The sequence below is a fragment of the Bradyrhizobium sp. USDA 4506 genome, from assembly GCF_054058795.1.
This window is the reverse complement of record NZ_JBSSBM010000002.1, coordinates 230,687-288,357: the sequence shown is the minus strand read 5'-3', so window position 1 is coordinate 288,357 and position 57,671 is coordinate 230,687. Positions and strand designations below refer to the sequence as shown.

The window sequence follows — 57,671 nt, the reverse complement described above, 5'->3', positions numbered from 1 at the left end:
CAGCCTGTTCGGCTACCTTGCCAAGGGAGCGCACGATGTCGGACTTCGTGTAGAACCCTCCTATCTAACCGCAGCGTGCGTGCCGATCGCAGTCGGGGTTATCTGGCTGGTCAGTTACAATACACGGAAGCGACACCTCAAGCATCGCGACGAGCCGTCCGTAACGGGCGAGTAAGCGCCCATTGCAGTGATTGGACGACAGGGCTTCACGACGTTGATCCTCAGGCGTCGCCGCCAGACGTGCTCGTGCCAATGGCGCGCTAGTCCGGCTTACGAGTTGCTGATATGGAAACAGAGGATGTCGCACAAACGATCAGCCGGCGGCTCGCGACACGACCAAGAGCGCGACGGATCTCCTTGATCGGCACCGTCACGTCAAGGAATTAGGGCGGTCGGGGAGCGGACGACCGGCATGCCGATCGCCTGGGACACTCTTAGTTCGGGATACCTGTGGTGCGGAGATTTGACCTTTTCTCCGCAATTTAGGCGGAGAATAATATTGCTTATCCGACGAATGTAGCCGGCTATTCCCTGAGTGCTCAGCAAAAAGACGATGCGAGATCGTCGCCGCGGATGCCTCGATCGGCAAATCTTATTGACTTGAAATCGATAGCGATACGCGCGGCGTGGCGGGCAACCACCGTCGTGGAAATGATTTTCAAAGATCGACGCTGCCCAGGTTTTCGTTGCCGATCCACATTGGTGGCAAAACGACCTAATGATGGCATCTCCCCTAACCACGACATGCCTATCGAATACGGGTGGGCACTCCGTTTGACCAGCGACGAGCGTTCGGGATCGTAAGGACTCTTCAGATCAAGCCTCGCGGGCTAGTGCCGCAAGATCGGTTTCGAGATTCGGTTGATGCTTAAAGATGGCTTCAATCAAGGCTTGCGCTGGTTGTTCGGCGGCCTCAACCAGCGCCGCCTTTTCGGCCCGCGCAGAGGGAGCAAACACTCGCTTGACGACGGTCGGCGAGCCCTTAAGACCGCATTTGGAGACGTCCTCGACGCCGGCATCGTGCGCGTTCCATTTCACGATTGGTGCACGCGCGGCACGCAGGGCATCCGCCATCGTGCCCCGCCGTATCTGGTTGGTCGCCTCTAGCATGGTGATGAGACAGGGCAGCCTCGTGTGCAAAACCTGGACACCACCTTCGGAGCGTCGCTCCGCTTCAATCGTGCGTGCGGCCAGGTCGAGGGATCTGACCTTGGCGACGTAAGTCAGCTGCAGCACGCCCAGCCGCTTTGCGATGCCGGGACCAACCTGCGCGGTATCCCCGTCGATGGTCTGCTTGCCGGTAAAGATAAGGTCTGGCGGGCCATATTCCTTACCGATTTTTCGGATGGCGGTTGCCAGTGCGTACGTCGTGGCCAAGGTGTCGGAGCCCGCAAAGCAACGATCGGTGAGCAGTACGGCGCGATCGGCGCCATAGGTCAGCGCTTTCCGCAAGGAGTCTTCCGCCGATTGCGGCCCCATTGTCAGTACGGTTATTTCGCCGCCGAACCGATGGCGCAGCTCCAGCGCAGCCTCGAGCGCGAAGAGGTCATATGGGTTGATGATGGTCGGCACGCCCTGACGCATGATCGTATTGGTCACCGGGTGCACGCGGATCTGCGCAGAATCGGGAACCTGTTTGATGCAGACGACATTGTGCACGGAGTTGCTCCAAAAGTTGCGACAGCTGCGAAGAGAACAGCAAGTGTTGTACCATCGCACCCAATTCCCTGAATTAGCTCGTTACTACAATGCCTTATATGGAGCCTATGCGCTCCTGTTGTTCGACGTTCCCGACGAACGAATATCGACACGCGTCGGAGCTGCGACAGCGCTATTCCGCTGGGCATGCCAGCCGAGTGGCGACAGGATCGCTTGCGACAGATTACCGCCGTCAAGATCAACGCGCGGACCAGCGACATCGCGGCATCAAACGAAGCTGTTGTACCGTCGGGCGAGCGAAAGATAGATGATGATCAACGCGAACGCGAAACAAGAAGGTGGTGATGAAGCCGCCCGATTCCTTCTCGAGCTGCCGGAGGAGTCTGCGTAGTTGACCGACTAACCGGCCGGAAGCGGCTGGGCGAGGTTCCTCAACGTCGCGCGCATCGCCGATTTCAACGCCCGACATCGCCACGTGGAAACCGTTGCGGCGTTGACCTGCTGGAAATCTTTGATCGCCTGCGGCACGGTGTTGTTCTTCGGATGGGCGACCGTCGCCAGCGGCCGCATCATGTTGCTGCTGGTGCGGATCTCGTGGGTCAGGAGCTGCGCGTTTGTGAGGCGGTCTGACGGACCGGCGGGATTGCTTCTAGGAGTGGCTGTCCAGGCTGAAATACTCGGCGTAATTGCCGCCGAGCATGATCGCCAGCGAACCGCCGACATCGCTCATGTTCAGCCCGAGATCGCCGGTCTTGCCGCGGTCGAACGTGACCGTTCTCTTCGACTTGTCGAGAAAGGTGAACTGTCCGGGTCTTGAGCGCGTCCGCCATGAATCTCCGGGCGACATCGTCGAGGTCGTTCAACGAACCCGTCGTGCCGATGACGAACTGGATCGGCAACCCGTTGCTGCCCGGCCATGGCGTCGGTGGAAAGCCACCGAGCGCGCGCCGCAACACCGTGACGCCCTGCAGTTCAGGCTGAACGGTGCCAGCGGTCACACTGCGCGTTCCCCTGGCTTGGCCACGATGTCACGAAACCCATCGTCCTCTCGTAAGTGCGTACGTTCAGAACCGCTTGATCTCGACTCCATACTTCCTCAGCGCGTAACCAATCTGGCGCGGCGTTAGTCCGAGCAAGCGCGCTGCTTTTGCCTGCACCCAGCCAGATTTTTCCATGGCTGCGATGACCCGCTCGCGATCGGCCATCTTCGCGCCACTTACGAGGACTGTGCCGGGAGGCACCAGCGGGGCCAGCTCGCTGCCAGCAGGCGGGACCGGCGCGGTCGCTTCAGACAGCGAAGTGATCGGCTTGGCGGGCGCTGGCACGGTCGGTGCCGGTTGGACGGTCGCCTCGTCCGTCGTACTTTTCCACAGCATCGCGGAAAGGCACTGACCATGGCAACATGCAAAGTCATTTCTCACGATCGAGGGCCCGGCCGACAGGGTCGCTGTGCGCTCGATGCAGTTTTCGAGCTCGCGCACATTGCCCGGAAAGCCGCAGTTCATCAGCACATCGATCGCACTCGGCTCCAAGGTCAGCGTACGGCCGTTCACGCTGTTGAAATTCCTGAGGAACTCGCCGGCAAGCAGCGGGATATCGCTGCGTCTTTCGCGCAGCGGTGGCAGCAGCAGGGGAACAACGCTGATGCGATAGTAAAGATCTGCGCGAAACTCGCTTCTTGCCACAGCCTCTTCTAGGTTCTTGTTGGTCGCGGCTATGACTCGAACATCGACCTTTATAGTCTGATTGCTGCCAACCCGTTCGAACTCCTGCTCCTGCAGGACTCGCAGCAACTTCGCCTGGAACGGGGCCGAGATCTCGCCGATCTCGTCAAGAAACAGCGTGCCTTTGTCAGCAAGCTCGAAACGTCCCTTGCGCGAGCTGAAGGCGCCGGTAAAGGCACCTTTCTCATGACCGAACAATTCGGACTCCAGCACTGTCTCGGGCAGTGCCGCACAATTCAGCTTAATGAAGGGCCGCTTGGCGCGGGAGGATGATTCGTGAATGGCCTTGGCTACAAGTTCCTTTCCGGTACCGGATTCGCCGCGCAGCAGAACCGTGCTGTTCGATTTGGCTACGACTGCGATCTTCTCGAGCAGCCCGCGCAGCGCCGGGCTGTCGCCAATGATCCCATGGACGGGCAGCTTCTTACGTTCCCGTGCAGGCTGCCTAAGCTCGAACAACTGCTTTTGCAGACGGTCCTTCTCCGCCATCAGTCGCTCGCGGTCGCAGGCGAACAAGCGATGCAGCCTCACTGTCTGTCCTACCAGGTTGGCGATCATGGCGAGCAGCCGCGCGTCGTAATCGAGCCGGAGACTCGACCTCTCGTCACGGACACGGTCGATGGTCAGCGTACCCACGACGTTCGGATCAATGCGGATCGGAACTCCGATGAAGGACACTGGCATATTATCTGAGGCACCGAGCACTTCCAGATCAGCTGCGCTGAATGCCGGCTCCGCTGCCACGTTCTCGGCGACAAGAGGCCTGTCGGTCGCGACGATCTGGTCGACCGCCTTCCGCGGCAGGCGCATCCGGTAGCGCTCGTCGCTCCCTTCGCTCCAACCCGCGCCCACGGCAATGTCCGGCATCCCGTCATCGTCGAACAGTGAGACGATACCGTGTCGCATCTGCACAAACGATTGCAGAAGACTCACGACGTTCGCCAGCGTGACCTCGAGGCGGCAAGGAGCAGTGAGTATTTTCGATATTTCGAAGATACCGGTCAGCGCGCTTTCGCGCAGCGGCTCACCCGAGAGCTCGCGTTCAGTCTCTGGGTGAGCGGCAGGTCTTTCGCGTGCGGAAGCGATATGCAGCATAAGGCGGTCTCCGTTATTCTGATCATCCTCCCTGGCACCTTGTTCGGGTTTGTGAGCTTCGTTTTGCATGTCATGCTCGATTTAGCGCCACGAGTTGACGAGATGACATAGAAGCGTAACACCTTTTCATGGCACGAAGGTAACCTTACAGTCCCTTGATTTCACTTTTTCGGAATGGGTGCGCGCCGTCAGCCTAGAACACAAGCTCGAGCGCTGAAACTCAAGTCAGCCGTGTTGCCAGGCTTTGCTCGATTCACAGATGTTGCCCACCATTGATCGGCACCTCGGCCCCCGTCACATAGCTTGCGGCATCCGAACATAAGAAGTAGATGACCTCAGCCACTTCATCGGGGGTTCCCACTCTGCGCAGCGGGATAGTTGGCACAAGACGCGCTTCTGTATCGGGCGACAACATGTCCGTTCTGATCTCGCCGGGCGCGATCGCGTTCACGCGAATGCCATGCGGCGCATAATCGTGGGCCATTTCGCGTGTAAGACTCGCAAGCGCAGCTTTTGACGTCGCATAGGCGCTGCCGGCAAACGGGTGCACACGCGAACCCGCGATCGACGTCACGTTGACAATCGATCCTGACGCGGCCCTTAGCTCGTCAAATAAGCCCTTCGCCAGCAGAATCGGGGCCACCAGATTCAGATGGAACACCCTCATCCAGGTTTCCGTTGAAGTCGTCAACGACGTCAGCCGGTCACCATCGGGTGTTTTCGGCGAGATGCCGGCATTGTTCACCAGCGCGTGCAAAGGTGCACCAGCCAGGCGTTTCTTGACCTCGGTGATCAGGCGCGGCAGCATTCGATGATTGCTGAGGTCGACCTGGACATGATCCTCGCGGCCGGACTCCCACGGGCACCGCTCGCCGTCGAACGGTTGGCGCGCGCAGGAAATGATGCGCCAGCCCGCTTCCGAAAACAGCTTGGCAGTGGCATGACCAATTCCGCGCGATGCCCCAGTCAGCAGCATCGCCTTCTGTTCTCTCCGATGGACGCGAACTTTATCAGAGTGAAAGCGACAACCCAAGTGTGTCTGGGGCGGCGGACCTCCGACCAGATCGTCATTCGGCTGATCGAGACCCACGCCCGCCTCCTCTCCTGTAGCGCCGCTGGTGAACGCGTAGCAGGAATCGGGCCACCGCGATGCACGCAAAGGCGCTCCGGTTTTGCGTCCTAATGTCGCGCACGCCAAACGCTTGGCGGATTCTAGACATGTTGCGTGTGCTTTGCGACAGCGACGATGCATCACCTACACAATCCCGGCAGCCCACTTGGCCCACTGCTTGGCGCAACCGAAGGGGCGAGCGGATGAACAGCGTCCATCGCCGAGACACGATTGGTCAGGATGACGAAGCCGCCCAGCTAGCCGCGTCGATGCGATCGAAACCTCATGTACCAGCTCCGCACGTTAGGTTTTTGTCGTAACTGATATCGACCTCATCGCAGCACATCGCCACGCCGATTGGTTGCAGGATCACGAACTGGGACACTTGATGTCCAGTCCAAGATCATCGATCCCGAATGAGTCAGTCCGCGCGAGCGAGTGCCCGGCCGCCGCAACAGACTCGCCGGCTCAACGTAGAAGCTTTCGAAAACTTAATCTGCGATCAGCCACCGCGAAACTTTCACTTCCGGTGCACGCGAGGCAAAGCCGATCTTCACCCGTTTAGCGCGGTGGCAATACTTTAAGGCCGCTCTTGTCGCGCTCGAGCTTCAGCGGATCGCATTCCGCCGCCGTATCTTGCTTTTCTTCAGTGCAAGGGCGCGTTGAAGCGTTGGTTTGAGCGACCAATTGCCGCCCGGAAACATAGTGGCAGTACTGCTCGATGCAAAAAGCGGCCACCAGGTCGATGAGACGGGTTACGACTGTCATGAAGCCACGAGCTCTTGTGAGGGTTCCTCAATCAAGATCAATCGGCTCGGATCATTCAAATCGAACTCTATAACGCGTGGCGCAAAGAGGCGCGCATAACGCGTAAAAGCGCTCGTCGGGGGGAAACGGATCACAGTGTCACATCGCGCAAGGAGATACATTTCGATGAGGGCGGAAACGCCGCCCCCGGCTCCGAGCGCCGCACTGTGCAACGGTCCGGCCTGAGGCGCCTGGAAGCGCTTTGGGATCGTGAAAACATCGGGAAACAAAGCCGACACCTTCTCAAGGACGAGCGCGCTATCCGTGCACAGGAAAGGCCTGACAGGTTTCGCATGCGGTAACGCCTTGGCCTTGTCGATGGCATTACAGACCTGTTGCAAGGCGCGCTCCGGATCAGCCCAGTAGGGTGCATGCCCCATGATATCCTCGCCGTTGCCGTGCCGAACATGAATGCCGATCACGCTGTACGGTTCAAAGTGCTCCCGGAAGATGGCATCGATCCGTGCCTGCACTTCGGGTCGCGGCTTGATGCTCCGAAAGATCTCACGTTCAGCCTCCTCGTCGCAGCGCCACATCAGGCAGGCGTCACACACGACCGTGTTTGCATCGCTATCTTGCTCGCTTTGGAACAGTTGATCGAGTTCGTCGCGTTCCCGGAAAACCTGCTCGTCCGGTCGATAGGCGCAGTCTATGGTTGGCTTATTCCACCATGCCGGAAAGAACGGTCCCGGAAATGTGCGCTGATTGATCTGGTCGTCGCAGATCACCCGTACGCCAGCAATGTCTTGAACTGGTTCGAAGAAGACTGGAAAGGCGTTGATGAATGGTTGATCGAGATAACAGGACCCCCGCCAATCTATGACCAGGTTCCGTCCGGTCCGCTGCGCAAAACGCCAAGCTGCAGCCAGCGACCACAAGCAGTCGCCCAACCCCGTACGTCGTCGGGAAACAACGAACCGCTCATTTTTTGAACCACCACGCATCTGCATTGCCTCCTTCCGGGCTCCTGGTTGAACAAGAGACGTCATTGGAGACACCTCACATATGATCTCCGCCGATGTTATGGTCGGCGCTTGTGCTGCTCGCGGGTTGCGTCGGTAGAACTTCATGCAGCGCTATCCTCGTAGCGGGTTCTCTCAACGCGTTGCCTCTTTTCTTCCATTCAAAGCTGTTGCGCCGATATACCCGATTTCAGCCGGATGCCTATTGTGCCTGCTCAGCCTCGGCCTGGCCTCCTGTCCGTGGAGGCATAGCCATGGCCATACCAAAATCGCCGGTTATGCTTTGTCTTGCGCTTTACTGCGGACGCAAGCAGCGCGCCGCGGATGCAGCCGAACGCTGCGCTGCTCCCACACGAGCCGCAGTTCCTTCATGAGATCTTCACGCTTGGGCTGGTCCAGCATAGTTGTGTCAAGAAGCCAGCCCAGCGACGCCTCCCCCTCAATCCGCATCAGCAGGTCGAAGAGCTCATGCGAGATACGCATGCTGTCGCGATCCGAATGTCCCATACGGATCTCGCAGACCGTTTCCTGACGATCTTCCGCTGTGTGGGAGCGAATACGATGAAGGGATGCGTACGGAGGCAATGAAACGCTCAGTGTACGCCAATCCTGCAGCGCTGCCGCCCGCTTCTTCACGAGGAATGGCCCAACCACAAGTCCGTCCAGATCAGTCGTCAAAAACGTGACGATGGCGTCTGAAACGGAATCCACGATTGGCTCGGCATTGTTGTTAAAGGACGTGTTTAGAAGAACCGGAACGCCGGTTCGCTTCTTGAATGCATTAATGACATCCCAATAGGCAGGGTTTGTGTTGCGCGAGACCGTTTGCAGCCGAGCAGTCCCATCGACGTGCGTGACCGCACCGAGCACGCTATGGTGGGCTTCACGCACACGAACCACGAAGTTCATAAAGGGAAACTCCCGCTTGCCGCCTGGGAGCTCAAAGAACTCACCTGCATCCTCCTCCAGCACTGATGGCGCAAACGGACGATAGCCCTCACGCTTTTTGACCATCGCGTTGATCCGGTTCTTGTTTTCCGCTGGCCGCGGGTCGGCGAGAATGCTACGATTGCCAAGCGCACGTGGCCCGAACTCAGAACGGCCCTGAACCCAACCGATCACAGCGCCATTTGCCATCCAGTCGGCCGCACTGGCTGCGATATCATCACTGCGTTGGATATCGAGGTGGCCGGACCATGCATTGAGCTCCTGTTCTACCGCTTGCTCGGTCCCGAGATCGGGCCCCCAATAGACGTCCGCCAATCGCTCGCGCGGCGCAGGCCGGCCCAGCTCGTTTGACATCATCAATGCAGCGCCGAGTGCGCAACCGGCGTCGTGCGCCGCGGGTTGGACGAAGATGTCGTCGAAAAGCCCGGAATAGAGCAGCTTACCGTTCACCGTGCAATTGTGGGCTACTCCTCCCGCCAGGCACAAACGCTTCATGCCCGTCGCTTCGCGATGGTACCGCAGGATGTGAAAGACGATCCGCTCGAGCGCTTCCTGCAGCGAAGCGCTGACATCTCGATGCTGCTGCGTGAATGGCGTTCCTTTTCGCCGGACCTGCATGCTGCGGATCAAGGCGGGACCGATTCGATCCAGGTGGACACGATAGCCACCATTGTCCAACAATTCGTAAAACTGCGCGAAGAGCTCGCGATAGAGAGCAGGGTCACCATAGGGGGCAAGCCCCATCACTTTGTACTCATCGAACAGCCCGTAGCCGAGATAACGGATCGTCTCGAGATAGAACAGCCCCAGAGAGTTATGTTCTGGGAAGCTTGCGAGCTGAGTGATTTCAGTGCCGGTCCCCACCGCCAGCATACCTGAGAGAAAATCTCCGCCGCCGTCGACCGCAAAGATCAGACTTTGGTCAAATCCAGACATCGCAAACGCGCTCGCCGCATGTGCTTCATGGTGATTTACGAAGGACACGCGCGACGCATCGACCTCGGCGCCGAACTCCCGTGCCAGCAGCTGCCGTAGCAACAGTTTGGCGTCCAACGGAACGGACTGAGAAACGAACAGCCGCTCGAGCATGGTATTGCAGTAGGTTTCAGTCGCGTAGAACGCGATGCGGTCGATCTCGCCAAGCTCGACTCCTGCAGTTGAAAGGCAGTACCGGATCGAATTGCTTGGGAACTTGTTCGAGTGCTTGACGCGATTGAGGCGCTCCTCTTCGACGGCAGCAATCACACGGCCATCCCGCACCAGAACCGCAGCGCCATCGTGCAGAAATGTATTGGGCAGCTCGGGCGAGCTTTCATAGATTCTGTCCAGACCGCCACTCACTCCCAGACACAACATCTCATTCTCCATTTGATCACGGCAGGAAGACCACCAGCGGTTCCAACTAACTCGTCTGTACTGTCACGCGACCTCGACCGCGCGCCAGGCAGCACAACCAAGGCTTCTGCGAAATTCGTCCCGACGCCCAGCGGCTCAACCCGTTGAGGTACTGGGCGTCCCGCACCCATCGACCAAAGCGGCAGCAGTACACCCGGCTTGATCAAGTCCTTCCAAAATCATTGCAGTCCTGATCGCAGCTCGCGCCTCGACCGGTTCGGAGCGCTTGGCACAATTCGTCAACGCAGCAGGCGACGCCGAAGCAATGCCGTCGACGCGAAGAACGGCAATATCGCGTACATGCAAAGCGCACTAACGTGGAAGGCAGCGCTGACGCTGACCGCGCGCTCAAGCATCGCTGGGCGAATGAGGTCAACCGAATGCGCGAGCGGCAACAAGCCGGCGAAGTGCTGAAATGAGCTCGGCAGTTGGCTCATCGGAAAGACCGCGCCACACAGAAACACCATGGGTGTCAGGATGAGCGTCTGGTAAAACACGAAGTAGTCGTAACTTGGCGCAAGCGATATGACGACCATCGCCAGACTTGCGAAGACAAGGCCGGTTAGGGCGACCGTCGGCATTGCATACAAAATCGACAGCCAGGATGCATAACCCAGCGCTGCAGCGACAATTCCAATCGCAGCTCCGGCTAGAACGGACTTACTGGCCGCCCACACCAATTCGCCTAGAACGATATCGCCAAGCGTGAGCTGTGTGGACAGGATTGCTTCCCAGGTGCGCTTGGCATCCATCCGAGCAAAGGCGGCATACAAGGTTTCGAAGGTAGCGGACGTCATGGCGCTGGTCGCGACCATGCCCGCTGCCAGAAACGCGATATACGAAGTCCCCTCAACGCGGCCCACGATTAGCCCGAGGCCAAAGCCAAGGCCAAACAGGTTGGTTATGGGATCTGCCAGGTTGCCGAGAACCGATGCAAGTGCGGCTTTCCTCCACGCCAGGAAGTTTCGACGCCATACCGCGATCCAGTTGTACGCGTTAGCGGGCATCAGCGCCGCATAACTTTCACCCATCCTCATTTCTCCATCTCGCGTCCGGTCAGCCGCAAAAACACGTCCTCGAGATTCGGCGGCCGCTGCAGAATCCGAAGACCCGCTCGCCCGCGCAGTTGCACACGTACCTGCTCCGGATTCAGCGCATAACAAAAGAGCGTCTCTCCACTCACTTCGATGTGCCGCGCATAAGGCCTGATCAACTCACTGAGCTCATGTGGATCACTGCCGTAGATCTCGATCACGTTGCATCCGATATGCTCGTCGATTAAGGCGTCCGGCTTGCCTTCGGCGATCTTGCGTCCACTCTCGAGCACGCACAGCCGATCGCATAAGCGTTCGGCCTCTTCCATGAAGTGAGTGGTCAAGAGGATCGTCTTGCCACGCGCAAGCAGAACGCGCAGGCGCTCCCAGATTAGGTGGCGCGCGTGCGGATCCAGACCGGTTGTGGGCTCGTCCATTACGAGCAGATGCGGATCATTGATCAGGGCACGCGCCAGCGTCAGTCGCCGTTTCATGCCCCCCGACAGCTCGGCGACGCGTACGTCCTTCTTGCTTTCGAGACGCGCAAACTCCAGCAACGCGGGTACGACAGCATCGATCTTCCGAGCGCTCATGCCGAAGTAGCGGCCAAACACCAGCAGGTTCTCTCGTACGGTGAACTGGAGTTCAAGGTTATCGAACTGCGGCACTACTCCAATGCGCACACGCGCGACACGAGCGCGTGCAGGCACGGGCTCATTGAGGACTGAAATCTTGCCTGCGTCCGGCGAGATCATCCCGAGGAGCATACGCGCGATCGTGCTCTTGCCGGCGCCATTCGGCCCGAGCAGGCCGAAGCATTCTCCGCGCGCAACCGAGAACGACAACTCGTCGACGATGATCTTATCGCCAAACGACTTTCTTACGCCGGCAAGGTCGATTGCTGCGCTGGACATGTTCATACTAGGCCGACAGAAGTCGTTCAGTCGACGTAGGCTTCGTTACGGCCGCTTTGGTCCACAGCAGTCCGTCGCACCACACGTGCTCCACGCGTCCCCATTGGCAGGCGGCGGCAGCATTCGGGAAGAATCCTCGCCCATGAAGGTTGGCGCTCGTATTGCAAAGCAGCGGAATGCCCGTGAGCTGCTCAAACTCGACCAGCAGCTCCGCGATTTTGTGCGGAGAGTTGCGGGCAACTGTCTGCAACCGCGCAGAGCCATCCAGGTGGACGACAGCGGGGACCTTATCGCGCCACTCCGCACGAGTCTGGTGATCGAACAGCATATAAGGATCCGGCGTCCCGGGCTCGAAGATGTCTGGCGCCCGATCCTCCAGGCAAATCGGCGCCACCGGCCGGAAATGCTCACGGCGCTTGATGTCGTTGAGATGATCCTTCATTGCCGGCGAGGTCGCTGCTGCAAGAATGCTTCTACCGCCCAACGCCCGCGGCCCAAGCTCGGCGCGTCCCGAAAGGAAGATTACGGGCTTGTTGTCGGCGAGGATGGCCGCGAGCTCGCGGAGAGTGCATGGCGCAGCCTCCCATTCTGACGGCTTCTCGCTGGCCTGCAGCGCCGGACCACTGTAGACTGACCATCCCAATGGCCCGAACCCATTTTGCGCCGCCCTTCCGCTGCAAGCAGCGCCAATTGCCGAGCCGCTGTCATTTGGGAATGGCGGCACCCAGACCTCATCGAACAATCCCGCCGCGCGAAGCGCACTGTTCCACTTGATATTGAGCCCGCACCCCCCGGCCACACATAGGTTTCTCGCGCCCGGAAGCGACGAGTGCCGTAACAGTACCATCGCGATTTCCCGAACAAGAAGACGTTCCAGGAACACATGAAACGACGCTAGGACGTCCTCCGCTCGCTTGGCCGTCAGGCGCAGTGCGCTCGCCTCGAAAAACTCGTGCACAGCTGCAAGTGACGCTTCCGCATTGTTGATGTCCGCGCGGTAGCGACGCGCCTGCTCCGTATCCCCCGCGAAGCGCTTTTCGTAAAGCTCCTGAAACACTGACACGATAGCTTCGTCGACAGAGCCAAGTGCGATATAAGCCATCAGCTTTCCGGCGATGCCCAAGTCCCAATTGGTGCGGTTCGGCTGCCTATAAGGCCCGAAATGAAGGCCCGCAGCCGCATAGGCATGACCGATCATCGGAAACAGGCAGGCAATGAGCCGCGCGCCCCGAGGTTCGACATAGTAAAGACGTGGGAAAATGCAGCCATCCCAAACCAGACAGAACGCGGGTTTTCCGGCACTGGCAAAGGGGCTGGTGCTATATGCTGAGGCGACGTGACCCGTGACGTGCGGGTAACTCTTATAGGGAAACACCTTGCCGCCGAGGATCAGGCCATAGCCATCGACGGCATCAAGAAGGCCTTCAGCATGGCGCTCCACATATGGCGCCCCTTTCAGCGCAATCGGCACCGCCCCACTGAGAACCTGGAACTGCGACTCAATCTCCCCATCCCAGCCGTCAATGACGAATTGATCAATGTCGCGTGGATCCAGGCCATGCTCAGCCAATGCGAGCACAACTGCATCAAGGTTATCGACGGATTGATAGCGTGGATTATTGCCGCGCTTTTCCTGCTCGGTGCAGAAGACGAGCTGCCCGTCCTCGACCACAGCAATTGCCCCGTCGTGTGTTAACTTGATACCGCAGATGCGCATACGACCCCCTGGCCTAATGATCTAACTTTGTTTGTTCTGACGAGTTGGTCGGCTGCCGGAACAGGACGAGCAAGCAGTCTTCGTTGACCGACTCAGTGTGGCAATGCAGACGCTCGACTTCGGATAAACTCTCATTGAAGAGGGCAATCACCGTTTCAGCACCAGCAGCATGACCCCAGCGTCGACACGCGGCCTCACGCGCAGATCCGAAAACCAGAGCGCCTTTGGGTGCAAGCATACTCACCAAGTTGCGTATGGCTGCGTGCATCTGGGCGACGTCCTTGAGGTAGTAGAGAACCTCAGCTACGACGATCAGATCGAACTGCTCGGCGGTCGAGAACTGTTGAATGTCGCAGGTTATCCACGTGATATGTGTCCATCTCTTCGTCCGTTGGCGCGCTCGCTCAATCGCCTGCGGCATGACATCGACCACGGTGACCCGTTGGCAGTGAGGCGCCAGCATTTCGGTGAATGCGCCGGCGGCACATCCGACTTCGAGGGCATGCGCAATATCTCCGTTGCAGCGCGAGAGCCGGAGCATTTGCGCGTATCGCCCCTGCTCGAACGAGTTGCTGTCGAGACGCCATGGGTCGTCGACGGCCAACTCGCGCTCCAATAGCTGGTAGGTCTTGTCCGGTGTCACGGGTCATGCAGCCTATTTGTAAGCGGTCGATCGATCGCGACCGCAAACACGCTCGGTCGCGGGCAAGCTCGATGGACGGTGCGAAAGCCCGGGCTTACGAATTGCGCCAGAACTCACCCCACTTCTTGCAGAGCTTATCCCGGTGGTCGCGTGTGGGATGACAGCCTTCGTTTCTCCTTCGGTTGTCACATTGACGACTTTGCGCGACAGCCAATCGCTATTGCTCAATGTGCAAAGCGCATAGGCTTTTAGCGGCAGCAAGAGAAAGACGTTGATGGGCGTGTGGAGCGAGAAGCCGAGAAACCGCACATCGCGAGCACGGAACGCTGCCACACTGCACCGCACCATCGTCATTGCCGCAATCGTCAGCAACGTCCACCAGGCGATCGACCCGCCGATGACGAACTGTGCGAGCGCAGCCAATGATGACAAGGCGAGAAGCAAGGGGCCGAGATTCTGTCCGACAACGTCTAGCGTGAGATAGCCATCGAGCTCGGGCAGCAGGCGCAACGCAAGAAATGTGTCCCGAAAAGTACTGCGTGCCCAGCGAAGTTGCTGTCGCAGATATGGCCCCAGACTGTCAGGTACCACTGTTGCCGCGATCGCGTCGGGGACATACTCGGTTCGAAACCCCGCCTTGAGCATGAGGATCGTTAGATGACGATCCTCGCCGAAATCACTTGGCTTTCCACGGAAGAATTGCGTTTCGTATTGATCAAGCAGCAAGGCGAGCGCAGAGCGACGATACATGGCACATGGACCACAGCAGCACATCACCGCACCAAAGCGAGCCTGCGCCGCGCGCTCCTCGTTGCAGGCTAACCAGTATTCCATGTCGATCAGCTTGGTCAGCCAGGTCTCGTTGCGATTGCTCGCTATCAACTGCCCCATGGCCGCGCCGACGTCGGCGTGCTGCATCTTCAATACAAGCTTCGTGACCACGTCAGCGGCAAGTATCGTATCCGAGTCGACGTTGAGGACCAGATCGCCGGAAGAGCTGCGTATCGCAGCAATCTGCGCCTTGCGCTTTCCGACGTTCTTGGCCAGCAAAATGATGCGAAACCTCGGATCGTTCGCATAGATTTTGTGCACGGGCCCCACGAGATCGCGATTTGCGGATCCGTCGTCGACCACATGGACCTGCAGCTTTCCAGCGTAGTCTTGGTTTGCAATCGACGCGAGGCATTCAGCGAGTGTGTTTGGGTCCTCGTTGAAAGAGGGTACAATGACATCTACGCTGGGTAGAGCCACTTCGGCTTGTCCGGGGTCGTCCCGCAGCGGTGCGGGGCTGGCCGGCCGAGCGTAAAGCGCTTGCGCGCTCTTGTAGATGGTCGAGAGCAGCGCATAAGACGAAACGGCGACGGCGCTGGTTGTAGCGAGCAGGTCCATGGGGGTGCCAGTTTTGTTCAGTGAAGTTGAGGAAGCGGATGGATTTCGAACCCGCGCCGTTGGAGTGCCGGAATCAGATATGACAGCGCCCTCACCGTCTGATCGCGCGAAGTGGCATCCGTGCACGATCCCTCCTCGCCCGGAGGATATCCGTCGTGCAGGAGCACAATTGCGCCCGGTCGAATAGCCGCCAGCACTGAGCTCACGATGCGATCAACCCCAGGGCGCGCCCAATCTCTCGGATCGACCGACCAGTGCACGGCTGCGAGACCAGCCTTGGCTGACGTAGCAAGCACGTCTTGGGTCCATATGCCGTAGGGTGCCCGCATGTGCCTGGGCAACGCCTGCGGGCAAGCCGAACGTATCGCCCTGCTCGCCGTTAGCACCTCATCGTGTACCTCTGCTGGTTCGCATCTGGACAAGTCGGGATGGGTCATCGTGTGGTTTGCAACCTCGTGCCCTTCGGCGACCATTCGTCGAATGAGTTCAGGTTGATTGGCCACGTAGGTGCCGATAACGAAGAACGTCGCAGGCACCCGATGTTGCGTCAGCACATCGAGGACGTCCGGCGTGCAGAAGGGGTTTGGCCCATCATCGAAGGTCAAGTAGACCGAGCGAGTTCCGCTGACGTCACCATAGTTGCGCCGCACCGCGGACAGGGGGATGAATTCGTTCACAGCTCGGGCCCGTTCCGATCGATAATCGTTCCGGCAGGCCACTCGCCTATTGGGCGTTCAAGGGGGAACACCACCACGAGGACGTCTTCGATGCGGATCGGCGACAAATTGGGGTAGACATCCGGCTGGGTGGAGCGGACGCGAACGCCAGACATCAGGGTTGCCAACCCCTGCCTTCCGACTAGCCTGGTGAGATGCTTCTCAAGCGCGGGCCGGACCGTGCCAAAGCCGAACGGCACCCCAAGCTGCTGCAGCGCAGGATACATCACGCGCATCGAGTGGCTGATTCCAAGTCCCTCGAGATCCGGACGCACGGCATATAGTCCGAGTTCGGCCACGAGAAGATCGACGCCATCAATCTTGATGAAGCGGCGTAGTAGGCCGATGTGCGCAGCGACGCCGCGTGCGTCGTAACCGATTGCGCGGAGTTCAGGCCGTGCACCGGCCCAACTTCGATTACCTTCGAATGGCTGCGCATTGAACGCACCGGTCGGCCCGTAGCTGTTACGGAAGAAGTCGGCAAGCTCGGCATGATCGGCGAGCTGCAGCTCGTTTTCCCAGCGAAGGCTCCACTGGACTTGAGTGCGCGCGGAAGGCTCTTCCGCAGACCGCGACACGGCAATATTCATGGCGTACTTCCCTGCGCCAGTCGGCGTGAGAGCGGAGATGGTCACGTAAGCAACTCGCTATTTGCCGAACCGGTGATCAATCTGAAATGCGCTGGCATGCGGCATCCGCGCTCGGCTCTCCTCGCAGACCGCGCGAGAGCAGACCGAATCGGAATGGCGGCCTCGTTGGCGGCAAGACGATCTCGCACCTCGCGCGCATCTTTCCGGCCAATGCCATGGTCGAAACATGCCCGGACGTCCCAACGAAGCGATTGGATTGCCCGGAGCCTGTCTGCGGCATGAAGGCGCTTCGCCTCGTCCAAGATCAAGATCGGCGCTGTCGCATCGCGGGGCAGGCCATCGATGCGTGAGAGCTCATCGAGGACACACCCGACTGGCACCAGATCAACTTCGGTTCTATGCATCTTCGACGCGCCTTGAATTGCGATAACTGCGATGAACGGGCGCGCCATTTGGCCAGTCGCCGGAGATATTTGGCATCCGCAATCTGCGCACGCCGCTTGGTCGCGACACTAAGGTGAGGCTGAGCACGCTCTCAAGTGTACGCGGGTAAACCGCCGATATGGAAAGGGTTGGCACACACATACGAAGGTTTATCGGGGCCTTCCTAGCGTCACATCGCGCGCTCGGCGCACCGGGAAGAGGCGCAATTCGCATGCGGCAGCGATATCCGTTTCCCAAACTGATTCGGCGGGTGCTTGCACGTCCAGGAGTCTTTCTCGGAGCCCGCGTACGACCAGCAGCCATCGTGGTATGCCTAATTCATTTTCCAAACTGATGTTTGCTATCCAACATTCCGCAATTTGGTAAAATCGATTGTTTCGATAGAACACATCCACACGATGGATAGACTCACAACATGCGGTTCAAGGGACTAGATCTAAACCTTCTCGTTGCGCTCGACGCTCTGATGACGGAACGCAATCTCACAGCGGCTGCGCGCAAAATAAACCTGAGCCAGCCCGCTATGAGCGCTGCGATCGCGCGGCTGCGCAGCTACTTTCGCGATGAATTGTTTACGATGAGAGGTCGCGAGCTCGTCCTGACACCCGGCGCGGAGGCGCTTGCGGGTCCGGTACGCGAGGCCCTGCTGCACATCCAACTTTCGATCATTTCTCGGGACGCGTTCGACCCGGCTCAGTCGAGCCGACGCTTCAGGGTCATTCTCTCCGATTTCATGACAATCGTATTTTTTCGGAGAATTGTCGATCGTATCGCACAGGAGGCACCTGCGGTGCGGTTCGAACTGCTGCCATTTTCCGATGAGCCTAGTGAGCTCCTCCGCCGCGGCGAAGTCGATTTTCTCATTCTACCGGAATTGTTCATGTCGAGTGCGCATCCTAAAGCGACGCTATTCGACGAGACTCTCGTATGCGTGGGATGCCGCACGAACAAGCAGCTATTGAGACCACTTACATTCGAGAAATACAATTCTATGGGGCATGTTACGGCCAAGTTCGGACGGGCGCTGAGGCCCAATCTCGAGGAATGGTTTTTGCTCGAGCACGGCTTGAAAAGACGCATCGAGGTCGTTGTGCAAGGCTTTAGTCTGATACCGCCCATATTGCTGGACACGAGCCGGATAGGGACAATGCCCTTACGTCTCGCCAGACACTTAGAAAAGCGGATGCCCCTGCGGATTGTGGAGCCACCGCTTCCCCTGCCCACTTTCACCGAGGCCGTGCAGTGGCCCGCGTTCCACAACACCGATCCGGCGAGCATTTGGATGCGGCGGATATTGTTGGAGGAAGCATCCAACATAGCATCTGAACATCGGGAGCCCCCAACGCGCAGGCGCGGCTAGATTCACGCCCCCGCAGATGCAAAATATCCTAATCAATCATTCGACGGCTTGGCCGGCTTCCTCATTTTAACTCCCGTGCGGCCACGCTGCAATGCGCGCGCGATCCGGCGATGGACTGCGAGGGCTTATCAGCTCGTGGCCGCAATGATCTCGCAAAGTGCGGTTTAGTGCCTTGTCCTGCAAGCAAGGTCCGGCAGCATCGAAGGACGCGCGTTTTCGAGTACGATGGTTTAGCGAACCCAATTAAATCGCTTGAACCCGACACTGCGTCAGGTTGTAGTTTGCCTCCCAACGCTGCGCTGGCGGACGTCGATGGGGCGAATTGGGCGAACTCGTGGCTATGACGGGATAGGCACCTACGCTGGTCTGCCGGCGGCAATTTGACCAGGTTGAGTTGCGAGTGTTGTCGGAATTGACGAGTTCGCTAGGGTTGGCGCTCCCCACGGGTCCAGCCGTAGGTCGTCGCCCTGCTCGCCATTCTGCGGTGATCCGCGAGCTACATTTCGCGATCACACGGCAGGAACAGAGTTGATTCGGGCGAGCCGATGATACCGCTTCAGAAGCAGCCGCTGCCGAACATTGTATGCACCGTGAAGATGATCGCGTCGGATAATTAGATATGCGTTTCAAAGGCCTGGATCTGAATCTTCTCGTCGCCCTTGATGCTCTAATGGCTGAGCGCAGCCTTTCCGCAGCAGCGCGCAAGATTAACCTCAGTCAACCAGCCATGAGCGCGGCCGTTGCCCGGCTGCGCTCCTATTTCCGCGATGAGCTGTTTGCAATGAGAGGCCGGGAACTTGTCCCAACCTCACGCGCAGAGGGACTGGCGGCTCCCGTTCGCGAGGCTCTGATGCACATCCAACTCTCCATTATCGCGCGGGATGCGTTCGACCCGGGACAATCGAATCGACGATTCAGGATCGGCCTTTCTGATTTCATAACGGTCGTGTTCTTCCGACACGTCGTCGAGCGTGTCGCACGAGAAGCACCGGCCGTCAGCTTCGAACTGGTGGCGCTCGCCGATGAGCACGATGAGCTTCTCCGGCGCGGCGAGGTCGATTTTGTTATTCTCCCGGAACTGTTCATGTCCAGCGCGCACCCGCGGATAGCCCTATTTGAGGAAAGGCTCGTGTGCGTAGGCTGCGGCACGAACGGCCGGCTACGGCGGCGGCTTACATTTGATCAATATATGTCGATGGGCCACGTTGCGGTTAAGCTCGGAGTTGCGCGTCAGCCTCCCATCGAGGAGTCTTTTTTGCTCGATCGCGGCCTCAACCGACGCGTCGACGTTCTCGTGCAGAGCTACGGCATGATTCCGCCCATGCTGGTGGGCACGAGCCGCGTAGGGACGATGCCATTAAGGCTGGTTAAGCATTTCGAAAGGACGGTGCCCCTTCGGATTGCCGAGCTTCCGCAGCCATTCCCTACCTTCACCGAGGCGGTCCAATGGCCTTCCCTTCACAACAGCGATCCGGAAAGCATCTGGATGCGAGAGATATTGGTGCAGGAGGCGGGTCGCATGACATCTGCTCCTGACGAGCACTCCATGATCTGCGCTTTGGAGCAGCCGGAGACTGAAGCAAGCTTGGCGGGACCTGCCTCGCGGCTATCGTAAGGACGAACTTGTATCCGGCTGCATGTCTCGACAGCTGCTCCTGCTTAAACTCGTTCTTTGCTTATGAACGTCCCGCAGTCTTGCTGCCCGGTCGGCCATCATGACGCCGTTGCGAGACTCCCATATTGGTACCACGCCGCACATGACGGCGGCGGCTCACGCCGCCTGCTGCGTTGCCTTAGTTGATCACGCATCAGAGACGGAACACCACGCACTGGACGCTCAAGCCAGGCCCTTGCGTTGCAAGCGGAGCCTCGCCTAGCGGCCTCATATACATGACTAAGATCAGCTCGGGGCTCGCCGTCTACCCTCAGAGCCAGTAGTACTCCTAATGCCCGGATCCGATTCGCTTCCGCTGAGCTTCACATGACGCACAGCCAGCGCAGCGATTGATTTACGCAGATAGCGGGAATCGCTCGTGCGATTTTGCAAGACACCGCGCACCAGTGTTGCCTTGTCGCATCACCTTAAAGCGCTCTGCATCTTCATCGCGCTGCGCCGCCGGACTGACTTCTTTTGGCCCTACCGCGGTCAAACGCCTTGACGACGTGCGCTGCCTTGGCGCAATGACCAACAAGGAGCTAAACGTTGAAACAATACAGCGGCATATTCGATCCGGAAGAGCTTTCTGTCTTGGGAAGACTTTTTGATCGCGCAATCACCGCGCTACCCCCGTCGATGCGAACCCCTGAAAATCGAACAGCCGTCGCCAAACTCATCTTGGAGCGTACAGCGATCGGCGAGTCTAGACTGGCATGCCTGATGAACTTGTTGGTCATGATTTCCCCTCAGGGTTGATCGCCAGCCGTTCTGAGGATAGTGACCATCTCTTACGCTGGAATGGAAGACGATCCAGCTAGAGCTTTGAAATAGCTTGAATCATACGTGACGTCAGGTTGTAGGCTTTGAAATTGAACAACATGAGCAAAGCTACACCACGAAGGCGTCGATGGCGCATTGGCGAACTTGCAGAGGCGACCGGAGTAACGGTACGCACGCTGCATCATTATGAACACACGGGTCTCCTAGCCGCATCAGAGCGTACGGACGGCGGCCACCGGATGTACGATCGTGAAAGCGTTCAGCGGGTTCATCAAATTCGCGCGCTACGTGAGCTTGGCTTTTCCCTTCACGAGATCCGCAAAGCGATGGAGGGCACCACTTCACTCATTGACCTGCTGCGCAAGCATTTGGAGCGGATCGAACTTCAAGTCGCCCGAGCGACCCTGTTGCGAGATCGCTTGCGCGACATGACGACGGACAGTGAAATCCAGGTAAGTGTAGATGAGCTGCCTGCCACTTTGAATGCCATGTCTCGGGTCGAGACACGCAGTCAGGCGTCCCGATGCACATGCAAGTTGGCTGCAGAGCGTGAGGATCGGTGGCGGCGGATCCGCGACGAACTGCGTGATTGTATGGATCGGGGCGAACACCCTTGCGGCGAGCGAGCAAAGGCTGTCGCGGTTGCAGCGCGGTTGCTGATCGGCGAAATCGCCGGCGCTGATTCACGCGTTTCGACGATCCTGAAGGTACTCGCGCGGTTAAGTGCCCCCCGCAGTCTGGCGGGTTGGGACCCCAATCTCATGCAGTATCTCGATCTTGCGCTTGCCGGGCTGGAGGATCAGCCGTACTGACAGCTTGGCGGACGGACGCGCGCAGGAATGCCCGTCGGTCTCTGTCGTCAAGATGAGAACGGGATGAGGCCTCGGTAGCTGGCTCTGATGCGCGGCGGCTGAGTTGTGCGGCTCAACCGGACAGATCTTCCCACTTTGCCTCGTCGACCCTTGCGCCGACGCCATGTCAGACACTTCCTCAAAAAGGGGCTTGAACCGTACGTAACGTCAAATTGTAGGCTCTACCGTGGCTGCGGTGTGGCTGAGCTGACGCGAAAGACTTCGCTTGGCAGAATCAACCGCATCGATATCTGCAAGCAAGTCGGGCCGCAAATCCCGGCAGCTGGTGAGCATTGGAGCTCTATAATGTTGGGTAGGCGTAACGCTTTAGCTGCAAGTGCAGCACTGCTCTTCTGCGCCCTCGGTTCGGCTACGCGCGCCTCCGACGTCAATATTGCCGTGGCTGGTCCCGTGATCGGACGCGGCGCTGCGTTTGGCGGACAAATGCGCGATGGAGCGGCTGCCGCCGTCGAGGTCCTGAACGTGTCGGGCCTACTTCCCGATACCAGGCTGATATCGACTGTCGTCGACGATGCTTGCGATCCCAATCATGCCATCGCAGTTACGAATCAGCTCACAAAAGAGCGCGTCCGACTGCCCGTTGGTCATTTTTGTTCTTCTTCGTCGATCCCAGTCTACGACGACGTAGCGGACATCGTTCAAGTGTTACCTGGCTCGACAAATCCTCAGCTAACAGACCGCGGCCTTGAGGCGTGGTTTCGGATCTGTGGCTGCGGCGACAAACAGTGCTTCGTTGCAGCTAAGTACATTCACGGGAGCCAACATAATCATACGATCGCAGTTCTCGATAACAAAAGCGCGGCAGGTAATGACATTGCCGACGCGGTTGCGGCTCAGCTTCAGAGATCCGGTGAATACATCATTCGCCAACGCTATGTAGCCGGCGAAAAGAACTACGCGACGCGGATATCAAGATTGAAGATGGACGGGGCACGGCTCGCTTACATCGGCGGCTATCTTACCGAAGTTGGACCGATCGTACACCGGCCATCAGAATCAGGTGCCGGCCTCATCATTACGGCGAACGATCCGCTGATGACCTCTAATTTCCGGGTCATTGCCAGCACTGCCGGAAACGGTGCGTTGTTCACCTTCATGCCCGAACCAGGCGAGAATACCAATGCGGCCGGCATTGCGACCCGCCTCAACGCGGCCAACATGTCCGCCGATGGTTACATGCTTTACGCCTATGCAGCCGTCAAAGCCTGGGCAGATGCAGTGAAGCGGGCTAGCTCTTTCAATTCTGCACGAGTCACCGACGCACTTCGTTCGAGGCCGACCGATACCGTGATCGGTCCGGTCCGATTTGAGTCCAACGAGACAAAGCGGCTCCTGGTTTTCTCGTTTCCCGCTGGCGCGTCGGACATGTCGAAGACGTCCAGCAGAACTGATCGTGGCCTCACGTAGCCTCCCACAATTCGACCAGTGGCACAGATGATAAGACGTCCTCACGACCTTGGTGCAACGATCCTCGCGTGCACCCTTGTACTCGCGGTCTTCGCAGCACTTTTCGCGTTCGCCGCAGCGCTCGCAGAGCTGCCTGATGTCGATCCGCTGGGGGATGAGTTGCGTCCGATGATAGACAAATAGCACCCGTGCCAACCCTCAGTGTTGCAACTCTCGACCTTGGCAAGCCTGTCTTGATAAGCTCAATGGTTACTCCCTTTGGTTCACCGGTTCTTCCTCAAATAGGCTCCCCATGCCGTCTGCAGCAGCTCGGCGGTGTCACAAAGTGCTGGCAGTTCTTTCCGACAAACATAGCCATGAAACTCAATTTGCACCGACAACTTCCCCCATCGGGCACGCATGCTGACAAATGCACTTGCGCGCTGCAACCTACGGGTTGTCCCGCGTCGGGCGGAACACTACGAACTGCGCGCGACAAAACGATCAACTGCCGCTCCGGCCGAACCGATCTCCATGAGGCTTGTGTCAACCCTGCTATCAACTCGTTCCCGCTGGCCGCCGCCTTAATTGGAGGCTCGTCGCTGCCCTCGTACAGCAATGCCGATGCGCAGGGGACGGCTCCGCCTTGGGGCGAGCCGCCAAGCCGCCCGCAGCGATGTGCCAATCGGGACGATTCGCACGATTCAAAAATTTTTCAACAACAATGTGATCAGCCATGCCATCGGCGTCCGTATCTTTGGGCACCGTTTTGCCTTCGAGGACAACCCTCGGCCTATCGGGCTTGAAAGGCGGGAAGTTGCAGCAGACTTCGCTGAACTCGAACCTTCTGGAATACCTTCCGACCCAAGCTTCGTGTTGGCGTCCGGCAGACGATTTCTCATTGGGCATCTCCTCCAGTTGGAGCGCAAGTTCTGCCCCAAGAAGGGCGGACAGATGAAGCGGCCGAGATTCACGGAGGAACAAATTATCGCGATATTGAAAGAGCATGAGGCTGGTGCGAAAGCGGCCGATCTAGCTCGCAGACACAGGACCTCCGAAGCGGCGATCTACAATTGGAAAGCCAGATTTGGCGGCATGGACGTTTCTGCGGCCAAACGATTGAAGGCCCTGGAAGAGGAGAACGCGAAGCTAAAGTTGCTTCTGGTCGAACACATGCTCGGTGTGGCGGCGCTTCGCGAGCTCCTGTCAAAGTAGCGGTCAGACCCGCCATCTGCAGATCCTGGCGACCCAATCAGATCGTGCAAACTCAGGGCACCGCGTCCAACGAGAAAGATCAGGAGCGGGTCAAATAACGAACCGGCCGTTCTTTTGCGCGACGGCATCAGGCAACCAGGACTCCTGTTCCACAAAAGGAGATGATCAAGTGAAAAGCAGCCTCCCTTCAAGACTAACGTGCGGCATTTTCGACCATTTGGACGACGACGGCCGCGATGTCGCGCGGCAATACGAAGATCGCCTCAAGTTGGCGGAGGCGTGCGATTCTCTAGGCTTTTACGCTTATCACTTGGCGGAGCACCACTGCACACCACATGGCAGAGGGCCGTCCCCGAACCTGTTTCTATCAAGCGTCGCGCAACGCACCCAGAGACTGCGTGTTGGTCCGCTGGTCCTGTTGCTCAACCTTTATCATCCTTTGCGCGCATTCGAAGAGATCTGCATGCTTGACCAATTGAGCGGCGGCAGGCTCGAGCTCGGTATCGGGCGTGGCTCCCTGCCCACCGAATGGGGCTATTTCGGCATCAGCGCGGACGCGGCGCCAGAGCGTTATGAGGAAGCCAGCGAAATCCTAAATGCCGCGCTAAAGGGGCATACGCTTTCCTATCACGGACGTTTTTTTGAGCTGAGCGAGATACCTTTGACCATGAGGCCTCATCAGCATCCGTACCCCCCGACCTGGATCACGAGCAGCCGGGCCGAGTCGGCGGAGTGGGCTGCTGCAAATGGCGCCAATCTGGCGTGCCCAGGCCGCTCCTCTGCTGTCCGAAGCATTACGAATGCGTTCCGCTCCCATCGAGCGCGCATTACAACCGCGGACGATCGCGAGCCGTTTATTGGTTTGCTCCGCATGGTCGTGATCGCGCAGTCTGACCGAGACGCCCATGCAACAGCGGACACCGCGTATCAGCGATGGCTCGAGAGCTTTAAATTCGTTTACGAGCTGAACGCCATTCCGACACCACCTACCCTGCCGCTGACCTTCGAAGCAGCGCTCGAGAGCGAATTATGCGTCGTCGGAACACCAGCTTCCGTCCGACAGATCCTTCTTAACCAGATGGAGGAGGCAGGTGCAAACTACCTACTTTGCCAGCTTGCATTTGGGAACCTTCCGCTGGAAGCTTCTCTATATACCGCAACCACAATTAGATCCGAAATCATCGCTAGCTTTGGCTGACAATGACTATCGGATGTGGGCGCCTCCGAGGAGCTGACCTTCATTTATGATCGGCCGTTATACCGAACGCGTGCATTCAGGACCTCCTGCCTACTCAGTAGGAGGTCCACAGACCGATGAGGACCGGATCGCCTCGATCACCATCATGCCGAGCTTTCGGCCGATGTCGCGGCGGTGACGTGAACTGACTTGGAGAGCGGCGCATGACAAGCCAACTCTATTCATATGCGGTTGGCATCGTGCGTCATCCAGAACAGGTCGGCCACGGTCGCGCGCGGCTATCCGCGAGCTGGATGCATACCATCAACACTTTCGATTTTACCGGTCTTAACCAAAACCCCATAGTCAATCGCCGATTTCCGGAAAGCACCCTTCACGAAGCACGTGTAACCATGAACCCGGTTTGCTTTGAGCATAGTCGCAGGCCAACTTCAGCCCCCCGTGTCTGCATCGCCAAAGAGACTCTCCTATCTTGCAAATCACGGCACGTGCCACCCGCTTATAGTCGGACGCCGCATCTAAACGCCTCACACGCAATCTACCGCATAGTCGCGGACCGAATTGTCCTCATGCTAAAGGCGGCCGAGGAGATTGGATCTCGCGTACTCTTATTGGCTGGGGTCCATGTGTGCGCCGGCTAGAATTAGGACGGGCAAGCTGCGCCCTAAGCCAAGGCAAACCGGACTTGTCGCCCTCAACCGCTTGCCCGCGCCATCAAGCTGGCGCCGTGAAAGCCTGCAGCCGATACAGAGCTGTCAGCTATCTGACAACCCCATTGCAACACAAATTTTCGCCGGCCACGACGAGGCACTGCTGTCGACTTGCGTCACCAGACCGCCTGCGCAGTACCACGGCGCGCTTCCCTACGTCATTGTAGTCGGGGATCCTCATCGCGCTCGCGTGCGTGGTGCTACTCGGTGCCGGCCGCCCTCATCTGCTTCCTGCGCTCTTGCGTCGCGGTCATTGCATTCTACGCGCCGCTCTCAACTAACCGCACGCGTGCACAGTTTTCTGCAGCCGCAATTCTGAGGTCCCGCGAACGCAACAAACGACACACATCTTTACTCACCCTACCTTGCTTTTTATTGCTCTGGAGCAACGCCGTGGAACTTGACCCTTCCAACTCACGCATACAAGACCTGACGCAGCGCATCGACCTGCAACTGGACATCGTTGCCACCCTCGTTGGCGAGGAAGGCAACGAGCTCGAAGCAGTCCGACTGCTTAATGCACTCACAAACGAAATGATAAATGCGGAGCTCGCCATCGGTCTGCTAGGCGATGCGAGGACCAGTGGCCGCACTGACGACGGGCAAACAGCGAGAATGTCCCGGGACCGCGGCGTCTACCACCCAGAAGACCTTCAGGTCTTGGGACGCCTTTTCGATCAAGCAGTGGCGGCCTTACCCGAGGCTCTACGCACTCCTGCCAACCAGATGAAGATCGCCACGCTAATTCTGTCGCGTGCAAATGAGTAGATTCCATTTCGTATTCTTCAGCCGGTGACGATGCCCTACCGAGTGCCACCGCAAGGTTCACGATTTGCAAGATTGGACGGGCTTGTCGTCTCGCGAGCGCGTCGCTTCCACTGCCTTGTCCACATCGCAGTCGTTCCGTAAGGCGTTGATCTCCTGGTTGTCGCAACGTAGCCCGCGGATGTTCGGATGAAGGACCGGCGCGTTTTCTGAACAAGGGGCGCTTGAGTGAAGGACGTCGATCGAGATCGTTGGCAAGAATCGTTTGACCGGGCCGTTGTCCATAGGATCGGGCGAGCCGGATGATGCCGGCAGAAGGGCGGAAGCCCTACCCGGGTGTGCCCGCTCATCAAGGATCAGGTGGCACAGCGCGGCGGTGACCGGCCGTATCGTGGCGACATCCTCGCGGATGCGCTCGTTGCTCAGCCCGGCAACATTAGGCGAGGACGCGGTTCAGTCGAAGCAGAATATTCGTGGAGAAGAAGAGTCCGAGCACGATATATCGGGATTGCTCTTCTGCTGCCCAAAGATCGCGGAGAGCCATGACGAAGCCGGTTGTTCCTGCCGGGAGGTGTAAGCCACCTCATTGTTTGGTCGCGGGCGCAAGTTCGGCGCGCAGATTGCGTATCGCCTCGTTCGCCAGATGCAAAGTATTCCGTTCGCCGCTCCTTATCGAACATTCCAGGAACGCCCGCAATCGGCTGTGAAGCACTGTCCTGAGATTGTGCGCCAGTAACGGGTCCTTCTCGACAAAGCGCCACGCCTTGTCAAAGGCAACGCTCACGAGAACCTCTGGCTCTTGCACTTGCTCAGATGAAATCTGGTCCATCTCAAAACTCCAATCGAAATCTGAATACGAGGGAGTGACTTGTTCAAAGTGAAACCGAGTGCCTCTGACGTATCGCAGCAGGTAAGAGATCGGATTCACGGGTTCGCTCGCGCATCGGGCTGCTCGCGGCGCTACAACAGGTCTATACAGATGCTTATTGAAGTGCGGATGACCGAGTGCCGTGTTACCACGTCAATTCGACTAATTCTGAATCGCTTGAACGAAGCATGCCCTGTCGCGCATTTTTTGCTGGATTTCCTGCATTGCTCGATGTCGGTGGTCACTCCAGTCGAAAGCCGCGACTAATCATGGCCAAAGCCGCACCTGACGAAGCGGCCGTGCACCACATTCGAGCTCCGAGCTAAGGAGCGTTCCAACCCCACCACCGTCCGTTTCGTACAATGCCGCCCTCAGCGCGCGCTGCGTATTTCGGACACCGCCTGTTTGCTTTCTGACAAATGTCGGCGGCCTGGCTTTCGTTCTCCTGTTCAACGGAACGCAACGGCTCCGTGGTGCGAGTTTTGCTCCACGCGCGGTCACTAGATCGTTGGCCGCGTGCAGGCCGTTGCGATGATCCGGTTCGTATCGTCCCGCAAAGTACTGTGGGGCGTGGTTCGTCATGGGTGCGTACGGTGCCGACGGATTCGGTCCTGCCCCCCCCCGCAATCACGATTACCCCGACGTTTGTATGCGCCCCGAGGCGCAGTCGCGGAGGGCGCGGACTTGAAGTCCCGAAGGTCGCCGTGTGCATCGATCCCGAATGAGAGCCGATTATGCCCGCCAGACCTATGAAACTCCTCTCGATCGCGCGCGAGAAGTCGCCAGTCAACCGCGTCCGATTAGCGACATACACGTCCGGAAGCTATCGAGTGGTAAGGCCGCCGGGGTTTGTAAAGGCGCACCGTTTTACCCTCCTTGTCGCTCTATGACTGCCTATAGCACGTCGGTTGCTCAGCCGTGTATGGCTTGGTTGCTTAATGACGATCCCCGTGATGACCAAGCCACTTCGTGGCGCAACTCGTGCTGATGGCGCTCCGGTCTTCTGCCATCGCTCCGATACTACGTGGCTCAATGCAATCGGCTTTGCGCGCGGCCGCAGCTCCCATGCCGTTTAGGCGTGTTGAACGATCTACGAAGTGTGGGAGAACTTTTTGCACTTGAGCTGTCCACTGATGAGTTGGTCGTTCCTATGCAGGATGTCTTGGGTGACGAGCGATCGGGCATTGTGGTTCGCCGACGCTTGGATGACTTCGATACCCTTGTTGAATCAGACAACTGCGATGAGCTGCGGCAAATGATCTGCCTTTGGGCCGCCGCCAGGTCACTGACGCGGCGATCACCAGTTTGAACGCCATGCGAGTGGTGGCAGTCGGCGACAACTGACCTCCGGTGTCCATCGTCCGGTACCGCACGGTCGCGAAAACGCTCTCGATGGGTTATGCAAGACGCATTTTGTTGCCTGCCCCGGAGCGCTGGCGAAACATTCCGATCCGGGGTAACCAGCTTATGCTTGCTTATGCTACGCTTACATCCATCTATACCAATGTCTATTCGAGCTAGACACGGAGATGATTGGCACGGAGCGCGCGCGCAATCATTCTGCTCTTATGGATATGTATACTCAGGCTCACGCTTTATGCGAGGAGGCGCAGCAAGGCACATCTCAATTTTGTGCACCTGCTACCCTATACTCCCGTTTGATCGATGATCTGAGTCAGCTGAATTTCGCAGACGCGGATGACCGTCGAGCATTCCCTCCGACCCTACACAGCGTATTAGCAAAGCATGGGTTATTCGGACTCACTACATCAACAGAGCACGGTGGGTTAGCTCTCCCCTTGCAAGAGGCCATTGATCTCATCTCCGCCACTGCATCCTTCGATGTCTCGGCTGCCTCTACCCTCGTGATCCATAACTTCCTGGCCTTGCCCTGCATCGAAGCGGCACCGCACATCCCTGAACAAAGGCAGGTCATGTGGGGTGTCACACATGGCGACCTTTGCGCCTTCGCGTTAACAGAACCTGGAGCTGGCTCTGCGCCGCGACATATAGAAGCTTCGGCTTTCATGCACGAAGATAGAGTTCGCGTCTCCGGCCGCAAAATTTGGATCGGCCTCGCTGACTGGGCTCGTTGGATCGTTTGCTTTGCGCGAGCCTCTGGTCCGGATGCGAAAGGCCGCGTCGTTGGCGTACTGGTTGATAGGCAGGCGCCGGGCCTGAAGGTCACTCACGAGCATCGCACACTCGGTCTACGCGGCATTATTCAGAACACCCTTGAGTTCCAGGATGTCGAGCTGCCAAGTGCTTACGTGCTCTCTCGCGATCAAGACGGCTGGGGAGCAGCAGCATCCAGTATGAACCGCGGGCGCATCGGTGTGGCGGCTATGGGCCTTGGAGCCCTTGAGCGCGCTATCCAGGTCGCAGCCTCATATGCAAGCCAGCGTCGATTCGGCAAGCTGCGCATGATCGAGAACAGTTATATCGAGCAGTTGTTTGGACAGATGGTACTCCGGCGAGAAGTAGTGAAGGCAATGCTGGGTGCATCCTGCCGTCTTGTCTCAGCGCAAGGCGCGCCGAACGTCCACCTTGCGTCAGCAACGAAGGTTTTGTCGTCGGAGTGGTGCGGCCTCGTCGCTGATCAATGCGTCCAACTGTTAGGTGGCCGTGGTTACGATGAGGGAACGCCTGTAGCTAAAATCTATCGCGACGCTCGCATTCTGCGCATCTTCGAGGGGCCGACCGAGACGCTCCTGTCACATCTCGGCCGCTGCCTTCTCTCTCGAGCCACACGTGACGAAATAGCCGATCTTTTTCTCTCTCTTGGAGCCGCACCAGTCCACGCTGCTGCAATTGAGGAACTCTCTGGGCTCAATGAGACAGACGGTGCCGTACTAATCTATGCGGGTTGGCTCACTACACTGGGACTGGCACAAGCTGTCATCTCTGCTGGTTGCTTCTCGGCCTCAGATTGTCCCGCGGCTGACCTGGTCAGTTCCGAATTGGATATCCTCCGTGCTCGCGCGCCAGCGCGTCTCTCTTTCGAAGGCCGCATTCGCGCGAGTAGGACTCTGAATACCTTCCTTCATGACGCAGCTTCTTCCATCCGCTCGCCAGTCCTCACAGACGATTACCTCAAATTGGTCGAGTATGTCTGAAACCCTAACTCGCAAGTGGAGCGAGGGAGGCCGGTCCTACCAACTGCAGGCACTGCCACACGCCGATTTCGCAATTGATCCTCGACCGAGCGCCTGCCGCACTAACAGATCGGTGCGTGCTCAGGGCCGTCGGGAGGCGCATCGCGCCACGCGCGCCATCATCAGTCTTGCCTAGACGACCGATCCTCCTTGATGTGACGATCACGTTGCCCTGTGCAGCGTTTTCTGCGGGAGCCAAACCCCAGGGCGCTCGCTTGCTCGTTGCGACACAATTTGAGACGACGTCGGAGGGTTCGGAGTACTTTGCACACGCCTTGAGTCTGGGGACACCGTGGGACGCGGTTCGTATCTGGGTGGTGGCACTATCGTTCGACTGCCGGTCTATCCCCCGGTCGCGAGAGCAACAAGCTTGCGCCGTAAGTCCGTCGCAGCTTCAAAATTTATTAGCCTCCCGTGGCACGTTGATTGTGCTTCGCCGCGAAGGGGTATTGCGCCCCACCTCGATGATTGAGTCCTCGACAGCGCCTACACCGAGGTGATTTCGTTCTGGGCGCCTTATTTTGGGTGAGGCGCAGGGTTGGATGGCTAAAAGGAGCTCGAATGGCGGCCGCTATCTCACCTTGGTGGAGGTGTGCAATTGTGCAAGTCGCTCGACCTGACCAACAATGCCAGACGCCAGACATACTCGAGCTTCCAATGGCTCAGCATGTATTCGACGCTTCTTTCAATGCCCGATGCGGTATGGAGCAAAACGACTGCCTTAATCCCCTGTAGGTTGGATGCAGAAGCGCGACTAGAATCTGTGAAAGTCTATTGCAGCCGTTGCGCTGGGCTTGGCGATTGCGCGGGCGATGGAGCCGCGGACGCAGGCGGCGAGACTTGAGGTGATGCCGGGCCGTTTGCGCGGGCAATCGGCGGCACCGCCAAGCGTTCGCTGACGTTATACGCAATCCAATTCCCCACCAGCCGCATTGTAGGCCAGGCTGTTGTGAAAAGAGCAACGAGCAAGGCACCGATGACGCCAAGTGTAATGGAGCGCCAAACGAGCCAAAGGCCATCGACGGTAGACTTCTGTTCCGCGAAACGCGTTTTAACGTCGGTCTCAACAGCGGTAAGTCTTTTATGCGCTCTCAGCAATGCGCGGCATGGCGTTGCTTCGCCAGTTTGACACCGCAGCGCCTCGCGATGGACAGACGATCCGGCGCACGCCATAGCTGTTAGCCCAGGCACTTCTGGCGGATCGGGTTTGAATCATTCTGGCCGGGATATCCTGCATTTGTAGACGTATTCTTGGGGCTTGAGGCTCCTAATGGTCTTCAATCGCCGAACACGGTTGCAGACGCTCATGAAGTCTCCAGGGTGTACTTCGAGCTGATCGTGTCGATCGTAATGATAGTGTTGAACAGTCGTTTCCTGATCGTGCGGTTCGAAGGCGGATTTGTTGGTGCGATCAATGGCGACGCAGAGGTAAGAACTCGCCTCTGGAGTTCCGCAATGCCGCGGTGAAAATAACCAATTGGGTAACCCTCTAGCGTCTTCTTCGGAGGCTTACTGCAATCGCGCCCACCGAAATCTGACGCATGGTTCGATTCAACCGATTTCTTCCGAAACAATGTTGTGCTGCAGTTACAGCAATCCGCGATGATCTTGTTAAGACCCGCGGTGCCGGGGGGCATCGAAAGGAACGACACTCGAATGAAGAATTTGCTGATTCTGACTGCAAGCATCGGCGCGCTCAGTACGGCTGCTCCCGCGTTTGGCGCGGACTTCGCCGCGCAGCCCGTCAACATCAAGGCGCCGCCGCCGGCGATCGTAGCCACAATCAACGACTGGACCGGTTACTATATCGGTCTCAATGGTGGCTGGGGATCGAGCCACAATTGCTGGGATTTCAATGGCGTCACTCCCGAGGGCTGCCATAATTCGACCGGAGGCACCATCGGCGGCCAGATCGGCTATCGTTGGCAGATATTCAATACGGTCTACGGCATCGAAGGTCAGGGCAATTGGGCCGACTTCAGCGGCTCCAATGTCAGCATTGCCTTCCCGGCAGACATCATTGGCACCAAGACAGATGCGTTCGGCCTGCTGACCGGCCACATCGGCTACGCGTTCAATGCCGTGCTGCTCTACGCCAAGGGTGGCGCAGCGGTGACAAGCAACACCTATCACATCAACTCTGTGGTTAATGGGGCCGAGATAGCCAGAAACAACGACGTGCGTTGGGGTGGCGCGCTCGGCGCCGGTATCGAAGTCAGCCTCACGCCGAGTTGGTCCGCCGGTGTCGAGTATGACCACTTGTTCATGCAGGGCGGCAACGTATCCTTCCCAACAGCCGTTGGCGGCGATCGCGTCCACCAGGACGTCGATCTCATCACGGCACGACTGAATTACAAGTTCGGCCCGGCATTTGGTAGATAGTGACCTCCACGCGCTTGCTACGGTCAATCGAGAACCCCGACGGTCGATCGGGGTTCTTTCTTCAAGCGCTCCTCTTAACCAAACATCACCCCTACCTCACTTTCCAGTTCGTGCAACTAGATCATTGGCCGGATGACACGCATCGCCGGGCTCCAACGCTGCGATCCAAGTCAGTCGATCGGGCACGTCGTCGTTGGTTACGGAGCATTCACAACCTGACGCAGTGTCAGATTTCAAATTGCCTGTCTCAACGCAGCAGTTGCGTCTGCAATTCCGGTAAATAGGGCAGGCCGAGACTTGCCAGAAGCTGCGAGCAACAGTTTAGCCAATTGGGGTGCTTCCACTCGAGTGAGGAATTCAAAGAACATTGAGGCGGATTGCCATAACGATCGCTTGGATCCGGCTGGTCGCGCCCAGCTTTCGCATCGCATTCTTGATATGAAAATTGACTGTATTCTCGCTGATTTCCAGGATCATCCCAATTTCCCATGACGATTTTCCTTCTGCCGCCCACCGCATGCAGCTGATCTCACGCTGCGACAGTGCCACTTTTTTCTCACCGCCATTGTTGCAGGGGCGTGCGATCTCGCCATACGCGCTATGAAAGTGACTGGCCAATGCGTTGAGATGACCGATGCGGTCCTGCGGATCCGCATCTTCGGATGGAGACGCAAACGACACGACCGATACCCGGCCCAACGGCCCAAACAACGGTACGCTTATGCCATGCTTCAGGCCTGCCTCTCTGGCCTCATCCAAGACACGTCTCTCGTCGGGTTGAAGTTGATAGTGGTCAGCGAGTTGATCCCACAAAAATGGCCGCGACAGCATCGGCGTCCGCCGGACCACCGGATCGATGGTGTGGTACTTGCGTTTGAAGTATCGGTCGCACCAGTCTGGCGGCCATTTTACGGCCACGGTCGGGGGTGGATACTCCGCCAGGCGAAGTGGCTCGACGAAGTTGAGGGCGCCGTAAGCAACTTCACTGAAGCCCTCCTCGGTGGCGCAGCTGACAAGAAGATCGAACAGCGCTCTGAGCGAATGCGTTTGGTTTGCGCATTCAGTGAAGCTGAAGAGATCCATGTTGCGCGGCCCGGGACACCGGTCAAGGTCGGTGTCGCTGCGTTCAATTGCGCTTGTTTCAGGCGGAGCCAAGTTCCATTCCATGACCTGAACCCTGGGTTTGCTCTTCGCGAAGTCTGGAGCGCTCGCACGCTGCCTCAGATTCCATTCCCGAATTCGTTGTTCTGCCGCCGACTGCGTTGGCGTGATCGTCTCCGTCAAACAGCTGAGATGTCGACCGCTATCCCTCGTCTGAGGCTGAACGGCATGCCGCAACCGCAACGCCGGTTCCCATCAATGTGACTTGTCTGGCCCGCCGACTATGCATTGGCGAAATCGAGGATCCCCGAGTGTTGTCCGTGTTGACGGTCTGGGCCCGCGATGCAGATCGACGCTCATTTAACCCAGTAATGTCCGCGCTGACGGAGGGTCTCACGGTGGTCCGACGTGTGCGAGCAACCGATCGGAGGCGATACGACCGTCCTAAAGACGCGGCTGGCCATACAAACCAAGCAGCACCGGCGGCTACGACGTGGGCACAGGTCAGATTTAATTGTGCGAACCCGAAGTTCGGTCTAAACGCCACGCCGCTCCGTCCGAAGCGCCAGCGCGAGGGGACCCGAGGCGCTGAACTTCGCGATTGTGAGCTGGAGCAGGCCGGCTCGCCTGGCGGTGTCGGGTTCCGCCCGTGCGATATCGGCTTCGATGCTCTGCTTGCTGGCGAAGATGCCAGGAGCGTCATTTTTCATCCCAATCTTGCGGATTGCCATTGCTGCGCTTTGGCTGAGCCTCCGCTCTTCGACGCCGTCGAGGACGCGATCGATGAGCGACACGCAACAGTCGCCGCAAGAGGTAACCGCCTGGCACCAATGCCCGGCCTTTGAGGGCGGCCGCCGCGCAGGTTCGGTGCGAATGAATCGACAGGGCACGTGGTGATGGCACCAGAGGCACAACGGGAGGTACGCGCAGTCGCGAGACCTGCTCGATGCAGAGGACACTTTGCATGCGCGTCTCCAGAAGTCAGAGGGCCTCGGATCCGACCAGCAAGTGTCGTACCAATTATTGGGTTCGTTAAAATTCAACCGTCTAGACAAGGCCTTGACAGGACAACGGTCGGTTCCTGCGTATGACATTGAAGCAATCGTGACATCGGGAGGAAACGCGACAACGCCATTTGCGGAAGTCGCCGCACCAGTTGATCTAGATCAACGAGTGCGGCTCTCCGCGACTGCCGACTCAAGGCGCTCTTGTTCTCCAACTCGTCGGTACGCCAGGCACCAGCGCTTGACTGAAAGCACGGCGACTAACCAATCACAGACGACGACAAGGCCGGTCCTGATGGGTCGCAACCAACCGTGCAGTGCAACGGCCCGGAATGCAAGCACGGACGTCAAAGAGCCGAAAGCACTGTGGAAGGCCGCGCCGGTCTCATTTGTCGATTCGCTTCGCCAACTATGTCGAGGCACCTTGGTGAAGACGGTCTGCACGCTTTCGCAATTAGTTCTGAGCAAGTAGTCCGTCCTTGCGGACTGCTGGTCTGGAGCTGTTAGAGACAGTAACGTGCTGAGCGCCGAAAAAACAATCGGCACAGTTGTGAATTGGTGGAGCGGCTTAAGTTCGGCGCCGCCAGGCGCCCCGACGCACTTTGCCGGGGTTGGAAGTGCGCCGGGCCCGCCCCAACACCATCAGTACATCCGTGATGATGCTTGCGCCAATGAGACAAGCAGCGTGGCGGAATTGAGGCTCATCCATTCTTTTAACGTCGAGTCCAAAATGTTTTTATCGCGGGTCTTGAATCTCACGCGGCGTCAAGTTGTACGATCTCGCACTTGGCGGTTTCATCGAAGAAGCAATTCTTGTCCGTGACATCACCAGCTTGCAAGGTGATGCATCCTGCTCGTGACGCCCGCCGGAGCCGGTGACGCCATGGCGACGGTAAGTGGCGCGAAGCCAATCGTCTTTTGATGAACGACTGACACTGTCGCGCAAGTTAGTTGAGGGACGTCTAGCCGCTGAAGTCGTGCTCATATGAGAGATTTACTCTTTGAACGAGCATCAAATGATTTCCAGCGAGTACTCCCGTTCTCAGACGCTAAGCGCCTGGTGGCATCGAGAACGCGAACCAGATTTGAAAACGAAAGTGGGATTATTGACATAACGCAAAGACAAAGGAAGGCACATCGGTCAGCTTCATGTTTATCAGCATGGAAAGTTTAAGTCTTGCAGACCTCGCTTCTGAACAAATACTGCGATGCTCGCTTGCCATGGTATACCATCTATCCGACCGTACCCGATTTCTCCGCGACCGTAGGCGCCGAGACCTGTGAGACGTGGTTGAGGCGGCTGCCGCCCGACGAACCCGTCTCGCTCTATCTCCACATTCCGTTCTGCCGATCAATCTGCTGGTATTGCGGTTTCCCGACAAACCTCACTCGCAGCGAGCGACCGACTCACGATTTTGTTGCGGTGCTGAGCGAGGAAATTCGTTTGGTCGCACAGCGAGCGCCGTGCGCCCTGCCCGTGAACGATGTACATTTTGGCGGCGGAACACCGACCACGATCGCGCCAGCCGATTTCCTCGCCCTGATGGAGCTCCTACGCCGCTGCTTCACCTTCAGCAAATCAGCTAGCATCGCCATCGAGATCGACCCGCGCGCGTTCACGGCCGAGATGGCCGAAACCTTGGGTGCAGCCGGCGTGAGCCGCGCGAGCATCGGCGTGCAAAGCTTCGACCCCGTGGTTCAAAGGGCAGTCAACCGGCTCCAAAGCGAGGCGCAGGCGGCTTCTGCCGTCGAACGCCTTCGCCGGCATGGAATAAGCCGCATCAACTTCGACCTTCTCTTCGGACTGCCGCATCAGACGGTGCAGTCCTGCGTGAACTCCGCGAGGACGGCGGTGGCCATGCGGCCCGACCGGATTGCGGTTTTCGGCTACGCCCACGTTCCCTCCTATATGAAACGTCAGCGCCAGATCGACGAGGCCGCGCTGCCGGACGATATTGCCCGCGCCGAGCAAGCCGCGGCCGTGGCGGATACGCTGGTCTCCGCTGGCTACCACGAAATCGGGCTCGACCATTTTGCCTTGCCGGACGACGAACTCGCGCTGGCCCAAAAAGGCGGTCGGCTACGGCGCAACTCGTTGGGCTATTCGGCCGATACCTGTAAAACCGTGATCGGCTTTGGTCCGTCAGCCATCGGTCGTCTCCGTGACGGCTACGTCCAGAACGAGCTCGCAACAGCTTCCTATAACCAGCACATCAGAGCAGGCCGTCTGGCAACATCAAAGGGCTGTTGTCTCACTGATGAAGACCGGCTCCGGGCTGCAATTATCGAGCGCCTGATGTGCGATTTGGAGGCCGGCGTGCCGGCAATCTGTGCCGCTCACGGATTTGATCCGATCGCTTTTCTCGATTCGGCTGATCGCTTGGGAATGCTCGCCGAGGATGGGGTAGTGGACATCGAAGAGGGTCTCGTCCGTGTCAAGCAGGAGCACCGTTTTCTTATCCGCTCTGTTGCTGCCGCATTCGATGCCTATCTCAACCGCACCCCCTATTAGGAAGGCTGCCACGAGCTATCGCCGCGACATTCGCTCGACGGAAAACTAAAAACTCCCTCAAATGCTCCGACTGCTGCTGACAACTGCCTTGCGGAAGACCCGACGAAAGTGCGGCGGTGGAATTCATTCGTTGAATATGTGGCTCCGACTCCGCACGCTCGCTGACGTGGTCAGAAACCTGCCCGAATTCCTGATGTCTCACGCGTATGCGGCATGCTCGCTCGGTGAGACAGGATCAGCCTGACTGGGCAGGCCGCCAGCTGCCAAACGTGGAGGGCTCCCAGCGCAGCAGCCTGAGGCCTCAAGGCTCGCCTGTCTTCTGTCCTGCAATCACTGGCTCGCCTCCGACGGAAACCGGCCCCTGTGGTTTGGACCGCTCGATGCGCTTCCTGGCCGGGCTCGAAGCAGCTTGCGCGGGCGAAGAAGTAACGGAGGGGGCAGAAGGGGCAGGTGCTGGATGTTGCAGAGAATCGATCCGCGAAGTCAGCATGGTGAGCTGGTCCAGGATCCCTCTCAGGTCCTGCCGCTGAGCATCGAGTTGACGGTTGAGCTCTGCAATGTCGTCGCTGGTCTTCTGCTGCATCCAATGTATCTCGGTCATGGACGCCCGGTCCACCGGCGGCAGGCCCACCGGCGAATCGGCGGGCCCGGCTGCCGGCGTCTCGACAAACCCTACGAGGCTCCCCCCAAAATGGGCTGCCGCCGCACACAAGCCGACGAAGACAACCAAAAACATCAAACCCCCAGCGAATGCGGCCTGACCAGCCATACAAGAGCGGCCGCAAGTCCGAAGCGGCCGCCTGATCAATCATCTGCATCGTCCCTGCCCGACTTCACCGTTTCGATCGGCTTGTCTCGTTGACGCGAGAACTCGCGATACTTACGCATCCCAGCAAACCGCAGCCGCCAACAACATCATTCTTCACAACCTCGCCGATCAGTTGCTCCCTTGGCCTCGATGAAGCGGCCCGTCTTGACCGAGACAAAGCGAACACTTTACGCGCGGCTAATCCATCATAGGGCTCGCGGTAAGCAATAGTTTTCGCCTTCGAGGGCCATAGCGCAGCATTTTCGCATCATTCAGGAGAACCTTGCAGATTTTCTTGTCCTGCCGGCGCCTGATGCGAACCGGCCGCTATTCCTTCAAGGTCTGAATCTCAGCTTTCGCGCTGCCGAGACCGGCAATTTCACGGCTTGCTGCCGCGTAAGGCGCGACAGCTGGCGCTCGAGTCACGTTGCCATTGGAGCGGCAAGCGCTGGACATGGCCAACTACCAGTTATGGCAGGTTGATCGAGACGACGGCCACATGGCAAGCGTGGCCGAAACGAACGCTGCGGGATCACAGGTCCAGGAACTAAGAATGCACTACAGATTTGGCCATGCCAATGGAGCGGACGGAGTTAGCAACTGCTCGCCCACAGCCACCAAAGCAGCTCGAAACCTGATTCCTCTGGTCTCCTGGGCCACCATCATGAACGTTGTGACGCGATCGCTGCGCGTAGAGATTTCAAGGCTCTCTGGAAATCGCGGTCATCGATCGTTTCGCCGTTCGCAAACGACGATACCAAGACAGCTTCATGAAGCCACGGCGCCGGCTTGGCTAGCTTTGCATTCCGGTGGCCGCCATTTCGTCGAGAACGGCCTCTTCGAGCGGGATGCTCGGCACAGCTGCAGTCCTCTGCCCCATAGTGAAGCAGGGTCGAGGCTCGCAATGTCTTGGCGGCGAGGACAGCTGAGGCTCCGCGCGCTCGCTGCCAGCGGTTCTCGTCCAGCCAGCAAGCGCTGCTCACTCTCGGTAGATCCGGCCTGATGCACAACAAGGTGCAGACCAGATCGTTCTCGCGTTTACGGGCGACGTGGCTCGGCGCGTTAAGCGGATCTCGCTGGGATGGACGAACCGCCTTGCCCGTGAGGCGTCGCCCCCCTTGTCCTTAGACGCCAAGGCTTGGGAAGTCCGTTCTCGGCCATCAAGGCCGGTTTTCAATTCATGCATGGTTCGCAAACAAGGACGCGAAGAAACTGTGGGTGATTGCTTTGTTGCGGCGACGACGCCTCGGACATCTTCGGCTACGGCAGCACTTGCCTGCAGCTTGCGATCAAGCGAGAAGAACCCGCGACTTGCCGTCGCACTTTCTCTCGCGGTTTTTTTGGTCGCCCCCCCTGTTTTGGCACAAACTGCTGACGAGCCTGGTCCCAAGAGCAGCGCTGTGGACCAAGCCACTAAGAGCAGAACGCCAAGAGCGCCCGACATGTACACAAAGCTCCGGATGGGCGTGGTCAATCCGCCAATTCGACTTCGTGCCTCGGCGCCGGAATCAGCTCCCAACCTGTCTCTCATAAAGCGCAGCAGCGCCGATCGGGCTATTCAGACGCAAACGCGAAAGACGATCGACCCCTTCGCACGCTTCGATACTTTCCGAGAAAAAGGGATCTGGCTCACCATACCGGGCCCTGCCGATACGATTGTTCAGGACAGGGACGGCGTTAGATCCGCTCTGGCAGACGTCGGGATCGGCTATATCGGCTGGACGCACAACACGTTTGCCAACAACCAGCTGCCGAATGCGGCCAGAAGCAGTATCGCCAACCAGCTCTACATGGGGCAGAATCCGACGTTTGCTACGGCGAACTTCATGATCGTCACCTACGATCTCAGCCGGTTTGGCATTCCCGATGGCCAGATTGTCGTGGGAGCGGAACAGCAATACTGGACATGGAAGCGCCCGGGACCGGATCGAGTGGGGCTGAATACACTCGCCTATTATCAAACTTTCCTCGACAGGAAATTCGAACTCAAACTTGGCTATCTCAGAAATCAGAATGAGTTCACCGGCACATTGTTCGGAGGGATCTCAGGATCAAACATGTTTGCCTTGTTCCAGGCAGGCATGAGCACCAACGCCGCTCCCACGCCCGCCGTCAACCTTAAGTACAATTTTGGTGATCGCTGGTACAACAAAGTCTCCGTGCAGCGCTCCATCAGTCCGGATGGTCCTTATGCGCAGATAACCGACAATCCAACCGGCCTGAACTGGAGTACGGCCAATACAGGCATTCTTTTCGTTGACGAGCTTGGCTACAAGAGCAAGGCCGCTCCCGGCGTGCCCGACACGTGGCTGCGGGCGGGCATTGGTTTCAACAGCAGCCGCTACAAGAATCTAGCGGATCCGGATCAACAAAGGGAGAGCGGGAATAACTTTCATTACGTCGCTGCTGACAGGCAGCTCTGGCAGAGTGACGTTGAGGAGACGCCATCTCGCGGCGTCTATGGCGGGTTCTCCATCATGGGAGCTCCGCCTGACTTAAACCGGATCAGCCGGTATTACGAGCTTCGGCTGTATGCGAAGGGACCTTTTGATAGCCGTCCCAGTGATCTGATGGCTCTTGTCGCCACCAACACCGCCTGGAGCAAGTTTGCAGTGGATGCCGCCTTGGCAAAAGGACAGCTTGCGCATCGCGATACCACTGCAATTACGGGAACATACACCGCGCATCTCGCCCCGGGTGTGTATGCAACGGTCGGACTGTCATACGTCCATAACCCGACAAGCGTCACACACACGCCCCAAACGGAGCACGCCCTCAATCTTCTGGCATCTACGCTGATATTCTTCTAGTCATCGAGGATGCACACCAATTCGGCTTCCCTGTCCTCGGCTTGAACAATTAGGTAATGCGTCAGTTTGAATTTCAAATTGTGGCGTTACCGAAATTTGCGTGCTAGTTCTGTCAACGCGCCGGCTGGAGGCTGCGAAGAGCGAACCGGGAGCCGGCTCTCGGATGATCTCGGGGGCTTCTGACCCGATTTTGGCTACAGCTCTAGTTATGCGCGGGCCGTCCCGCTGGACAAAGGGCGCGGGGTGAAGCTCCTAGAATGAGCTGAGACAGATAGGGAATGTCGCGCACGGTTCGGCGCACCATCAGCGTGACGAGAACAATCGCTCCCCCTAGAATTCCCGCTACGGCCAACCTGGTTGTGAGATCCGAAGGCACTGCGTACTTTATCGAATCCATGAGGCGAAATACCGTACCCTGAATCAAGTACAGCACCAGCGTGCTCTGTCCTATTTCCACGGCGATAAAGCGGACCACTCGATTTGAGCGGCCAGATCTCCAGCATTGCAAGAAGAGCTCAAGCATGATCGCTGAAGCTGCCGCAGAGCCAAAAAGCATCAGAAGCACGTTCTTCGCCGACAGCACATCTTGAACCAGCGCGAGATTTTTGTAGACGTAAGTGTCCTTCTGCCAGGCCAGAAAACACACCAGTGCCGCTATCCAGAGAGACACGACCAAGATCAGCTTGTACGAGGGTGTTATGCTTGTCCACCGGCCTTTCGACTGCGCAAATGAGAAGCCCAGGCAGAAAAACGGGTAAGTATACTTTATGAGAGGAAATATGGAGAATGTCAGGGGTGCGAGCGCGACCAGTACGACTGATACGAACAAGATCCAGGGCGAGCAATGATCGAAGATCGAAAGACTTTTAACGAGAAGAAAATGAACGAACGCTGCCCAGATGAACCAGTATGTGCCGGCAACATCGTTTAGAACTGGCAAAATGTCGCCCGATGCGTCAGGCGCGCGGGGAAGCACAGCCAACTTTGCTGTCTCCAGGAGGGCGTACCAAAACAGCATGGGCAGCAAGAGCTGCATCGCCCGATCGCCGACGGCTTGCGCCAACGACTTTCGCAACAGCGCACGGCAAGCAAAATATCCGCTTATCGCCATAAAGAGAGGCATATGGAACATGTAGATCCATTTGAAGCATGGCGAATCCCAGAAGCCTTCATCTCGGTAGAGGATATACTGGATCAGGTGACCGACGATCACCAAAATGATCAGCACTCCTTTGGCAAAATCCAAAGCTAGATCGCGATCGTTCGCCTCTGGCGCACCAGGCGCAGTCGATCCGGTTAAATTTCGCAATGTATCAGTCATTCGCTGCTGCAGCTTTGCTCCATGGAGATCGATCCGACCGATCATCGTGGAGGCAATTGCCATCTAGAGGCTACGCTCCGATAGCTGGCTGGGCACCAATGTTCAATTATATGGAGGCACGTGATCGGTATAAAGAAAGAGGGAACGAGTTATACGAGGGTTTGCCGATCGGCGATCGTGCGGCCGTGAGCTTTCGAAAAGCTGACGAGATCAAGAATTCGCAACAAGCAGCGGCGCGGCGATCGCATGATTTCTTCTGAAGCGTGCAACATAAAGCCGGCCAGCTGTGGCTTCGCAGCCCGCCTGAAGTTGAGCTGCCGCGGGTGCGTTCGAACCCAAGCAAAGCTTCCCTCGCCGTCATCCATACCAGGACGGCGCATGGCATCAACTACGCCTTTTCGTGAATGTTTCTGTGCCCTATCTTCCGCTGGGCAGCCAATCCGTGGCCTCGCCGAAGAACGCCCTCAGCGACCATTTCGCGGCTTCGCTATCGGTCAGTTGATGAGAGTGAGGCTCGCGGCCTGCCGGATTGGCTCCAATGCCGGAGGATTTGTATTCGGCATAGTTGGCCGTCTTAAGTGTAATCGTCTTGCCCGGAGTCCACTCGCGCCAGCCTTCCGCGATGATCGGTGCATCCATCTTCGTCGACAGGAACACCACTGTGGCATAGGGGCGCCAAGGCCGGCCGAGCGCCACATAGCGCGCGGCAGGGTCGGCAGTCAGCCTGCAATGATCGAAAACATACGCGCTGTCCTCGTCCGAGGCTCCTTTGCTCTGTGCGGTGTACACGACCGCTTGATTTGCGATGCCGTGCAACTCACATTGTCGGAAATAGGCCTTGGCATCACCAAATATGAAATCGACATGCCCCTCGATGTAGCAGTTCGAGAAGTATTGTCGCGATACTCGGCCGTTCGGCCGCTTACCAGCAAACAGCGTGTCCTGGGCGCCGAGCAGGCGGACGCGGGTGATAACGTCCCTGTCTCCAGTAACCGACAACGCCACCGCCTGCGAGGATGGATTGGCCGGATTGAGCCCGTAGTCGTTTTGGATTGTCAAATTATCGAGCCGGAAATCATCGCCAGAGGCGTCCAGCGTCGCAGAACGAGTGGTTCCTCCGACATTGATCGCGCCGTCGCCATACACAACGACCGTATCATCCGGCTTCTTGCCGGAACCTCTGATATGAACACCAGATCTAGAGACTTTGACCTTCTCGCGATAAATGCCCGGCGCGATCTGGATGTCCCCGCCTTGGATCGGTAATGCGTCGATCGCTTCCTGAACCGAGTGATAGGCTGCCCTTTCGGCATGCGAGACAAGAAGTGGCTGAGCATGGGCCGCCGAGATGCAGAAACCTCCGACCAGAACTGCAGCGAACAGCGCGAAAATCCGCATGTGGTCTCACCTTTTGTCGGGCTCGCTGCACGCTCGATGCAGTCGGGATAACGTCCCGCCGCGACAACCAGCTGAGCATGATCAACACGTTTCTCCACCGAGCCGGAACTCTCGCGCAACTGCGGGAACGTCCGATGGCGGTGACCCTGTCGGACTGCTGCAATGAGGGTGTCAGCGCCGTGTCTCGTCGCAACGCCCGTGAATCAAAGCGGTATCGAGGCGGATCTGACCGGCCTGAGATTCGACACCGAGTTGTGCTTAGTCATTTCCGTCCCGGAATGCTCTGGCACATCCCTCCCATCCGCGCGACGCCGGTTCTCTGGCTCGCCCGGGCAGCGGCGGCGACACCTCAGAATGATCGGCAGTCACATTGGCATGTTCGAGTTGCCAAGTCGCGGAATCGGCAAATCGAACATCCTCGAGCGTCACATCAAGGGCGTGCCGCTCGTCGACCCCGCGCATCAGCAGCGCACCATTGTCGCCACGCACATGGCGCAGAAGGATCTGGCGATAGACTGGAATCCTCGTGCCTTGGGCACGTGGATCGTATTTTGTATCGAACGCGACCGGCCATCGGTTGCCCCGCAGACACACATTCTCATAGGTCACCCGTTCGACCAGGCCGCCTCGGCTGATATCGCTCTTGATGCGCAGGCCGGACGTCGTGCCGTCCAAGATCAGGTTGCGGACCAGTATGTCGCTGGCGCCAGAATTCACCTCGCTGCCGATCGACATCCCGTGCCCCCAGCCGAAATAGTTATCGGTGATGGAGATATGACGGGTTGCGCCATTGTCGCCGGCTTTGATTGCGACGTTATCGTCTCCAGTGCGGATAAAACTGTGGGTGATGGTTACGTCCTGGCTGGCGCCAGGATCGATGCCGTCGGTATTGCGGGCATCGGGCGGTGCATCGATCGTGAGGCCCCAGAACGTGGCACCTTGGACCCGGTTCATCGCGACATGGAAACTGGGTGAATTGCGCAAGGTGACGCCAGAAACAGTGATGTCCTGTGCGTGATCAATCTGGATCAAACGCGGGGCGTTCTGGTTGCCGCCCTCGGCCTGTGCGCGGCGGGCCAGCTGCCACCAGGTTTCGGCGCTGCCGACCATCGGTGCACCGCCCTGTCCGTCGATGATGCCGTCGCCGTAGATGCCGCCGCCACGCGTTTTGGAAAAGCTGACGAACGGCCGACAACCGTCGCCTTTCGCCCCGATGCGACCACACTGTCCGCGGCCCTTGTCGTAGGCAGCAGGTTCGGGGATGGCGAAAAGCGTTGCACCGCGTCCGATCCACAAGGTCACGCCCGATTTCATCTCGAGTGCGCCCGATCGGAACTCGCCACGCCCGAGATAGACCGCAGCACCGGCAGGGCAATGGTCGATGGCACCTTGCAGCCTCGCCGTGTCGTTCCCACCAGACGGCACCGGGCGGTCGCAGACCGTTTGAGGTGCTCCGGGTTCGGCGACAATGCGGCGATCTTGTGCTTTCGCGGTGGGGCAAAAAGCGATGAAGGCAACGCTGAACAACAGGGTCCATTCGCGAAAAAGCTTTGTCATCGACCTCGTCTCGTTGCCGCGAGCATCCTCGCCACTACCTTGTCCTGAGCTGAGCGCCAGCCAATCGGCCACCGCTCGCCGCACTGGCCCGCGCAAGATGACATTTATAAGACCGCAAACGAGAGCGTGGGCTTTGCCGGCAACGACCGCACTCTGCGGCTGATGCCATCGAGGCAGAGTCGGAGCACCTCACGTCCGCATCGATTCTTCAGCGAACGGAGCAGCCGCAAGCCAGATACGAGGCGGCCAGGCACCATGTGCTCAGGTAGAACAGGCTGCTTTGGACTGAACAGAACCAGAGCAGGATCGGGTCGATCGACGGCTATGCACGTGAGCTGATTTCTCGATCTCGGCCCTTCATTTTGCCCTGGATCAAACATTCTTGCCTGCAAGATCTCGAATAAGAGATTTCCACGACAAGCTCAGCATCGTGCGGCCGCTTAACGCGTACGACGCGAGGCATCGTGATCCACATCTATGAAAGCGGCAAGTAGCGTCAAATAAATATCGGAGGCCCATACCGACCGAGCAGCGCTTTCGGGGGCAATAAGCCGGGACGAGAACGAACCGGCAGAGCGCAGATGAACGACAAGTTACTGCTCGGGCGCCGCCGTGGTTTACAGAACGGCTCGGCGCGGTGAGTGATTGAATAGCGCAGTTCGCGGCGCCGGTGCTCGCGGCCTGAAGCGTTTTCCGCGTTCAGCATGTCGTGGTTTTGCGAGCCTCATCGAATCGAAGAGCAGGCAGCACGTCTGTTGGGGGATGATGGCCGCAACGGCTGTGCGGACCCGCAGCCGCGCGTCGGATGCCGAAAAGAGACAGCACGCGCCCGACCACTTGCAAGCGGCGGCGCGTGATATAGCGGGGCGCGAGTTGACCGCGATCATTGCAGGGGGCGGCGAGTCGTCGTGATTAGGCGCGAGCGCGCCGTTGGGTACGTTACGTACACAACTGCCATACATGCAGCTACTTTACCTGACATGTGGGCTGCTCTTTGCGGTGTGATATTGCGACCGCGGTGGTAGAACCGATGCAGGTTCATGATTCTGTGCGAAATTATGCTGCGAGCGCTAAACGTTCCGATTGAGTCAATTCGTACTGTTGTAGCCATAGCCGAGACAGGCAGCTTGACGAAAGCCGCAGGCAAGCTCGGGCTTAGTCAGCCCGCGGTCACCGCCCAGGTTAAGCGATTGCAGGGACTGATTGGCGGGCAACTGTTTGACAAAACGCCCAATGGCACGACCGCGACCGACCTCGGCGAACTCGTCCTCCAGCAGGCTCGTATAATACTCGAGGCTAACGACCAAATGCTCAGGCTTGCCGGTCGTGGCAACGCGACCGTTCATCGTGTCGGCCTCAGCAGCCTCTTTGCTCAAAGACTTTTGGAGCGGGCCGGAACAGACGACTTTTCGGACCTCTTTATATGCGCCGATCATTCCAGCGCGATCCGCAAGGGTCTGATCGAAGGCTACATAGACGTAGCCTGCATTTTCACTACGGATGTGGATTCCGATCTTTCAAAAACCATCCTTGAACAACGGACATTCCCGGCCACCTGGGTTCGCTCGCGCGATTTCGTCCACCGCCCGGGCACTCCTATTCCGATAGTAACCCTTCCTGATCACGACTGGATGATCGCTCAGTTGGACAGGATGGGATCGGCCTACAGGATTGTTCTTCACGCCTCCGACCACCTGGTGAGACTGTCAGCCGTGCGCCTTGGTGTGGGTCTGACTGCACTGCCTTCGTTCTGCGTGCCTGACGATCTGGTTCAATCGCCCGACTACTACCTGCCGCAACTGTCCGATCTAAGGGCTATCATCTGTGCGAGGCCGGGGTTGCGAAAGGAGGTTGCGACGAGACTTTTACAAAGGGTCAAAGGAATATTCGACGACAAGCACCATCAACCCCACCGTGCTCGTTCAGTAGAGACCATGAATAGACGGTGACCCGAATCGCGGACGGTGGTCCGCCGACAGTTAGACGGCCCTGCCTGCCTGGGGACCAAATCAGGGGCGGATTTCGGAACTCCGCGATCTCCCGGTGCGCACGGATCACCTGCTGGAATTCTGCTGATTGAGAGCAGTCTTTAACTGTGTTTCGAGTCTAGCTCTCTTACGCCAAATGCCAGACCGGAACTTTCGCTGTAAATAGAAGAGTTGGATTGAGAGTGGTGCTCTCGATTGACGCCGACGATACCGCGTAGGTTTTGCAGCTGGTTTTCCGCAATCCTGTAATTGTGTTTGAGTTCCGCCGGAGACTTCCTGTTGCGACCTTTGAACGTGTCCATAGAGGCGATCTGTTCGAGCAGCTCCCGGAAGTCCGGCGGGGTCGGGGCGCGGACCCTTTGCAAATCTGCACCATCAAATCATCGTAGGCAGGATCGGTCTTCACCTTCGACGGTGGTATCGGAACAATCGTGGCCTGGGCCAACCATTCGGCGTTCAAGACCGCAGACAGGTCGCGAGCGCGTCGGGCAATCGCCGGAGCCTTGTATTGGTGACCACCATCGTTTCGCTTCTTCTGAAGATTATGGATCAGCTGATTGGTGTCGCCGCCGCGCCACCCCTTGCGGGCCGTGTACTCGTACAGGTCATGACAATCGTCGTCCTCATGAGGTACCAGTGGTCTCGTCAATTTGCTGGAGCAGGCGTGCCATCACCTAACGCGCCCCAGATATCGGCGAGGTCGCGGACACGGATCGCGCCCCGCTTCTCGAAGTTTGCCGGCCAGGTGATGTCGTCTCGCTTGAAGCAGGAAGCGAGGATGAACAGCTTGCGCCCCTGTTGAAGGGCGGCGCGAGCCTGCGTGAGCGTCCCGCTCGTGTCGCTAGCCTCCACTATTATGGTGCCCTCGGTGAGAGCGCTCATCGTGACGTTCCGCTCAGGGAAAAACAGCTTGTTCTGCGGAACGTGCTGACTGGCGTAGCTGAGCACTGGCACCTGAGAGATGAGCAGATGCTGCTCCGCGATGCTGCGCTGGAGAGGCTGGTTTTCCTGTGGGTAATAGGTCCCGATCGGCGTACCGATCACAGCGATGGTATGGCCCTTCGCGTCAACTGCGGCCGTATGAGCAGCGGTATCAATGCCGGTTGCCAGTCCCGACACGACGCTGAAGCCGCGCTTGACTAGCGCTCGAGCAATCTTCGCCGCGCGTCGCACCCCCTCTTCACTCGGATTGCGGCTCCCAATGACTGCGACGCACCGAGTCTCTGCGAGTTCCCAAGCGCCTTGGAAATACAGCATCTCCACAGGATGCTTCGCGTCCCGCAGCTTGGAGGGATAATTGCCCGTGAGATTTAGCCTGGTGCCGAAGCGGGACACTCCCGATTTCTTCAACGTCGCCAAGACTTCCGAGGCGCGCACATCGGCGACCGATGCCGACACGAAATCAGACGGCACGGCAGTCGGGTCTGCTGAAAATTTCTCGGCGATGGTTTTGACGTTGTACCTTTTTCAAGCCAAAGAGCCTCGTACGCGCCTAGCTCTCGGCGCGGCGAAACGGATGATACAGCCGGGCCATCGTTCATTCGTGCAAGAAGATTCATGGATCGACTAGATGCCCTAATGGGCCCGGCTCCGAGCAAGGGGTGAAGATGGTGGCTGTCGCCCGATAGATGATGAAACGGGGTCACGACCTGAGTCGGCCCCAAGCATCTGGAGACGGAGGACAGCCGTGGAGAACTATGCCGGAATCGACGTGTCATTGGAACTGTCGAGCGTGTGCGTTGTGGATGCCCAGGGTAAGATCCTGAAGGAGGCGAAGGTAGCGAGCGAACCCGACGCCTTAGTCGAGTTTTTCGAGAGGCTTGGGTTTGCGATAAAGCGGATCGGGCTGGAGGCGGGGCCGCTGTCACAGTGGCTGCATGCGGGCCTGAAAGGAGCAGGCTTCGAGACGGTTCTGCTCGAAACACGGCATGTGAAGGCCGCATTGGCTGCGATGACGGTAAAGACTGATCGCAAGGATGCGCGCGGGATCGCCCAGTTGATCCGGATGGGATGGTTCGGCCTGTACACGCAAAGTCGGTCGATGCGCAGGAGATCCGGGCCCTCCTAATCGCACGTGAACAGCTTCTCGGGCTGCTGATCGACGTAGAGTTGAGTATCCGCGGGATTTTGCGTGGCTTTGGTCTGAAGGTAGGCCCGGTGACGCGGAAAACGTTCGAAGCGCGGATCCGAGAGTTGGTTGCGGGTCAGGCGACATTGGAGCGCATAGCCGCGGCGATGCTTTCGGCCCGATCGGCCTTGAAGGCAGAGTACGGAAGGCTGCACAAGGCTGTGCTGGCAATTGTGCGTGACGATGCAATCTGTCGCCGGCTGATGACAGTACCGGGCGTTGGTCCCCTGGTGGCTATCACCTACAAATCGGCAATTGATGACCCTTATCGCATCGTAAAATCGAAGGCGGCAGGCGCGCTGTTCGGGCTCACGCCAAAGAAATACCAATCGGGAGAAAAGGACGTCACGGGCGGGATCACGTTGGCTGGCGATGAAACGGTGCGCACGGTGCTGTACGAGGCCGCCAACGTTCTGTTATCGCGCATCACGCGGTTCTCAAAACTCAAGCGTTGGGGGATGGACGTCGCCAAGCGGCGAGGCTCGAAGCGCGCAAAAGCCGCCCTGGCACGCAAGATCGCAGTGATCCTGCATCGGATCTGGGTCGACGGCACAACTTACCGATGGGCTGAAGCGGGGCCGATCGCAGCATAGTGGACGTGGAGGAGATCAAGAACGCAACCGGGCTGAACAGAAGCCCAGTGCCCGAAGTCCCGTCGCCGGGACGGTGGATCCGGTGAAGCCGTTACACGGCCAGTGGCCGTCATCTGATGAACCACGCGTATCTAGATAGGTTCACCGCTCCCTCTGACAGCATGATGTGGCGGCCAGGCGTTGACCACGGACAGAAGCATGAGCTCGGCGGCGTGACGTTCACTCGGGAGGCTTGACATCATCGGGCCCATTACAGAAGGCCGCGTACTCATAAATTTACTCGATGTCCGTTTACCCCGACACCGACCACCTTTGTGCAATTGCAGCAAATGTCGCGAGGGGCCAACTGCCGACGTTCCAAAGTGAATGAGACCACCAACAGTTATTCTGTCGGCGCTATTGGAGGAGCGGCGTCAAGTAGCCCGAAACAGACTATCCCCGCACTCAGACTGCAAGACGATCCAAAGGAATCGAAATCCTTAACCTGAGCCCGCTCGGTAACCAATCATATTCCACCTTGCCGCCCAGTTGCGCGGCAATGCTGCGCTCCGCAAGCACACTCCCAAAACCCCTTGCCGAAGGCGCTGCAATAATAACCGGGCCGCCTGTCTCCTCCCATTCAAGATGGAGGTCCCCGCCTTGCGTCTCCCATGCGATGTTTATCGAACCGGTCGGCTCCGATAATGCGCCATACTTGGCCGCATTCGTAGTGGTTTCATGGAGCGCGAGTGCGAGGCTTGTAACGGCCATAGGACCCACGGGGACAGTTGGTCCTCTTACCATGATGCGTTCGCTGGACGCCTCATCTTCATACGGCTGCAAGACCGTTCGCACCACGTCTCCCACCGTCGTTCGCTCGCTATGCGCCTCGGTACCCATGATTCCAGGACGGATTAGGTCCTTGGCATGCATTAGAGCGTCAAGACGGCCTCGTAACGATTGAGCCATCTCTTGCGGAGTTCTGGCTGACCGAGCGCTCAGACTTATGATGCCGTGGAAAACGGCAAACATGTTCTTTACGCGATGGTTTGCTTCCCGAGCGAGCAACCGTTGGCGCTCTTGCGCAACTACACGCTCGGTCGTCTCACTAACGATGCAAAGTACACCGCCAGTTTCGCCAGCCTCGTTCTGAACTGGAGAATACGAGATGTCGAAATAAACTGTCTCTGGGTAGCCGTGCCGCTCAATGTAGAAGGGGCGGTCCTTTGCGAAGACTGTTTCGCCGGTGTCAAGGACGCGCCTGAGAAGCGGTTCTAAATCGTCCCACAGCTCGGCCCAATTTTCGCGTGCTGGTCGCCCAAATGCCTTTGGATGCTTCTGACCTATCGTAGGAGCATAGGCGTCGTTGTAGAGAGCGACAAATTCGGCTCCCCAAAACAGCACGATTTGTGCTTTGGCCGGCAGCATAAGGCTCACCGCGCTCCTGAGGTGCATTGGCCACCCAACGATTGGTCCCAAGCTGGTGGTGGACCAGTCGAAAGACCGGATGAGCGCGGCAGCTTCGCCCTCAGCCCGCGGAAAATCGCCTTTTACTTCTCGAACAGTGCCCATGGCGATCAACAAAGCAAACGCTGGAATCGGGAACAATGGCCCACGAAACCCTGATGTCAACAGAGCAACGACGAGATGGGCATAACGAGCTGTCGCAACGGGCCCTATCATCAACCGCCGCTGTAGGTCGGCGGTCGGCCGAGAATGTTCCCGCCGCGACGCTTACGTCTCCAATTAGCAAAAGAACTCAACGGCTTGGAACGCTGCACCCCTCTGTAGGTTGGCTGACCAGCATCCGAGGAGCCAACGATGGTCCCCCAAGCGCAGCAAAAAGAGCTAACGGATCAGGGTTTTGTTCGTGGAGGACGAATGGTTCATCCGATTTGACGCAGCTGAGCAGCTTCGAGGCGCGGGGTTTGAGGTTATTGAGGCGAGGACCGCCGATGACGCGATGGACTACATCTCATCAGGCGAGCGGATTGACGCGCTGATACCCTCACCAACCTTCTCCACGCCCCTTCCCTCATGGTTCTTGAGGCTGTGCTGGATGCCCAGCACCAATGCCTTGCACGTCGTCGCCCGTGGCGTCCTGCACGCCATGGGCCGCTAGTCGTCATCGGCTCCGTGGCCGTCCTGAGCACGTCCAGCGCCCGCCGTAGAGGGTGCCGCGCCTGAACCACGGGTTAGGGTTCCGCCGCTTCACCGCGATCCGCCCCAGGTTGTAGCTGGGGTCCAGCATCTTGATGACGGCCTCGACGTGTCGCATCTGCTCAGCCAAAGTGTCGTGCTGTTGCCGGTTGGCGAGTATCTGCCCGCCCAGCTCCATAGGAAGCCGTTCAAGGGTGTTGATGGCCGGACGGGTGTGAGGGTCTTTCGTCGGTCTGCCGCGCATTGCCGCGCCCTATCGAATATGATAGCTAACGGATATGGATGGTTTGACCGGAAGTCAAGGCCAGTCTATCATATTTGTTAGCTCACGAAATCGATAGGAAGCGCTATGGTCCTACCCAAGGCGGAAAAGGAATGGGGAGAGCGCGCGAGCGCCTTCCTCAAGGCCGAGTTGAAGAAAGCCGACGTGACCTACGCGGAATTGGTCAAGCGGTTGAAAAAGCACGGCCTCAAGGATGAAACGGAAGCCGGGATTACCATGAAGCTCAAGCGGGGATCGTTTACGGCGATCTTCTTCCTTGCATGCGTCGCAGCACTAGAACTTGAGCAGGTAGTGCTGGAGGAGATTTGACCGCAAAAACCGGCAATTTGGTACCTTGAGGCGTTTTCAGATCGTTCCGTGATCGGGGAGAAACATATTGCTGGCGCTCGCACGAAATAGAGCGCAGGTTTGTCTCTATCACCGCACGGCCTTTCGGCATCTATCGGTGACGAGATCGCTGTCAGTCACCGCGCTCCCGCCTCGCCCCAAAAAAAGCAAGTGGAGCGCGCAATGCCTGAACTCCCACGTTTCGAATCCCATTCAGTCCCGGCACGCATTTGCCTTGGCATTGCAGCTTTCAGTACTGCCGTGCTCGTCCTCATAACCCTTGTGGCGTTTGCGCCATAATACCGCAGCCGTGACCCTGTACGTGGCCCGCTATAATCGCTGCCTCGTAATGAGGCTCTGCGGACCACGCCAGCGGTTGCGTCGAGCATCGCTGTTCGCGCTGGACGATCCGGAAGACTGGATGCCGCGCAGCTGGAGCTCGCCCCCCGGTGCGTCTCGGGGTAGTCTGAGCGCCCGACGCTACGGCTGCCGGCTCTCGCATCCAGCGCACGGTTGACGCGCTGCATGAGTCCACAAACATGGTTCTCGGCATCAGGAGCCCAAAATGAAGGACATGCAGGCGCACTTGGAGAAGCTTCGCGTCGAAGCGGAGGAGTGCAAGCTGGCGACCAATCCGACAAAGAAAGAACTGTTTGCCAAGCTGGCGGCACACCACCGGGCGCTACCTGATGAGGTCGAGCGGACCATGAAGGCCTCAGCCTAGCAAGTCCGCCAGCTAGCGACGCGGAAGATTAAGGCCACTTCCGCAAGGGGCCTTTGCATGGCTCCATTCCTACAGCGGGACAATTTCCCGTAGCATCCCGGTGCAAGGACCGCACATCGATTTGCTACCCCCTACGTATGCCAGGCACCTTCACCCACAGGGGCGTCACCTTCGACGTGAGACGCCTATATGATGATCAGTTCGAGATCATCATTGAGATCGGCGGAGAAACCACCCGCCATACCGTGCGCACACGATTGGCAGAACTAGCGAAGCGCCGGGCCGAGATGCTGATCGATCGTAAGCTGAAAACAAAAATCAGGCCTGTGTAGGCCGCCCCAGTTGGCGGCCTCTAACAGAAAACGGCCCCAGCACCTTTGGGGGCCTAGAGGCTGGTGCCGGGGCCAGTCGTCCTTTGATGAATCGGGACGTGACCCGAGGCTTTAAAACAAACACCGGTGTCAGAAATTGCTACTCCTTCCCGATGCGATTGGGTGTCTTAGTTTGTCGTTTGTCGCGGCAAGTGTCCTATCTGGACGGCGTAATAAGAGAGGGCCCCAGCGGTGAAGCTGGGGCCAGTGTGTAGCTGGGCGTCTCAGTGCCTGTAGCGGTGCGGCACCGAACAGGGCGACAAATGCCAATGCTTGCGCTTCGTTCCTACTCATAAAAGAAACCCCAGCATCCGGATCATGCTGGGGCAAGCTGGATCGCCGAGCCGCTGTCCGCCAGGAAGCAACGGTCGTCGTTCTAGGGCTGAAAAAATACGAAATGAAAATTAGCTGCCCTGTTGCTCGGATCATCCCAAACGACGCTCCGGTCCGAAAATAAACCATGTGAATCCCGGCGAGACAATTTCCGCTTTTTCCCGAGACTTGACGCCGCCGTCGATGGGAGTTTGAATTAACTCCTCGATCCTCTCCAGACCGAGAACCCCTACCGCACAAGGCGAGGCCCCGGAGAAGCGTGACCTTCAACCGCAACAACCCGCTGATTCACCAGCTCGCGAAGAGTTTCGTTCGCGTTCTGCTTCTCGATCGCGCTTGCGATGATTTTGAGCGCGTCCTCAACCGCTTTCACTCGAAATTCGAGCATGTCCAGTCGGCCTCCGAACTTGTACCCACCCACCTATGAAGGCCACGAGGGCCAAGATGGACACGCTGCTGTTGCCAGACAGCAATGAACCCAATGTCCTTCTTCCGTCCGACCTCCAGGGGACTGCAACCCGGGTCAGCTAATGCTCCACGCGCGGCCCGTCTATGGGTCACGCAGCTTCCCTGGCGCTCGAGGACGGCGAACCTGCGCCTCAACCGCGCTGCCGAATCGCGGGCCCGGGTGCATAATTCGCTTTAGCACTTGTTAACGAAACGAACGTCAGGCCAGGTTACCGGGGATCAAAGCTCTAAAAAATTTTTGGCCCCTCTTGAAACCAAAAACGACTTTGCTAATTTTTTTGTCGCCACCGAACGGTGGTGTCCGGGCGCCTCATGGGTCCGGCCGTTGAGACGGGCACCGGTCGTGTCCGGTGCCGCTCGTAACCATCTTGCTCTTTGGAGGATTTGGCTATGCGCACTTATGATTTCTCGCCCCTTTGGCGTTCGACCATTGGCTTCGACCGCCTTTTTGATCTCGCGGAAATGGCCCAGCGGGCCGGCGAGGACAACTATCCGCCCTACAATATCGAACGGCTGTCTGAGGACCGCTACCAGATTTCGTTGGCGGTTGCAGGTTTTGCGCCCAACGAGATCACGATCACGGCCGAACAGAACGTGATCACCATTGAGGGCAGCAAGTCGGAGAAGGCTGAGCGCGATTTTCTCTATCGCGGCATCTCCACCCGCAGCTTCAAGCGGCAGTTCAACCTGGCGGATTACGTTCAGGTCAAGAGCGCCGCATTCGACAACGGCTTGCTCAAGATTGAGCTGGTCCGGGAAATCCCGGAAGCCGTGAAGCCGCGCCGTATCGCAATCAACGGCGTATCGGCCGACGATGTCCAGAAATTGGAAGCCAAGGCAGCCTAAGCAGGCTCCGACCGGCGCCGCGCGAGGCTTCGCGCGGCTGCCGCTCGTCGTCAATGCAAAGGAGGATACCATGCGGCCGACGACCGCTGACGACAACGTGTTTGACTTCAACGCGCTCCTGCATCCCGGCACCGCTTTCAAACATCCCAGCGATGTCGTGTGCCACGCCGGCCTGACGACGGCCGAGAAGCGGGCAATTCTGGCATCCTGGGCGTCCGACGCATCGGCGATAGCATCATGCCCGTCGCTCCGCTCGCCCGCCGGACTGAAGAAGCCCGTATCGTCGACGAAATCCTCGAGGCCCTGCGCGAACTCGACGGCAGACCCTGGAATCCTCCGGGTGGAAAGCCTTGTCGGTTGCGCTCAGCCGAACGTGCCTTGGCCGCCTGAGCCGGAAGGGGACGAGTGATGATCGAGGGAAATCTTGAACGCCTGCGTGCCCATCGCGCCAATATTCGGCGCTACCGCAGGCTGCTCGCGACGCGGCTCTCGGACCTGGAGCGAGCTTATATCGCACGCCGGATAAGCGAAGAGCAGCGTTCCGTGGAGGCTCTTTTGCGTGAGACGTTTCCCGATCGCCTCTCGCTGCAGATGGATCGCCGACGAGCAACGAACCTGGAGATGGCCCGGCTGCTGCATCCAGCCGAGGCCTTTGCTCATCCAATGGACGTTGTCGATGATTGCGACCTCACATCGTACGAAAAACGGGCCATTCTATCGCTTTGGGCCGCGGATGCTTGCGCCGTGAAAGACGATCCAGAATTGAACCGGACAATCGATGGAGCTGTGAGCTTCGACGACATCGTGGATGCCCTGCGCCTTCTGGAGTCCGATTCGGATCGAAGGACCGATGGCTCCAACCGAAAAGGCCGACGTTTTGGCAGCCATGAGGCGGACGATAGTCCCGCCCTGTAGACCGATGCTTTTGTTGCTCTGCCGCGACTCTGACGAGAGCGCGGCAGAGACGGGAATTTGTTGAGCGCTGCGAGGGGGAAATGTCTCAAACTGTTTCTCAGAAATTGCCGTCGCTCGGCACCGGGCTGACGAAGTATTTAGCGGAAATTAGAAAATTTCCGATCCTCACTCGGGACGAAGAGACCATCCTTGGTCGGCGATGGCGAAACCACGGCGATCGTGAAGCGGCTTATCGCCTGGTGACAAGCCACCTGCGTCTCGTTGCGAAAATCGGCATGCGATATCGAGGTTATGGGCTACCCGTTGCCGATATCATTTCCGAGGGCAATGTCGGCCTGATGCAGGCCGTGCGGCGATTCGATCCTGAGCGGGGCATCCGCCTTTCCACCTATGCCATGTGGTGGATCAAGGCAACGATCCAGGATTTTGTTCTTCGCTCCTGGTCGCTGGTGAAGATCACGGCGGACGCTGCCCAGAAGAAGCTATTCTTCAAATTGAGGCAATCGAAGAGTGCGATCGCCGCCTTGGAGGACGGGGATCTGAGGCCAG

44 protein-coding genes and 3 pseudogenes (2 of these 47 running past the window's edge) are annotated in these 57,671 nt (G+C 58.2%); 22 read left to right on the top strand and 25 right to left on the bottom strand.

The genetic code is table 11. The features are described 5' to 3' along the window. A protein-coding gene (locus ACVIHF_RS03810; protein WP_310880967.1) for a DUF3422 family protein crosses the window boundary here: on the top strand, positions 1-175 show its 3' end. 1,142 nt of this gene lie to the left of the window's left edge; only the last 175 of its 1,317 coding nucleotides appear in the window; its start codon lies off the left edge, out of view; the stop codon is at positions 173-175. A gap of 641 nt (positions 176-816) precedes the next feature. On the opposite strand, the gene ACVIHF_RS03805 is transcribed toward ACVIHF_RS03810, so the two are convergent. From ACVIHF_RS03805 to ACVIHF_RS03735, 15 genes are all read right to left on the bottom strand, one after another. Continuing rightward, complete coding sequence (locus ACVIHF_RS03805; RefSeq protein WP_310880968.1) at positions 817-1,659, bottom strand: electron transfer flavoprotein subunit beta/FixA family protein; 843 nt, start codon at positions 1,657-1,659, stop codon at positions 817-819. A 399-nt stretch (positions 1,660-2,058) separates the two neighbouring features. Continuing rightward, complete coding sequence (locus ACVIHF_RS03800; RefSeq protein WP_456791687.1) at positions 2,059-2,232, bottom strand: hypothetical protein; 174 nt, start codon at positions 2,230-2,232, stop codon at positions 2,059-2,061. Between the two features lie 76 nt (positions 2,233-2,308). Continuing rightward, the gene (locus ACVIHF_RS03795) at positions 2,309-2,506 is read right to left on the bottom strand and encodes a hypothetical protein (RefSeq protein WP_456791686.1); all 198 of its coding nucleotides are present in this window, start codon (positions 2,504-2,506) and stop codon (positions 2,309-2,311) included. Positions 2,507-2,723: 217 nt separating this feature from the next. Continuing rightward, positions 2,724-4,547: a nif-specific transcriptional activator NifA gene (gene nifA / locus ACVIHF_RS03790; RefSeq protein ID WP_456791685.1), complete on the bottom strand. Its 1,824-nt coding sequence runs from the start codon at positions 4,545-4,547 to the stop codon at positions 2,724-2,726. 184 nt (positions 4,548-4,731) lie between these two features. Then, positions 4,732-5,568, bottom strand: coding sequence for an SDR family NAD(P)-dependent oxidoreductase (locus ACVIHF_RS03785; protein WP_456791684.1), 837 nt, complete (start codon positions 5,566-5,568; stop codon positions 4,732-4,734). Between the two features lie 582 nt (positions 5,569-6,150). After that, positions 6,151-6,357 (bottom strand): hypothetical protein, encoded by a 207-nt coding sequence (locus tag ACVIHF_RS03780; RefSeq protein ID WP_456791683.1) that lies wholly within the window; start codon positions 6,355-6,357, stop codon positions 6,151-6,153. Beyond that, positions 6,354-7,466 (bottom strand): nodulation protein NodZ, encoded by a 1,113-nt coding sequence (locus ACVIHF_RS03775; RefSeq protein ID WP_456791682.1) that lies wholly within the window; start codon positions 7,464-7,466, stop codon positions 6,354-6,356. The genes ACVIHF_RS03780 and ACVIHF_RS03775 overlap by 4 nt, the downstream gene beginning before the upstream one ends. 168 nt (positions 7,467-7,634) lie before the next feature. Next, on the bottom strand, positions 7,635-9,662 hold the full coding sequence (locus ACVIHF_RS03770; protein ID WP_456791681.1) for a carbamoyltransferase family protein: 2,028 nt from the start codon (positions 9,660-9,662) through the stop codon (positions 7,635-7,637). Between the two features lie 278 nt (positions 9,663-9,940). Continuing rightward, positions 9,941-10,732, bottom strand: coding sequence for an ABC transporter permease (locus tag ACVIHF_RS03765; protein ID WP_310880975.1), 792 nt, complete (start codon positions 10,730-10,732; stop codon positions 9,941-9,943). Positions 10,733-10,734: 2 nt separating this feature from the next. Continuing rightward, complete coding sequence (gene nodI, locus ACVIHF_RS03760) at positions 10,735-11,655, bottom strand: nodulation factor ABC transporter ATP-binding protein NodI (RefSeq protein WP_310880976.1); 921 nt, start codon at positions 11,653-11,655, stop codon at positions 10,735-10,737. 1 nt (position 11,656) lies between these two features. Then, complete coding sequence (nodU, locus tag ACVIHF_RS03755) at positions 11,657-13,366, bottom strand: nodulation protein NodU (RefSeq protein WP_456791680.1); 1,710 nt, start codon at positions 13,364-13,366, stop codon at positions 11,657-11,659. Between the two features lie 13 nt (positions 13,367-13,379). Then, on the bottom strand, positions 13,380-13,970 hold the full coding sequence (nodS, locus tag ACVIHF_RS03750) for a nodulation methyltransferase NodS (protein WP_456791679.1): 591 nt from the start codon (positions 13,968-13,970) through the stop codon (positions 13,380-13,382). 51 nt (positions 13,971-14,021) lie between these two features. After that, positions 14,022-15,398 carry a chitooligosaccharide synthase NodC gene (gene nodC, locus ACVIHF_RS03745; protein ID WP_456791678.1) on the bottom strand — a complete coding sequence of 459 codons (1,377 nt, stop codon included), beginning with the start codon at positions 15,396-15,398 and terminating at the stop codon, positions 14,022-14,024. 17 nt (positions 15,399-15,415) lie between these two features. After that, entirely contained in the window at positions 15,416-16,075 is a 660-nt protein-coding gene (gene nodB, locus ACVIHF_RS03740; RefSeq protein WP_456791677.1) for a chitooligosaccharide deacetylase NodB, read from the bottom strand. Then, positions 16,072-16,704: a NodA family N-acyltransferase gene (locus ACVIHF_RS03735; RefSeq protein ID WP_456781556.1), complete on the bottom strand. Its 633-nt coding sequence runs from the start codon at positions 16,702-16,704 to the stop codon at positions 16,072-16,074. The genes nodB and ACVIHF_RS03735 overlap by 4 nt, the downstream gene beginning before the upstream one ends. An 859-nt stretch (positions 16,705-17,563) precedes the next feature. Here ACVIHF_RS03735 and nodD1 point away from each other — a divergent pair. The 8 genes and pseudogenes from nodD1 (at position 17,564) to ACVIHF_RS03695 (ending at position 27,094) form a co-directional block, all read left to right on the top strand. Beyond that, positions 17,564-18,508, top strand: a complete 945-nt coding sequence (nodD1, locus tag ACVIHF_RS03730; RefSeq protein WP_456791676.1) for a transcriptional regulator NodD1 — start codon at positions 17,564-17,566, stop codon at positions 18,506-18,508. Between the two features lie 619 nt (positions 18,509-19,127). Further along, entirely contained in the window at positions 19,128-20,123 is a 996-nt protein-coding gene (gene nodD2 / locus ACVIHF_RS03725) for a transcriptional regulator NodD2 (protein ID WP_456791675.1), read from the top strand. A gap of 588 nt (positions 20,124-20,711) precedes the next feature. Next, positions 20,712-20,921: a hypothetical protein gene (locus tag ACVIHF_RS03720; RefSeq protein ID WP_310885128.1), complete on the top strand. Its 210-nt coding sequence runs from the start codon at positions 20,712-20,714 to the stop codon at positions 20,919-20,921. Between the two features lie 122 nt (positions 20,922-21,043). Further along, on the top strand, positions 21,044-21,757 hold the full coding sequence (locus ACVIHF_RS03715; RefSeq protein ID WP_456791674.1) for a MerR family transcriptional regulator: 714 nt from the start codon (positions 21,044-21,046) through the stop codon (positions 21,755-21,757). Positions 21,758-22,102: 345 nt separating this feature from the next. Next, entirely contained in the window at positions 22,103-23,224 is a 1,122-nt protein-coding gene (locus tag ACVIHF_RS03710; protein ID WP_456791673.1) for a branched-chain amino acid ABC transporter substrate-binding protein, read from the top strand. Positions 23,225-24,157: 933 nt separating this feature from the next. Next, positions 24,158-24,415 (top strand): annotated as a pseudogene (locus ACVIHF_RS03705) (transposase); the annotation flags it as partial. Between the two features lie 172 nt (positions 24,416-24,587). Continuing rightward, on the top strand, positions 24,588-25,616 hold the full coding sequence (locus ACVIHF_RS03700) for an LLM class flavin-dependent oxidoreductase (RefSeq protein ID WP_456791672.1): 1,029 nt from the start codon (positions 24,588-24,590) through the stop codon (positions 25,614-25,616). Positions 25,617-26,533: 917 nt separating this feature from the next. Continuing rightward, positions 26,534-27,094, top strand: a complete 561-nt coding sequence (locus tag ACVIHF_RS03695; protein ID WP_456791671.1) for a hypothetical protein — start codon at positions 26,534-26,536, stop codon at positions 27,092-27,094. Positions 27,095-27,674: 580 nt separating this feature from the next. Here the strand turns inward: ACVIHF_RS03695 and ACVIHF_RS03690 are convergent. Next, positions 27,675-27,920 carry a hypothetical protein gene (locus ACVIHF_RS03690; protein ID WP_456791670.1) on the bottom strand — a complete coding sequence of 82 codons (246 nt, stop codon included), beginning with the start codon at positions 27,918-27,920 and terminating at the stop codon, positions 27,675-27,677. A gap of 1,568 nt (positions 27,921-29,488) precedes the next feature. On the opposite strand from ACVIHF_RS03690, the gene ACVIHF_RS03685 reads away from it, so the two are divergent. Continuing rightward, positions 29,489-31,075 carry an acyl-CoA dehydrogenase family protein gene (locus tag ACVIHF_RS03685; protein WP_456791669.1) on the top strand — a complete coding sequence of 529 codons (1,587 nt, stop codon included), beginning with the start codon at positions 29,489-29,491 and terminating at the stop codon, positions 31,073-31,075. A 1,695-nt stretch (positions 31,076-32,770) separates the two neighbouring features. Continuing rightward, positions 32,771-33,496 (top strand): outer membrane protein, encoded by a 726-nt coding sequence (locus tag ACVIHF_RS03680; RefSeq protein ID WP_456791668.1) that lies wholly within the window; start codon positions 32,771-32,773, stop codon positions 33,494-33,496. Between the two features lie 357 nt (positions 33,497-33,853). On the opposite strand, the gene ACVIHF_RS03675 is transcribed toward ACVIHF_RS03680, so the two are convergent. Then, positions 33,854-34,579 carry a helix-turn-helix transcriptional regulator gene (locus ACVIHF_RS03675; protein ID WP_456794066.1) on the bottom strand — a complete coding sequence of 242 codons (726 nt, stop codon included), beginning with the start codon at positions 34,577-34,579 and terminating at the stop codon, positions 33,854-33,856. Between the two features lie 554 nt (positions 34,580-35,133). Further along, entirely contained in the window at positions 35,134-35,391 is a 258-nt protein-coding gene (locus tag ACVIHF_RS03670) for a hypothetical protein (RefSeq protein WP_456791667.1), read from the bottom strand. A gap of 1,387 nt (positions 35,392-36,778) precedes the next feature. On the opposite strand from ACVIHF_RS03670, the gene hemN reads away from it, so the two are divergent. Then, positions 36,779-38,113 (top strand): oxygen-independent coproporphyrinogen III oxidase, encoded by a 1,335-nt coding sequence (hemN, locus tag ACVIHF_RS03665; RefSeq protein ID WP_456791666.1) that lies wholly within the window; start codon positions 36,779-36,781, stop codon positions 38,111-38,113. A 301-nt stretch (positions 38,114-38,414) separates the two neighbouring features. Here hemN and ACVIHF_RS03660 read toward each other — a convergent pair whose 3' ends face one another. Beyond that, entirely contained in the window at positions 38,415-38,849 is a 435-nt protein-coding gene (locus ACVIHF_RS03660) for a hypothetical protein (RefSeq protein WP_456791665.1), read from the bottom strand. Between the two features lie 1,514 nt (positions 38,850-40,363). Between ACVIHF_RS03660 and ACVIHF_RS03655 the strand changes: the two genes are divergently transcribed. Next, positions 40,364-41,731 carry a carbohydrate porin gene (locus ACVIHF_RS03655; protein ID WP_456791664.1) on the top strand — a complete coding sequence of 456 codons (1,368 nt, stop codon included), beginning with the start codon at positions 40,364-40,366 and terminating at the stop codon, positions 41,729-41,731. A 202-nt stretch (positions 41,732-41,933) separates the two neighbouring features. On the opposite strand, the gene nolL is transcribed toward ACVIHF_RS03655, so the two are convergent. The 3 genes from nolL to ACVIHF_RS03640 form a co-directional block, all read right to left on the bottom strand. Next, on the bottom strand, positions 41,934-43,052 hold the full coding sequence (gene nolL / locus ACVIHF_RS03650) for a nodulation factor fucose acetyltransferase NolL (RefSeq protein ID WP_456794065.1): 1,119 nt from the start codon (positions 43,050-43,052) through the stop codon (positions 41,934-41,936). Between the two features lie 417 nt (positions 43,053-43,469). Then, entirely contained in the window at positions 43,470-44,450 is a 981-nt protein-coding gene (locus tag ACVIHF_RS03645) for a pectinesterase family protein (protein WP_456791663.1), read from the bottom strand. Positions 44,451-44,708: 258 nt separating this feature from the next. Next, positions 44,709-46,007: a glycoside hydrolase family 28 protein gene (locus tag ACVIHF_RS03640; RefSeq protein WP_456791662.1), complete on the bottom strand. Its 1,299-nt coding sequence runs from the start codon at positions 46,005-46,007 to the stop codon at positions 44,709-44,711. Between the two features lie 1,040 nt (positions 46,008-47,047). Here ACVIHF_RS03640 and ACVIHF_RS03635 point away from each other — a divergent pair. Beyond that, complete coding sequence (locus tag ACVIHF_RS03635) at positions 47,048-47,956, top strand: LysR family transcriptional regulator (protein WP_456791661.1); 909 nt, start codon at positions 47,048-47,050, stop codon at positions 47,954-47,956. A 684-nt stretch (positions 47,957-48,640) separates the two neighbouring features. On the opposite strand, the gene ACVIHF_RS03630 is transcribed toward ACVIHF_RS03635, so the two are convergent. Further along, positions 48,641-49,408 (bottom strand): DNA-processing protein DprA, encoded by a 768-nt coding sequence (locus ACVIHF_RS03630; RefSeq protein WP_456791659.1) that lies wholly within the window; start codon positions 49,406-49,408, stop codon positions 48,641-48,643. Between the two features lie 274 nt (positions 49,409-49,682). On the opposite strand from ACVIHF_RS03630, the pseudogene ACVIHF_RS03625 reads away from it, so the two are divergent. After that, positions 49,683-50,716 (top strand): annotated as a pseudogene (locus ACVIHF_RS03625) (IS110 family RNA-guided transposase). Positions 50,717-51,160: 444 nt separating this feature from the next. Here the strand turns inward: ACVIHF_RS03625 and ACVIHF_RS03620 are convergent. Next, positions 51,161-52,303 carry an HWE histidine kinase domain-containing protein gene (locus ACVIHF_RS03620; RefSeq protein ID WP_456791658.1) on the bottom strand — a complete coding sequence of 381 codons (1,143 nt, stop codon included), beginning with the start codon at positions 52,301-52,303 and terminating at the stop codon, positions 51,161-51,163. Positions 52,304-52,559: 256 nt separating this feature from the next. Here ACVIHF_RS03620 and ACVIHF_RS03615 point away from each other — a divergent pair, with 256 nt between their 5' ends. The 3 genes from ACVIHF_RS03615 to ACVIHF_RS03605 all read left to right on the top strand — a co-directional run bounded on the left by ACVIHF_RS03615 (position 52,560) and on the right by ACVIHF_RS03605 (position 54,189). Continuing rightward, positions 52,560-52,817, top strand: coding sequence for a hypothetical protein (locus ACVIHF_RS03615; RefSeq protein ID WP_456791657.1), 258 nt, complete (start codon positions 52,560-52,562; stop codon positions 52,815-52,817). A gap of 387 nt (positions 52,818-53,204) precedes the next feature. Beyond that, positions 53,205-53,447 (top strand): DUF6471 domain-containing protein, encoded by a 243-nt coding sequence (locus ACVIHF_RS03610; protein WP_456791656.1) that lies wholly within the window; start codon positions 53,205-53,207, stop codon positions 53,445-53,447. Positions 53,448-54,030: 583 nt separating this feature from the next. After that, positions 54,031-54,189, top strand: coding sequence for a hypothetical protein (locus ACVIHF_RS03605; protein ID WP_456791655.1), 159 nt, complete (start codon positions 54,031-54,033; stop codon positions 54,187-54,189). 933 nt (positions 54,190-55,122) lie between these two features. On the opposite strand, the gene ACVIHF_RS03600 is transcribed toward ACVIHF_RS03605, so the two are convergent. Then, positions 55,123-55,281: a hypothetical protein gene (locus tag ACVIHF_RS03600; protein ID WP_456791654.1), complete on the bottom strand. Its 159-nt coding sequence runs from the start codon at positions 55,279-55,281 to the stop codon at positions 55,123-55,125. A gap of 470 nt (positions 55,282-55,751) precedes the next feature. Between ACVIHF_RS03600 and hspD the strand changes: the two genes are divergently transcribed. The 4 genes and pseudogenes from hspD to rpoH all read left to right on the top strand — a co-directional run. Further along, positions 55,752-56,207 carry a small heat shock protein HspD gene (hspD, locus tag ACVIHF_RS03595; RefSeq protein WP_456794064.1) on the top strand — a complete coding sequence of 152 codons (456 nt, stop codon included), beginning with the start codon at positions 55,752-55,754 and terminating at the stop codon, positions 56,205-56,207. A gap of 70 nt (positions 56,208-56,277) precedes the next feature. Continuing rightward, positions 56,278-56,597, top strand: a pseudogene (locus ACVIHF_RS03590) (hypothetical protein). Between the two features lie 18 nt (positions 56,598-56,615). Further along, positions 56,616-57,122 carry a hypothetical protein gene (locus ACVIHF_RS03585; RefSeq protein ID WP_456791653.1) on the top strand — a complete coding sequence of 169 codons (507 nt, stop codon included), beginning with the start codon at positions 56,616-56,618 and terminating at the stop codon, positions 57,120-57,122. An 80-nt stretch (positions 57,123-57,202) separates the two neighbouring features. Then, on the top strand, positions 57,203-57,671 hold the 5' portion of the coding sequence (gene rpoH / locus ACVIHF_RS03580) for an RNA polymerase sigma factor RpoH (RefSeq protein ID WP_456791652.1). 434 nt of this gene lie beyond the right edge of the window; the window shows 469 of its 903 coding nt (coding positions 1-469); it begins with the start codon at positions 57,203-57,205; the stop codon falls past the right edge of the window.

What these genes read in the sequence shown, in the direction of transcription:
- ACVIHF_RS03800 (WP_456791687.1), bottom strand. Translation starts at nt 2,232, where the DNA reads ATGATGCGGCCGCTGGCGACGGTCGCCCATCCGAAGAACAACACCGTG.
- ACVIHF_RS03795 (WP_456791686.1), bottom strand. Translation starts at nt 2,506, where the DNA reads ATGTCGCCCGGAGATTCATGGCGGACGCGCTCAAGACCCGGACAGTTC.
- nifA (WP_456791685.1), bottom strand. Translation starts at nt 4,547, where the DNA reads ATGCAAAACGAAGCTCACAAACCCGAACAAGGTGCCAGGGAGGATGAT.
- ACVIHF_RS03780 (WP_456791683.1), bottom strand. Translation starts at nt 6,357, where the DNA reads ATGACAGTCGTAACCCGTCTCATCGACCTGGTGGCCGCTTTTTGCATC.
- ACVIHF_RS03775 (WP_456791682.1), bottom strand. Translation starts at nt 7,466, where the DNA reads ATGAAGTTCTACCGACGCAACCCGCGAGCAGCACAAGCGCCGACCATA.
- ACVIHF_RS03770 (WP_456791681.1), bottom strand. Translation starts at nt 9,662, where the DNA reads ATGTTGTGTCTGGGAGTGAGTGGCGGTCTGGACAGAATCTATGAAAGC.
- ACVIHF_RS03765 (WP_310880975.1), bottom strand. Translation starts at nt 10,732, where the DNA reads ATGGGTGAAAGTTATGCGGCGCTGATGCCCGCTAACGCGTACAACTGG.
- nodI (WP_310880976.1), bottom strand. Translation starts at nt 11,655, where the DNA reads ATGAACATGTCCAGCGCAGCAATCGACCTTGCCGGCGTAAGAAAGTCG.
- nodU (WP_456791680.1), bottom strand. Translation starts at nt 13,366, where the DNA reads ATGCGCATCTGCGGTATCAAGTTAACACACGACGGGGCAATTGCTGTG.
- nodC (WP_456791678.1), bottom strand. Translation starts at nt 15,398, where the DNA reads ATGGACCTGCTCGCTACAACCAGCGCCGTCGCCGTTTCGTCTTATGCG.
- ACVIHF_RS03735 (WP_456781556.1), bottom strand. Translation starts at nt 16,704, where the DNA reads ATGAATATTGCCGTGTCGCGGTCTGCGGAAGAGCCTTCCGCGCGCACT.
- nodD1 (WP_456791676.1), top strand. Translation starts at nt 17,564, where the DNA reads ATGCGGTTCAAGGGACTAGATCTAAACCTTCTCGTTGCGCTCGACGCT.
- nodD2 (WP_456791675.1), top strand. Translation starts at nt 19,128, where the DNA reads ATGCGTTTCAAAGGCCTGGATCTGAATCTTCTCGTCGCCCTTGATGCT.
- ACVIHF_RS03715 (WP_456791674.1), top strand. Translation starts at nt 21,044, where the DNA reads ATGAGCAAAGCTACACCACGAAGGCGTCGATGGCGCATTGGCGAACTT.
- ACVIHF_RS03710 (WP_456791673.1), top strand. Translation starts at nt 22,103, where the DNA reads ATGTTGGGTAGGCGTAACGCTTTAGCTGCAAGTGCAGCACTGCTCTTC.
- ACVIHF_RS03690 (WP_456791670.1), bottom strand. Translation starts at nt 27,920, where the DNA reads ATGGACCAGATTTCATCTGAGCAAGTGCAAGAGCCAGAGGTTCTCGTG.
- ACVIHF_RS03685 (WP_456791669.1), top strand. Translation starts at nt 29,489, where the DNA reads ATGATTGGCACGGAGCGCGCGCGCAATCATTCTGCTCTTATGGATATG.
- ACVIHF_RS03680 (WP_456791668.1), top strand. Translation starts at nt 32,771, where the DNA reads ATGAAGAATTTGCTGATTCTGACTGCAAGCATCGGCGCGCTCAGTACG.
- ACVIHF_RS03675 (WP_456794066.1), bottom strand. Translation starts at nt 34,579, where the DNA reads ATGGATCTCTTCAGCTTCACTGAATGCGCAAACCAAACGCATTCGCTC.
- ACVIHF_RS03660 (WP_456791665.1), bottom strand. Translation starts at nt 38,849, where the DNA reads ATGTTTTTGGTTGTCTTCGTCGGCTTGTGTGCGGCGGCAGCCCATTTT.
- ACVIHF_RS03655 (WP_456791664.1), top strand. Translation starts at nt 40,364, where the DNA reads ATGTACACAAAGCTCCGGATGGGCGTGGTCAATCCGCCAATTCGACTT.
- nolL (WP_456794065.1), bottom strand. Translation starts at nt 43,052, where the DNA reads ATGACTGATACATTGCGAAATTTAACCGGATCGACTGCGCCTGGTGCG.
- ACVIHF_RS03645 (WP_456791663.1), bottom strand. Translation starts at nt 44,450, where the DNA reads ATGCGGATTTTCGCGCTGTTCGCTGCAGTTCTGGTCGGAGGTTTCTGC.
- ACVIHF_RS03640 (WP_456791662.1), bottom strand. Translation starts at nt 46,007, where the DNA reads ATGACAAAGCTTTTTCGCGAATGGACCCTGTTGTTCAGCGTTGCCTTC.
- ACVIHF_RS03635 (WP_456791661.1), top strand. Translation starts at nt 47,048, where the DNA reads ATGATTCTGTGCGAAATTATGCTGCGAGCGCTAAACGTTCCGATTGAG.
- ACVIHF_RS03610 (WP_456791656.1), top strand. Translation starts at nt 53,205, where the DNA reads ATGGTCCTACCCAAGGCGGAAAAGGAATGGGGAGAGCGCGCGAGCGCC.
- ACVIHF_RS03605 (WP_456791655.1), top strand. Translation starts at nt 54,031, where the DNA reads ATGAAGGACATGCAGGCGCACTTGGAGAAGCTTCGCGTCGAAGCGGAG.
- ACVIHF_RS03600 (WP_456791654.1), bottom strand. Translation starts at nt 55,281, where the DNA reads ATGCTCGAATTTCGAGTGAAAGCGGTTGAGGACGCGCTCAAAATCATC.
- hspD (WP_456794064.1), top strand. Translation starts at nt 55,752, where the DNA reads ATGCGCACTTATGATTTCTCGCCCCTTTGGCGTTCGACCATTGGCTTC.
- ACVIHF_RS03585 (WP_456791653.1), top strand. Translation starts at nt 56,616, where the DNA reads ATGATCGAGGGAAATCTTGAACGCCTGCGTGCCCATCGCGCCAATATT.